Genomic DNA, 57,671 nt, shown 5'->3' on the forward strand with positions numbered 1-57,671 from the left:
TCTCTTTGTTCTCGTCCTCCCCCCCCCCCCCCCCCCCCCCCCCCCCCCCCCCCCCCCCCCCCCGGGCCAGTTCGCGGGCCCTGGACCTGTCCAGCTTGCCCGCCTTCGTCTGGAGCAACTCTTCTATGTCGTAGACGAGTTCGGGCCATTTGGTCTCGGCGAGGCCGACGCGCTCCAGATACCCCGCCACCTCCGCCAGGTCCGTTCCGGCGCAGCCCCTGGTGACGACGGGCAGGGCGATGCGTTCGCCGAGCACCTTCCCGGGACGGCGGCGACGCAGGCCCTGGCCATGCTCGGGTGGGCGGCACGTGGATCGGGTCGGAGCCGGTCACGGCCGCGCTGTGCACCCGCGCGAGCGGGGTCAGGCCGTGACGGCGTATCACCTGCCTGGATGCGGTCAGCAGGGCGGCGGCGCCGGGGCCCCCTGTCTGCGCGGCGAAGTGGGCGGCCCGCTGGGGCCGGGGCGGGGATGCGCCGTCGTGGCCGACGACCACTACCGCACTATCGCGGCTCTCCCGCACCGCGCGACGGCAGCCGCCGCGTGATCCGGTCGAACAAGTCCGTCAGCGGCTCGCCGATCTCCTGGCCGAACTCGGTCAGCCCGTACGTGACTTGGGGCGGCGTCGTCGGCTCGACCTCTCGCCAGACCAGGCCGTCCTGGACCAGCGCGCGCAGAGTCTGAGCGAGCATCTTCTCGCTGACGCCCTGGATGCTGTCACGCAGCTCGTAGAAGCGAAGGTCGTTGCTCCGCAAGGAGATGAGCACCCATACGCCCCACCTGCTGGTCACGTGGTCGACCACGCCGCGAGCGGGGCAGTCGGTGTGAAACACGTCATACCGACTGCCTGTGTCGGCCTGCGTAAGCTGCGCGCCTTCACTCATGTACGGAGCTTACCTCTGGGTATGTTCTTACGGAAAGTAAGCCCGGCTCCTAGCGTCAATTTCCGCAGTGCACAACGGACTAGGAGCTGAACATGATCGTGGTGACCGGGGCTACCGGCAATGTGGGCCGGCCTCTGACGCAGGCCCTGACCGACGCGGGCGAGCAGGTGACAGCCGTGTCGCGGCACACCGCGGCGGTGCCGGAAGGCGTCCGGCACGTGACGGCCGACCTGGCCGAACCGGCTGGCCTCACACCCGCGTTGGAAGGGGCGAAGGCACTGTTCCTCCTGCTCTCCGGCGACCTGCACGCCCCCGGAGCCAGACCGACCGACCTCATCGACCTGGCCGCGGCCAGCGGGGTCCGCCGGGTCGTCCTGCTGTCCTCGTTGGGCGTGGCGACCAGGCCGCTCGGCCCGACGCGGGTCGCGATGCGCGCGATGGAGGACGCGTTGCGGGAGTCCGGCCTTGACTGGGCCGTCCTGCGACCGGGCGGCTTCGCCTCCAACGCCATGGCCTGGGCCGAGTCCGTCCGTACCCAAGGGACGGTCGCCGCACCGTTCGGCGACGTAGGGGTGCCGGTCATCGACCCGGCCGACATCGCCGAGGTGGCGGCGGCCTGTCTGCTGGACGACCGGCACACCGGCGGGGTGTACGAGCTGACCGGGCCGGAGGTGATCACGCCGCGTCAGCAGGCGGCGGCGATCGCCACCGCGCTCGGTTCGCAGGTGCGGTTCCACGAACTCACCCGCGACGAGGCCAAGGCCGCGATGACCCAGCACGTGCCCGCGGAACTCGCCGACGACACCCTGGACATCATCGGCGCCCCGAACCCGGCCGAACTGCGGATCAGCCCGGACGTGGAACAAGTCCTCGGCCGCACCCCGCACCCCTTCGGCGCGTGGGTCGCCCGCAACATCTCCGTCTTCCGCTGAGCCACAACTCACCACAACTCAGCTGAAGCGCCCGGGAGTTCTCGTGCGACTGCGACTGCGGCTTCGGCTGCGGTCGCACGAGGCGCCCACCTCCGTAGCGCCGCTGTCGACGGCACGCCAGGGGCCGGACGTCTTTCGCCCTACGGCCGGTCTCCGGATCCGAACCGGGTCAGTACCCGCTCGGCCTGATCCATCATCTCCCGGACGATGGCCTCGGCAGGCTTGATGTCGTGGACGAGGCCGACGCCCTGCCCCATCAGCCACGGCATCTCCTCCCAGTCCCCCTCGGTCCCCGGCATCGGCGGCAGCACATTGAACTTGCGCAGCACGGTCTCCTCTCCCTGGAAGACCGTGCTGCCGATCTGGTCGAGCGAGTCACGGTCCTTCGGCACTTGGTCGAGGCGCTCGTTCCACTCGGACACCACACGGTTGCGCTGCACCCGCATCGGATTGAACTCAGGCCACTCAGGACCGAAGATCGCTGAACGGACCGCGTCCTCCCCCAGGGCGGAGATCAGCCGCCGGTGATGCTCGGGATGGACCTGTGCCTCGCGCGATGCGACAAGGCGTGTTCCCACCCATACGCCGTCGGCGCCCAGGCACAGGGCCGCGGCGGCCTGGCGTCCGTCGGTGATCCCGCCCGCGGCGAGTACCAGCGCGCGATCACCCACGGCGTCCACGACGGAGGGGACGCCGACCATGGTGGGCAGGCCGCCGTAGTTGTGACCGCCTGCCTCCCAGCCCTGGGCGACGACGACCTCCACGCCGTCGTCGACGGCGAGCCGGGCCGCGTCGGCGGAACCGACCTGCTCCCACACCGACACCCCGGCCTCACGCAGCTGCTTGAGCTCGTCGCCGGGCGGGTGCCCCCAGTGGTAGGAGACGATCGGCACCCGCTCGTCGGCGCAGACTCGGACATGCTCGGAGTTGTCGAAGTACGAGATCAAGTTGATGCCGAACGGCGCACTCCCCACGGCATCGCGGACCTCATGGATGATCTGCCGGAGCCTGGCCGCGGGCATGAGCGCGGCGCCCACCGCGCCGACACCTCCCGCTCGGGAGACGGCCACCGCCAGATCTGGGGTTCCGCCCGCGAAGGCCATTCCGGCACAGGCGAACGGGTACGGTACGGCGAACTTCTCGGTGAACCTGGTGGACAGCACGCTCATGACGGCTTCCTTCTGGAGCTCGTGAGACACGGGCTCTTCCCTCGCCCGTTCCGCAGGTTCCCACCGGATGACAGGACGAGGCCAGCGTCCGGCGCGGATAGGCGCGAAACGTACCGTCGGCAGACGCCTGACCTGGAATCTTCCCGTCAGGCGCCTGCCGCTCGGCTCGCCCCTCGCTAAGCTCGGCGCTGTCGGAGCTCTACCTCTGGCGCCGTACGTACAGGCGGTTGCCCTTCGGACCCGTCCATTCCAGGCGGACGACGCCCGCCACCGCGGCATCATCGCGGCGGGACGGGTCGGCCCAGTGGCCGAAGGCCGGGTTGCGGAAGAAGGTCGCCCACAGGTCGCCGTCGCGGTCCTTGAAGAAGTTGTTGTGCCCGGCACCCACGCCCGCGGTCCAGCGCTCGGAGTACGGGCCTTCGAAATGGTCCGCCACGGCGACGATCGCGTCGTACTGGTACTGCGTACGGCCGGCGCCCCCGACGTCGTAGGCATAGCGGGTGCTGCCGTCGGCGTTGACCGACGTACGGTCCCACGCGGCGTGCACCAGGTAGTACTTGCCGCCGTGCTTGAAGACGTAGGCGCCCTCCAGGTACGGCTCGGGCGTGTACGGGGTCTGCTTGAACGCCGGGAGGTTCGTCGTGGGGACGATGTCCTCCATGTCCTTGCGGAACTTGGCGTAGACGTGATTGTGCAGCACCAGCCACGCGTCGGAGCCCTCCGAGTACAGGCTGCCGTCGATGTGGTGGTACGCGCCGGGCTTGATGAACGACGGCCCGCCGATGAACGAGTCGCCGAAGGGCTTTTCGAGATTGCCCTCGACGAGGCGGTACGGGCCCGCGACCCCGCCCTCGCTCACCAGCATGAACGAACCGACCTTCTGGGAGTGGTCGCCCATGCACGCGACGAGGTACCACTTGCCGCGGAAGTAGTGCAGCTCGGGCGCCCATGCCTGGCCGCGCTTGCCGAACTCGTCGTCGTACCAGTACTCCTGCCAGGGGGCGACGACCGTCCGGCCGGGGCGGTTCTCCCCGACGAACTCGGGCGACCACACCTTGCCGCGCTCCGCGCCGGGCCGGATGCCTGTGGTGTCGGCCAGCCGCCACGGGCCGTGCAGGGACGGCGCCGTCCATACGAAGAGGCCGTCGTTCCAGGGTCCTGCCGCCGTGAGGCCGGGCACGCGGGTGGTTCCGGTGGCGACGTAGAGCGGACGGCCGTTGACGACGAAGCAGTTGACGTAGGTGTCGCGCATCCAGACGCGCCCCAGCTCCTTGTCGCGGGGACGGAGCTGGAGGGGCAGGACGAAGGAGTTGTCGTCGCGCGGCCACAGGTCCTCGCGGGCATCCGCGACGCCGTACGGCTTGGGGTCGGGCCAGTTCGACGGGTGATGCTGGTGATGCTTCGTCGCCGCGGCCTCCGCGGGCAGCGCCGCCTCCGCGGGCAGTGCGGCCTCTCCGGGCAGCGCCTGGGCAGTGGCCGAGGGCAGTGCGGCCACTCCCACGGTGCCGACGATACCGGCCAGCATGGACCGTCGGCCGAACTGCGTTCCGTTCTCGGATCTGGTCATCAGTAGCGAATCCTTTGTCGTCGAGGACACCGGTGCTGTCGGAAATTCAGTGGGGGCGTGCGGCGCTGCCCTCCGAGTGCGCTTCGAGACCGCCGGTTTCGAACGCGGAGAGGGTCGTGTCGTAGTCCGTCTCCACGTCGTACATCGGCGTCATCCAGTGGTAGAAGTTGTCGCCGCGCTCGCGGAGCAGGTCGTACAGCTGCCGGGTCAGTGCCGTGCGTATGCCCAGCATTTCGGGGTGGTCATGGCGGTTGTGCAGCTCGTCGGGGTCGGCATCGAGGTCGTACAGCTCGTTGCGGGATTCCGGGTTGATCACCAGCTTGTGGCTTCTGGTGCGCAACATCCGCTGCGGGTACGGGAAGTGGTGGCCGTGGAACTCGGCGAGGTGGTGCTCGTCCCACTGGGGGTGCTCGCCGCGTACGAGGGGCAGCAGGCTGCGGCTGTCCACGGCCGGCTCGGTCTTGCTGCCCGCCAGGTCGAGAATGGTGGCGGTGCAGTCGGTGAGGGAGACGAACTCCTCGCGGACCTGGCCCTGCGGGGCGCCCGGGACCTTCAATAGCCCGGGGATGCGGTAGATGTCCTCGTACATCGCAGGGCCCTTGTCGTGCAGCCGGTGGGCGCCGGTGAACTCGCCGTGGTCGGCGGTGAAGAAGACCGCCGTCCTGTCGTCCAGGCCCAACTCCCGCATGGCGTCGAGGATGCGGCCGATCTGCTCGTCGATGAGCGTGACGTAGCCCCAGTAGACGGCGATCAGCTTCCGCGACTCCTCAAGGGGCATGGTGTCGAAGGCCCACAGCTTGCTGTAGTTCTGCTGGACGGCTGGTTTCGCCGCGAAGGTCTCACTCACGGAGGCGGGTAGTTCGACGAGACCGGGGTCGTACATGTCGTAGTACGCGTCCGGGAGGATGTACGGCAGGTGCGGGCCGAAGAAGTGGGTGGCCAGGAAGAACGGCGCCCCATCGCCGTCGTCCTCCTGCTCGGCGAAGCGGCGGAGCATCTCGATGGTGCGCGTGGCCAGGTAGTACTCGAAGGTGGCTTCGACCGGCTGGTGGAGGCGGGCGGCGAGGAGGTTTCCGGGGCTCCCGTTGGGCGTGGTGCCCCGCACCGGATCGGTGATGCGGTATGGCGGCAGGGCGTTCTCCGCCAGGTAGGCGAGGTAGTCGGGGTGGTCCACGGGGTTGTGCCAGCCGACCAGGTCGGGGCCCTCGAAGCCGTAGTCGGCGGCGTTGCGCCGTACGCCGCCGTGCCACTTGCCGAGCAGGCCCAGGTTGTAGCCCTCGGAGCGCAGTTGCTCGGAGAAGGTGAACTGGCCGTCGGAGAGGTCCTCGAGATAGCCGACGTTGCGCTCGTAGTTGGCGAGCAGCTTGTGCCGGAACGGCGCCGCCCCGGTGAGCAGGCTGGCGCGCGCGGGTGTGCAGATCGCGGTGGGTGTGTAGAAGCTGTCGAACCGTGTGCCGTCGGCCGCGAGCCGGTCGAGGTTCGGGGTGTGCGTGTGCGGGTTGCCATACGCGCCCAGGGTGTCCACCCGGTGTTGGTCGGTCATCAGGAAGAGCATGTTGTGGCGCACGGAGGGCCTCTCGGGTCGGTCGGTCCGGCTCGCGCGGCGGCCGGGGCGGGCCGACGCATCGGACGTCTGAATGTCTGGCACGCCGTCATGACGCCTGGGCGGAAGCCGATTCGGGGTGGCCGACGCTGCCGCTTTCGGAGCGTGACGCGGTTTCCGGTGGGTGACGCGGCTTCCGGTGCGTGGCCGATGGTGCCGTGCGACGCATGCTCCGACCCGGCGATCATTTAAGTCAAGAGTACGGACGTAAAACGCGCAGAGGTACCCCTTCGAGGCGTACGGCCGCCGTTCCGCGCTGCCGAAGGGTTCGCGAGGCCAGGTTTCCGGGCAGGCCTGCCCGCACGTGTGAGCAGGTCAAGCCGGTATCGGTGAAGAGCCTCGTGAAGGGTGTGGCATTCACATGAACAATTTGTTTCGACTCATTGACGAAAATACTCGGCGCTCACATGCTGTCCTGCATGCACGAACACGACGGCCCGCTGACGCGGCTCCGACGCAGCCATGAGCAAGCCGTTCTGGAGCTGCTCCGCAAGCACGGTCCGCTGAGCCGCGCCGAGTTGGGCGACCGCAGCGGACTGTCCCGAACCACGCTCCACGACATCGTCGCCGGGCTTATGGGCAATGGCTCCGTGGTCGCGGGCACACCGCATGTCGAGGTGCGCAAGCGCGGCCGGCCGGTGGAGAAGCTCAGCCTCAACCCGGCCGCGGGCGAGGCGGTCGGCATCGACTTCGCACGCCGTGCCGTGCACGTCGCGGCGGTCAACTTCGCCCATGAGGTGATCGGTTCGGCGAGCGAGTCCCATGCCGCGGACCTGTCCTGGCCCGAGCGGATCGATATCGCGGGGCGTCTTCTCGCCACGTCGGCCACCGGATCGTCCGAGAGCTCGGAGGGCTCGGCGGGCTCGGCGGACGGCGGCGGGCGTGACTGGTCAGGCCCCGTCCACCTCGACGCGCTCAGCGCGATCGGCGTCGGCGTGGTCGGACCGATCACCGACCCCGGCAGCGAGAACGCCCGCGCTCAGGGCATCGACGGCCTGCCGGACCTGCTGCGCAAGCAGTTCGGTGTGCCGGTGCTCCTGGACAACAACACCCGGCTCGCGGCGCTCGCCGAAGCCGTATGGGGCGCGGCGGCGGACAGCAGCGACGTGCTCTATCTGCGGTTGTCGCACGGCGTCGGCGGCGGCCTCGTCGTGGGCGGCGCGCTGCACCGCGGCCGCAACGGCCTGTCCGGCGAGTTCGGACACATCACCGTGGACCCGGCGGGCAGACCGTGCGAATGCGGCGGGATCGGCTGTCTGGAGACCCGCGCCTCCCTCGACGCGGTCCTCAACCGCTACCGCGAAGCCGGTGGCAGGGCCGACGACCTCGCCGGACTCCTCGATGCGGCCGCCGCCTGCGAACCGTCAGCCCTGCACGTCCTTGAACACGTCGGCAGCGACGTCGGCGGGGTACTCGCCGCCGTCTGCCATGCCGTCGGACCGGGCGTCATCGTCGTCGGCGGCGAGCTGGCAGAGGCGGGCCCCGCCCTCCTCGAACCGGTCGAACGGGCCCTGCGGCAGCAGCTGATGCCGATGGCCCGCCAGCACGTGGACGTACGGCGCGCGACGCTCGGCGAGACCGGCAGCGCGCTTGGCGGCATCGCCCTCGTTCTCCATGAATCCCCCCTGCTCTCCCATTACCCGCAGCCCGTCTCCGAGGAGAACGCGTGAAGCCACCAGCGAGGAACCCATGGCTGTGATCACTCCTGTCGACAAGACGGCCGCCGAAGGGCGTAAGGAGCAACCGCGTCGCTCCCGGCACCGGCCCCTGCTCCTCAACGCCGCCGCGGTGGCGGCAGGCCTCGGCGTGTGGGGCGTCGTGGCCGCCCTGGGCCTGGTCGAGAACCTGCCCGCGCCGACGGCGGTGGCGCAGAAGGCCGGCACCATGATCTCCGACGGCACCCTGGCGTCCGATACGTTGGCCAGCCTGCGCCGGGTCTTCCTCGGCTACGCCATCGGCGTGGCCGTGGCCGTGCCGGTCGGCTTCCTCATGGGCTGGTATCCCACCGTGCGCGCCCTGGTCGAGCCGTACATCCAGTTCTTCCGCACCATTCCGCCGCTCGCGCTCATTCCGCTTGCGGTCGTGCTCTTGGGGATCGGCGAGGTGCCGAAGATCGCCGTGATCTTCCTGGCCTCGTTCATGGCCTGTGTCCTCTCCTCCTTCCAGGGTGTCATCGACGTCGACAAGACACTGATCAACGCGGCCCGGGTGCTCGGCGCCTCGGACCGCACGATCTTCGCCAAGGTGGTCGTCCCCGCCTCCACCCCGTTCATCCTCGTCGGCATGCGGATCGGCCTCGGCGCGTCCTGGGCCACCGTGGTCGCCGCCGAACTGATCGGCGCGCAGGAGGGGTTGGGCTACCGGATGCAGAAGGCGTCCACCTGGTTCGAAATGGACACGATCTTCGTGTCCCTGATCACGATCGGCGTGCTCGGGCTCATCATGGACCGGCTGCTGCTGCTGGCCGAGCGACGCCTCACCGGCTGGCAGGAGCGACGATGAACAGCAAGATCAGTTTCCGCGACGTGGTGAAGACCTTCCCGCTCAAGGGAGCGACCTTCACCGCTCTCGGCGGGGTGAGCCTGGACATCGCGGACCAGGAGTTCGTCACCGTCGTAGGGCCCTCCGGCTGCGGCAAGTCCACCCTGATGAGCATGGCCGCGGGGCTGCAGGAGCCCGACTCGGGCAGCGTCCTGGTCGACGGCACGCCGGTGTCGGGGCCAGGCCCCGACCGTGGAGTCATCTTCCAGCAGTACGCCCTCTTCCCCTGGCTGACCGTGCGGCAGAACGTGGAGTTCGGGCTCAAGCTCGCCTCCGTACCCGCCGTGGAGCGGCGTCGGCGCACCGATCAGGCCATCACCCTCGTGGGCCTGAGCGACTTCGCCGACGCCCTGCCCAAGACGCTCTCCGGCGGGATGAAACAGCGCTGCGCCATCGCCCGTGCGTACGCGGTCGATCCCCAAGTGCTGCTCATGGACGAGCCGTTCGGTGCGCTCGACGCCCTGACCCGGGTACAGCTGCAGGACCAACTGCTGGAGACCTGGAGCCAGGAGAAGCGCACCGTCCTCTTCATCACCCACGACGTGGACGAGGCCGTCTACCTCGCGAGCCGGGTCGTCGTCATGGCCGCCAAGCCCGGCCGCATCCACCGCGTCATCGACGTGGATCTGCCCTACCCCCGCACCGAGGAGATCCGGCTCTCGCCCGAGTTCCGGCGCATCCGCAACGAGGTGTGGACCTCCGTGTACCACCAGGAAGCCCCGCCCCGGGCCGCCGCCTGACGCGTCGTCACCCGAACCGTCCGGCCCCGGGCACTTCGCAGAACCAGCCCTTCGCAGAACCAGCACTTCACACATCCAGCACGTCGCAGAACCAACCCCGCGCACCACCCCGAGAGGACCTCCCGCATGCCCAGAAGGTCGATCAGGCACGCCGTCACGGCGCTGCCCGTCGCGTTCATGCTCTCGCTCTCCGTCAGCGCCTGCTCCAACAGTGCTTCCGAGGACAACAACACGGTCCGGTTCGGCTACATCGGTGACTACAACGGTGCCAGCCTCCTTGCGATCGCCGAGAAGCAGGGGATGTGGAAGAAGGCGGGCCTGACCGCACAGGTCAAGTCGTTCAACAACGGTCCCGTGCAGGTCCAGGCGCTCAGCGCCGGCAACCTCGACTACGGCTACATCGGCCCCGGCGCGATGTGGCTCCCCGCATCCGGCAAGGCCAAGGTCGTCTCCATCAACACCCTCACGTACGCCGACCGGGTCATCGGCCAGCCCGGCATGAAGTCCATGAAGGACCTCAAGGGCAAGCGGGTCGGTGTACCCGAGGGCACCTCAGGCGACATGGTCCTCAACATCGCCCTGGCGAAGGCCGGGATGACGACGAAGGACATCGAGAAGGTCAACATGGACCCGTCCACGATCGTCTCCGCCTTCTCGTCCGGAAAGATCGACGGTGCGGGCTTCTTCTACCCCGCCATCGAGACCATCAAGAAGAAGGTCCCGGGCCTCGAGGAGATAGCCAGCACCAAGGACACCGGGGATGCCTTCCCCACCGCGTTCGTCGCCGGTACCAAGGTGCCCGAGGGGAAGAACAGCAAGGTGATCAAGGTGTTGCAGCAAGCCAACGACTGGCGTGAGCAGCACCCCGAAGAGACCATCACCCTCACCGCCAAGATGCTCCAGGTCACCGAGGCCCAGGCCAAGTCCGACGCCTCTCACGTCCAGACCCTCTCCACCAAGGACCTGGCCGCGAAGACCAAGAGCGGTGAGGTGGACAAGTGGCTGAAGACGCTGGGCGACTTCTTCGTCCGCAACAAGCAGCTTGACGAGAACCCGGACCCCGGTGAGTACTACACGGGCGATCTCTACACGAACGCGTACAGCAAGTAGTCCTGGACCACAGGGCCGGAAGCAGCCCTGGGCCACAGGGCCGGAAGCAGTCCTGGACCCCAGGGCCGGAAATGAGCCTCCCCATGAAGAGCTGCTGCGCCCCCTCCGGCCCGAAGCCGCAGGCGCGCGATCTCCCCGACACGCCCGAAGGAGCCGTTCGTTCCAGCACCGCTGTGTGCCGCCCCGCGCACGCCGAGAACGCCGAGTACGCCGACCGCGTCCCCCTCCCCGGCGGAACCTTCCGCATGGGCAGCGAGGACGCGGACGCGAACGCCGGTGACGGCGAAGGGCCCGTACGCGACGTACAGGTCCCGCCCTTCGCCATAGACACCTACGCGGTCACCAACGCCCGCTTCGCGGCCTTCATCGAGCAGACCGGCTACGTCACCGAGGCGGAGGAGTTCGGCTGGAGCTACGTGTTCGCGAAGTTCCTGCCGGGCCCCCTGCGCAAGGCGTCAGCACGCCCGCCGGGAACCCCGTGGTGGTGCGGCGTCCAAGGCGCCGCCTGGCACAGACCGGAAGGGCCGGACAGCCGCCTCGACGGCCGCTGGGACCATCCCGTGATCCACGTGACGTGGCGAGACGCGACCGCCTTCGGCCGGTGGGCCGGAGGGCGACTGCCCACCGAGCAGGAGTGGGAGTACGCCGCGCGCGGAGGCCTCGACCAGGCCCGCTACCCCTGGGGCGACGAACTCACGCCGGGTGGGGAGCACCGCTGCAACATCTGGCAGGGCACCTTCCCGTTCCGCAACACCGAGGCCGACGGCTTCGCGGGCACCGCTCCCGTGCACGCCTTCGAGCCCAATGGATTCGGTCTCCACAACGTCGCGGGAAACGTCTGGGAGTGGTCCGCAGACCCCTGGCAGAACGGTGATCCCGACCGTCGCGCGATGCGAGGCGGTTCCTACCTCTGCCACGACTCGTACTGCAACCGATACCGCGTCGCCGCCCGCACCGCGAACACCGTCGACAGCTCCGCGGGCAACCTCGGCTTCCGCATGGCCTGGGACATCGACTGACACCGGGCGAGCGGCAGCCCGCCCGAAGGGCGTGCCGACAGGGCCCCGCATCGATCCGGGGCCCTGTCGATCCGTTGCCGATCGGTGTCCACCCTGTCGGAGGGTCAGTTCCCGCCGGCTTCGAACGTGCGCAGCAGATCGGCCGCGACACTCACCGCGATGGTCGCCGGTTCCTTGCCGGTGATGTCCGCGAGGCCGATCGGCGTCTTGATCCGATCGATGGTGGCCTCGTCGTGACCGCCCTCGGTGCTGAGGCGTTTACGGAACCGCACCCACTTGGCCGCCGACCCGATAAGGCCGATGGAGCCGAGGTGGGTGGTGCGCAGAGCGGCGTCGCACAGAGCGGCGTCCTCGGCGTGATCATGCGTCATGATCAGGACATGGGTGCCGCGCGGCAGCTCCGCGAGGACCCCCTCGGGCAACAGCAGCGTGTGATGCACGTGCACCTGCCCCACCGCGTCTGCCAGCACACCGAGCCGCTCCTCGGTGAGGATGTCGGAGCGCGTGTCGATCAGATGGAGATCGAGGTCCTGACGTGCCAGGATGCGCGCCAGCTCAAGACCGACGTGCCCGACACCGAAGATCGCCACCGCCCGAACCACCGCCAGCGGTTCGAGCAGCACCGAGACCGTGCCGCCGCAGCACTGCACGCCGTGCCGGTTGGTCACCTTTTCGTTCAGAGCGAAGTCCATCAGCTCCGGCTCCGGCTTGGCTGCGGCCATCATCTCCCGGGCCCGATCGATCGCGACGGCCTCGACATTGCCTCCACCGATCGAGCCCCACGTCTCGGACTCCCCCACCACGAGTTTCGCACCGGCGTCGCGCGGGGCGTGTCCCCGCACGGTCGCGACGGTCACCAGCACACCGGACTCCCGGCGTGCTCGCAACCGTGCGACCGCGGCGACCCACGTCATGTCAGGCACCGCTCAACGTTGCCGCATCGCTACGGATCTCACCGTTGGCGGGGCGTCCGCCGATGGAAGATCCGTCGTGGGCGAGCCCGGCGTACTCGGCGAATCCGGTCCCGGAGCCCTCATCCCGGCGAGCCGCCTGGATCGCCCAGTACACCGCCTCCGGCGTCGCGGGCGAGGCCAACTCGACGCTGACCCCGCTCGGCCCGAACGCGGCGGCGGCCTGCCGAAGGGCTTCCCGCACCGAGAACGCCAGCATCAACGGAGGCTCACCCACTGCCTTGGACCCGTATACCGCGCCTTCTTCCGTGGCATTCTCAAGGAGCGTTACGTTGAACTCCTCGGGCATCTCCGAAAAGCTCGGCAGCTTGTAGGTGCTCGCGGCCTGGGTGAGGAGACGGCCACGGTTCGGCCCGTCGCCGGTGTCCCAGCGCAGGTCCTCAAGTGTCAGCCACCCCGCACCCTGCACGAACCCGCCCTCGACCTGACCGATGTCGATCATCGGGGACAGGCTGTCGCCGACGTCATGCACGATGTCCACCCGTCGGATGCGGTACGCACCGGTGAAGCCGTCCACCTCCACCTCGGCCGCGGCGGCGCCGATGGCGAAGTACTTGAACGGCGTGCCGCTGAAGGACTTCGCGTCCCAGTGCAGACCCTCCGTCCGGTAGAAACCGGCCGCCGACAGCTGAACCCGTTGGAAGTACGCGGTGCGCACCAGGTCGTCCCAGGCCAGCTCCTTGTCGCCGCCGAGGCTGTGGGCGACGCCCTCGACGATGCGCACATCAGCGGCACTCGAACCCAACTGGGTGGCGGCCACCTGCAGCAGCCGCTCACGCAGCTGTTCGCAGGCGTTCTTCACCGCCGCGCCGTTGAGATCAGCACCGGAACTCGCCGCGGTGGCAGAGGTGTTGGGCACCTTGTCGGTACGCGTGGGGGCGAGGCGCACCTTGTGCAGCGGGATACCCAGCGTGGTCGCGGCCACTTGCAGCATCTTGGTGTGCAGGCCCTGGCCCATCTCGGTGCCGCCGTGGTTGATCAGGACCGAGCCGTCCTTGTAGATCAGCACCAGGGCGCCGCCCTGGTTGAAGGCGGTGAGGTTGAACGAGATGCCGAACTTCACGCCGGTGATCGCGAGTGCCCGCTTGGTGTGGGAGTGCGCGGAGTTGAAGGCGACGATCTCGCGCCGGCGATCGGCGAGTCCACCGGTCTCCTTGACCTGCTGCCAGACGGCGGAGATCCGTTCGGGCTGAGCGACCGACTGTCCGTACGGCGTCACCTGACCCTGCCCGTAGAAGTTGCGCTCCCGCAACTCCATCGGATCCAGGCCGAGCAACGGCGCGACGCGGCCCATGATGTCCTCGATCACGAGCATGCCCTGGGGGCCGCCGAAGCCGCGAAAGGCGGTGTTGGAGGCCTTGTTGGTCTTCGCGATGCGACCGGCGACGCGCGCGTTGGGAATCCAGTAGGTGTTGTCGATGTGGCACAGCGCGCGAGCCACCACCGGCTCGGACAGGTCAAGGCTCCAGCCACCATCCGCGGTCAAGGTGGCGTCCAGGGCCCGGATGCGACCGTCCGCGTCGAAGCCGATCTTCCACTGGGCGTGGAACCCGTGGCGCTTGCCGGACATGGTCAGATCCTGCGTCCGGTTGAGCCGCACCCGAACCGGCCGACCGGTCAGCTTGGCGCCGAGCGCGGCGATGGCCGCGAACCCGTGGGGCTGCATCTCCTTGCCGCCGAAACCGCCGCCCATCCGCAGACACTGCACGGTCACCTCGTGGCTGTGCAGGCCGAGAACGTGCGCGACGATCTCCTGGGTCTCCGAAGGATGCTGCGTGCTGCTCTGGACGAAGACCTGCTCGGCCTCATCGACAAGGGCCAGCGCAGCGTGTGTCTCCAGATAGAAGTGTTCCTGATCGGAGAACTGGAACTCGCCGGTGAACACATGCGCGGAGTCAGCGAAGCCTGCCTCCGCGTCGCCGGTCAGCATGACGGGCCGGGCGCCGTGGAAACTGTCGGCCGCGATCGCGTCCTGCAGCGTGACCACGGAGGGCAGTTCGTCGAGTTCCACCTCGACGGCCGCGGCACCGAGCCGGGCCGCCTCCAGGGTCTCGCCGAGCACCCAGGCGACCGCGTGGCCGTAGAACATGACGGTGTCGGGGAACAGCGGTTCGTCGTGCTTCATCCCGGCGTCGTTGACGCCGGGCACATCGGCGACGGTCAGCACGCGGACCACGCCCGGCACGGCGAGCGCGCGCTCGGTGCGCAGCGCGCTGATCCTGCCATGGGCCTTCATGGCCTGGACCGGGTAGGCGTGCAGCACGTCCTTGGTGCGATGGATCAGATCGTCGGTGTAGAGCGCGGCGCCGGTCACGTGCAGGGTGGCGCTCTCATGTGGCACGGAGACACCGACGACAGACTTTTCGGGGCGCTGGGACAATTCGCTCATGACGACACCGCCTCGGTGGTTTGTGCGTACAGCTTCAGCAGGCTCTGGCCGAGCATCGCGGAGCGGTAGTCCGCGCTGGCACGGTGGTCGTCCATGGGCGTGCCCTGGGCCCGTAGCACCTGGGCCGCGGCCTCGACGGTCGGCGCCGTCCACGGCTCACCCTCCAGGGCCGCCTCGACGGCGAGGGCGCGGACCGGGGTGGCGGCCACGCCGCCCAGGCCGATGCGCGCCTTGCGGACGATCCCGTCCTCGATGTCGAGTGCGAAAGCGACCGCGACACTGGAGATGTCGTCGAAGCGTCGCTTGGCGATCTTGTGGAAGGCGACGACCGGCGACAGTGGCAGCGGGATGCGCACGGCACGGATCAGCTCGCCGGGGCGGCGCACGCTCTGCCGGTAGCCGGTGAAGTAGTCGGACAGGGGGATCTCGCGCTCACCGTCGGCGTCGGCGAGCACCACCGACGCCTCGAGGGCGAGCAGCGCCGGCGGGCTGTCACCGATCGGGGAGCCGGTACCCAGGTTGCCGCCGAGGGTGGCGCTGTTACGGATTAGCCGGGATGCGAACTGCGGGAACAGTTCTGCCAACAGCGGGATGCGGCCGTCGAGGCGACGTTCGATCTCCGTGAGCGTCTGCGCCGCCCCGATCTCGATGTGGTCCGATTCGACGCGCAGCTCCCTCAGTTCGGGCAGGCGGTCGACGGCGACCACGCAATCCTCCCGCCGGGAGCGGATGTTCACCTCCACGCCCCAGTCGGTACTTCCGGCAACCACCACGGCGTCGGGCCTCTCACGCAGCAGCCGCAGCACTTCCGCCAGGGTGCCCGGGCGCAGGAACTCCCTGCCGTCCTGGGTGTATTCGGTGGCAACCGGTGCGGGCGCGGCTTGCTCACGACGCCGCGCGAGGAGGTCCTCGTCGGTGGGCGTACCGACGGCGAACGCGGCATCGCGGATCGGGCGATATCCGGTGCAGCGGCAGAGGTTTCCGCTCAGCGCGTGCAGATCGAACCCGTTCGGACCGTGCTCGGCGTCGGCCGTGTCGGCCGAGTCGGTGCGGTTGGCCGTGGCGGTGCCGTTGGCCGCGGCGGTGCTTTCGGCCGCGTGCGCGCAGCGGTCAGGTCGGTAGTACTCGGCTGCCATGCTGCAGATGAATCCCGGTGTGCAGTATCCGCACTGGGAGCCGCCGCGGACGGCCATCTCCTGCTGCACCGGGTGGAGCGTGGGCGGCGTGCCGACTTCACCGGCAGAGGCGAGACCCTCGGAGGTGATGATCTCCTGACCGTCGAGGGCCGCGGCAGGCACCAGGCAGGCGTTGACAGCGACCCAGTCGGTGGGCTTGTTCACTCCAGGACGGGCCACCAGGACCGAACAGGCGCCGCATTCGCCCTCGGCACAGCCTTCCTTGGTGCCGGTGAGGCCGCGCTCGCGCAGGAACTCCAGCGCTGTGGTGTGGGTCGCCGCCGGTGAAATCGGTGCTTCTTTTCCGTTGACCGTGATCCGCGCCGCTACCACGACAGACCCTCGTTTCGGTACGCGATCGGTCGCTTCGTCATGTTCGCCAATTTCAGGCAGCTTTCTGTGTTCAGAGGCGCCACAGAAGAGGAGTGGGCGCAAAAGGGCACGCGAGAGTTGCGTGCCAGAAGATGGTGAAGGTGAATCCGGAATGTGCCGCAGACAGGCACATCAGAACGGCGTACTCAGCTGCCGTGTGCGATACGACCCGGAACCCAGACGGTGCGCTGGGCGAGGCGACCGAGATCAGAGCTGGTGTTCATCCGCTGGTCGCCTCCTTCGGCAGTTACAGTCGTTGGCCACCGCAACCTAGTAGCTGGGGGCACAGCGGTCAAGAGGTCGGGCTCTGAATGCTGTCGCCGTTGTTGCCGATCATGACGTAGGTGCCGATCCGCCGGAAATCGTTGATCACACCGAACATGCTCTTGCCCGACGGCAGGAGGGCCTGGAGAGACGGGTCCTGCGTCAGCTGGGCGCTGAACATCTCCTTGTACGCGTTGTAGACCCTCGCCGTGTAGGTGGGCTCCTTCGCCGCGTTGGTCCTGTGGTCGTTGGTGAGGGCGATGGAGGCGAGGTCCATGAGGTAGCAGTCGATGAGGTCCGTGACGTCCTTGGCCTTGGCCCCCTTCGCCTCCGTCTGTGCGTCCTCCGCAAAGACACGGGCCATGTCCAGGACGATGTCGCGGTAGATACGGTGCCTGGTACTGCTCGGGAAGGCGGCCATGATGTGGTCGGCCTGACCCGCGCCCTCGGTGTTCATGGTGCGCGGCGCCTTCAGGTCATCCAGGCCCGGAACAGCCAGCGGGACCGCTTCGAACATCGATTCCTCGTCAGGAATGCTCGTGTCCCGTGCAGCGAGGGGATGCAGGCCGATCTCATGGGCCAGCATGCCCATGATGTAACCGACGTCGTACCTCTCGAAGTAGTAGCTCGCCAGGTTGATGTCGACGCCTGCGTCGCCATGGTCCTGCACATCGGCCGGAGTCTCCGTAGTACGCACGTGCAGAGTGATCCGGACCTGACGGTCACCGACATAGTTCCGGATCGTCTCGTGCCTCCGCAACAGATCGATGATGCGGGCGGCCTTGTCGCGGTACGTCTCGTTCGAGTGCTTCAGGTTGGTGAACTCATAGTTCCCCGTTGCTCCATCGGGCGCGGGGCTCGGGTCCTGCGTGCTGGGGTTCTGCGTGCTGGGGTTCTGCGTGCTGGGGTTCTGCGTGCTCGGGTCCTGCGGCATGCGGGCCGGAGCCTCGGCGCCCACCGTGTCGCCGTCGGCCGACATGGGCAGGGAGACCGGGTCCACCCAGACCGACTCACGCAGAACTGGGGCAGCGCCCGTGCGAGCCGCATCCCAGCTCTGCTCGCTGTCCTGCTCACTCTCCTGCACGGTCAGCTGATGCGGCGGCGGCACATCACCGATCAGAGCGCCCATCAAGGCCAGATGACGGCCACGAAGACCAGCCGCAGCAAGCGATGACTCCTCCGGATCCGCATAAAGGTCACCCAGCAAACTGCCCTGAATGTGGGGCCGGTGCGGGGAATCGGCGTCACGGTACTCATCCCGCAGACCAAGCTGATGAGACAGCTCATGCACCATCTGTACGGGATCAGCGTCCGCCCACCACGTGTTCTGATCCATCGCACGGTCCCGGCCCACCAAGTCCACGGTCAAATGGGGGGCGTCGGCAGGGTCGACACGCTCGACGGTGACGTGCAGAAGGTCACCGTTGGGCAGGCGGTGGCCGGGCGCGTTCAGGAACTCGGCAACACCCGCGCCGAGTTGCGCGAGAGCATGCGCGGCTTGCCCGTCCGCGCCGCGCATCGCGATGCGGACGGTCAGATCGGTGACCGGATCGCCGTCGTACGTGAACCGCCGCGCGTCGAACCCTGAACGCACCACGAACCGGGGCCGACTGTCACGCGGCCTCCGTGGCTGGGTCTGCGACGCGGTGTCGGTGCTGCCTTGCGGAAGCCGGGGACGGGTCTCGCCGGTGTCGCTACTGGCGGACACCGGATCAGCAGTCTGGATGCTGTCGCCCCGGTTCTTGAACGCGACGCTGCCGCCCAGGCCGAGGAAATTGCCCGTGACGTTGTACCAACTCTTGTCGCCCGGCAGCAGGTCGCGTACAGGACTGTCCTGCGCCAACTGCTCGGCGAACTGCGCCTTGTACGCGTTATAGGCCCTCGCCGTGTAAGCGGTGTCCTTGATCGCCTCCCTCCGGTGATCATTGGTGACCGCGATCGTCGCCAGGTCCATCAGATAGGTGTCGACCAGATCGGTCACGTCCTTGGACTTGGCACCCATCACACCCACCCGCGCACGCCGCGCGAGCACCTCCGCCATCTCCACGACGATGCCGCGATAGATACCGTGCCGGATGGATTGCGGGAGGGCAGCCATGATGTGATCCGCCTGCCCCGCCCCCACGGTGTTCATGAAACGCGGCGTCTTCAGCGTCTCCAACCCCGGCACCTGCAACGGCATCCCCCGGAACAGATCCTCCTCCTCGAAAATCCGCGCATCACGGGCAGCCAGAGGATGCAGACCGATCTCATGAGCCAACATCCCCATGATGTAACCGGTGTCGTACTTCTCGAAGTAGTAGCTCGCGAGATTGATGTCGACGCCGTCGTCGCCACGGTCGATCACATCGGCCGGAGTCTCCGTCGTCCGCACATGCAGGGTGATCCGGACCTGGCGGTCGCCGACGTATCCCTTGATCGTGCCGTGCTCGTCGAGCAGCTCGATGATCCGGACCGCCTTATCGAGGTACCTCTCCGTCTGCTTCAGGTTCGTGAACTCATAGCTCCCCAGCTTGAAGGGACGGAGGACCGGCTCCGACGCGGCGGGCGCCGCATCGGGGTTCTCCGTGCCGTCGGTGTTGGCCTGGGGCAGTCGGGGACGGGCCTCGCCGGTGTTGCCGCCGGTGGTGGTGTCGCCGATGGTGGTGTCGCCGGTCTGGTCCGGAGTGACAGCGACGGGCTGCTGGATGCTGTCGCCCCGGTTCTTGAACGCGGCACTGCTGCCCAGGCCCAGGAAATCGACCGTGACGTAGTACCAGTTCTTCTCGGCCGGCAGCAGTGCCAGCACCGGACTATTCTGCGCCAACTGCGCGGCGAACTGCGCCCTGTACGCGTTGTAGGCCCTCCCTGTGTTCCGCGGCTCCCACGCCGCGTCCACACGATTGTCGTTGGTGACCGCGATCGTGGCCAGGTCCATCAGATAGGTGTCGACCAGGTCGGTGACATCCTTGGACTTCGCGCCCATCACGCCGACCCGCGCGTGTCGCGCGAGCACCTCCGCCATCTCGATGACAATGCCGCGGTAGATGCCGTGCCGGGTCGACTCGGGCAGAGCAGCCATGACATGGTCCGCCTGACCCGCCCCCACGGTGTTCATGAAACGCGGCGTCTTCAGCCCCGGCACCTGATAAGGCGTTCCCCGGAGCAGATCCTCCTCCTCAACGATCTTCGTATTACGGTCGGCGAGAGGATGCAGACCGATCTCATGAGCCAACATCCCCATGATGTAACCGATGTCGTACTTCTCGAAGTAGTAGCTCGCGAGATTGATGTCGACACCGCGATCGCCGCGGTCGATCACATCGGCCGGGGTCTCCGTCGTCCGTACATGCAGGGTGATCCGGACCTGCCGATCACCGACATAGCTCCTGATCGTCCCGTGCTCGTCGAGCAACCCGACGATCCGGACCGCCTTATCGAGGTACGCCTCCGTCTGATTGAGGTTGGTGAACTCGAAGTTCCCCAACCTGAAGGGACGGAGGACCGGCTCCGAAGCGGCGGGCGGCGGGGCGGCGGTGTTGGCCTGGGGCAGTCTGGGGCGTGCCTCACCGGTGGTGCTGTCGGTGCTGGTCTCGCCACTCTGGTCCGGAGTGACAGTGACGGGTTGCCGGATGCTGTCGCCCCGGTTGTTGGTTCCGACGCGGGTGGCCAGTGCGGCGAAGTCGCCGAGGACGCCCAGCCTTCCCTTGTCTGCGGGCAGCAGGGCGTGCACGGCGCTGTTCGGAGCGAGCTGCTCGGCCAGCTGCGCCTTATAGGCGTTGTAGACCCTTGCCGTATAGGACGGGTCCATGATCGCCCTCGCCCGGTGGTCATTGGTGACCGCGATGGAAGCCAGGTCCATCAGGTAGGTGTCGATCAGGTCGGTGACGTCCTGGGACTTGGCACCCTCCACGCCGACCCGTACGTGCCGAGCGAGTACGTCGGCCATCTCCAGGACGATGCCCCGGTAGATGCCGTGCCGGATCGTGTGAGGGAAAGCGGACATGACGTGGTCCGCCTGACCCGCCCCCTCGGTGTTCATGAAACGCGGCGTCTTCAGCGTCTCCAACCCCGGCACCAGAAGAGGCATCCCCTGGTACAGCTCCTCCTCCTCGAGGATCCGCGTATTACGCGAGGCGAGGGGGTGCAGACCGATCTCATGGGCCAGCATCCCCATGATGTGACCGATGTCGTACTTCTCGAAGTAGTAGCTCGCCAGCGCGATGTCGACACCGTCATCGCCGCGGTCGATCACATCGGCCGGAGTCTCCGTCGTCCGCACATGCAGAGTGATCCGAACCTGGCGGTCGCCGACGTAGCTCTTGATGGTGCTGTGCTCATCGAGCAACTCGACGACCCTGACAGCCTTGTTGAGATACACCTCCGTCTGATTCAAGTTGGTGAACTCATAGCTCCCCAACTTGAAGGAACTCGGTGCCGTGTCCGAGTCGCGCGGAGCGTGCGCCGGAACCTCCGTGGCTGCCGTGCCGTCAGCTGCTCGGGGCAGGGAGACCGGGTCGACCCAGATGGCCTCGCGGGTCTCCGCGGGAGCGGCATTTCGGGCGTCCGCCCAGCTCTGGTCGGCCAGCTCGGTCGGGTCGCCGTTCTGCGGCGGCGCCGGAGTCACGTCACCGATGAGCGCTCCGAGCAGCGCCAGGTGACGGTCACGCAGGCCCGCAGGGGCCAGAGACGGGTTTTCCGGCGCCTTGTTGAGGTCACCGAGGAGGCTGCCCAGGATGTGGGCGCGATGCGGGGAATCTGCATCCCTGTACTCATCGCGCAGGCCCAGCTGGTGAGTGAGCTCGTGCACCAACTGCACCGGGGCGGCATCGGCCCACCAAGTGGTCTGATCCATCGCCTGGTCCCGGCCCGCCAGATCCACGGTCAGGTGCGGGGCATCGGCATCGGTGGGAGCGACATGTTCGACAGTCACGCGCAACCGGTCACCGTTGAGCAGGCGATAATCCGGGGCGTTCAGGAACTCCTCCACACCCGAACTGAGTTGGTCAAACACGCGGGCGGCGTCGCCGTCCGTACCGCGCAACGCGACACGGACCGTCAGCTCGGTGACCGGCGTTCCCTGATACGAGAACCGCCGCGCGTCGAACCCGGAACGCACCACGAACCGAGGCCGACTGTCACGCGGAGCACGCGCCGATGTCGCGACGGTCGGCGCCGTGTCGATGCTGCCCTGTGGCAGTCGGGGGCGTGCCTCGCCGATGTCGCTACTGGTCTGCGTCGGAGCAGCAGGCCGTTGAATGCTGTCGCCCTGGTTGTTGAACATGACGCTGCCGCCCAGGCCGAGGAAATTGCCCGTGACGTTGCGCCAATTCTTGTTCGCCGGCAACAGCTCCCGCACCGGACTGCCCTCCGCCAACTGCGCGGCGAACTGTGCCTTGTACGCGTTATAGGCCCTCGCCGTGTACGAGGGGTCCTTGAACGCCTCCCTACGATGGTCATTGGTGACCGCGATCGTCGCCAGGTCCATCAAATAGGTGTCGATCAGATCGGTGACATCCTGGGACTTCGCACCCATCACCCCAACCCGCGCATGCCGCGCCATCACCCCGGCCATCTCCACCACAATGCCCCGGTAAATGCCGTGCCGGATCGTGTGCGGGAAAGCGGCCAAGATGTGGTCGGCCTGACCCGCCCCCACGGTATTCATCAAACGCGGCGTCTTCAAAGTCTCGAGCCCCGGCACCATCAAGGGCGTGTCCCCGAACTCCCTCGCATCCCGCGGCACCCTCGCGTCGCGGGCCGCGAGAGGATGCAGACCAATCTCATGAGCGAGCATCCCCATGATGTAACCGACGCCGTACTTCTCGAAGTAGTAACTCGCCAAAGCGATGTCCACACCGGCATCACCACGATCGATCACATCCGCCGGAGTCTCCGTCGTCCGCACATGCAGAGTGATCCGAACCTGACGATCACCGACGTAACCCTTGATCGTGCTGTGCTCGTCCAGCAACCCGATGATCCGGACCGCCTTGTCCAGATACCTCTCCGTCTGATTCAGATTGGTGAACTCATAGCTACCCAGCCTGAAGGACCCCATCTCCGGCTCCGGAACAGCAGGCGTCGCGTCGCCGTCGGTGTTGGCCTGGGGAAGTCTGGGGCGTGCCTCGCCGGGGGTGCCGCTGGTCGTGTCTCCGGTCTGATCCGCAGTGTCAGTGACGGGTTGCCGGATGCTGTCGCCGCGGTTGTTGGTTCCGACGCTGGCGGCGAGTGCGGCGAAGTCCCCCAGCACGCCGAACCGTCCCTTGTCGGCGGGCAACAGGGCTCGCACCGGGCTGTCCTGGGCAAGCTGCTCCGCCAGCTGGGCCTTGTAAGCGTTGTACGCCCGTGCCGTATAGGAGGGATCCGTGATCGCCCTCGCCCGGTGGTCGTTGGTGACCGCGATCGAGGCCAGGTCCATCAGATAGGTATCGATCAGATCGGTGACGTCCTTGGACTTCGCACCCGCCACCCCGACCCGCGCGTGCTGCGCCATCACCCCGGCCATCTCCACCACAATGCCCCGGTAAATGCCGTGCCGAATCGTGTGCGGGAAGGCAGCCATCACGTGATCGGCCTGACCCGCCCCCAGAGTGTTCATGAAACGAGGCGTCTTCAGCGACTCCAACCCCGGCACCATCAGCGGCATGTCCCGGTACAGATCCTCCTCCTCAAGGATCCGCGCATTACCCGAAGCCAGAGGATGCAGACCGATCTCATGGGACAGCATCCCCATGATGTATCCGATGTCGTACTTCTCGAAGTAGTAACTCGCCAGAGCGATCTCGACACCGGCATCACCACGGTCGATCACATCAGCCGGAGTCTCCGTCGTCCGCACATGCAACGTGATCCGGACAGGACGACCACCGACATAGCTCTTGATCGTGCTGTGCTCGTCCAGCAACTCGACGATCCGCACCGCCTTGTCGACGTACTTCTCCGTCTGATTCAGATTGGTGAACTCGTAGTTCCCCAACTTGAAGGAGCCCATTGCCGGAGTCGGAGCAGGTGCTGTGTCCGAGTCCTGCGGAGCGTGAGCCGGTACCTCGGTGACTGCTGCCGTGCCGTCGGTGTCGGTCTGGGGCAGGGAGACCGGGTCGACCCAGATGGCCTCGCGGGTTTCCGCAACGGCGGAGTTCCGGGCCGCGGCCCACGTCTGATCGGCCTGGTCACCGTCCTGCTGCGGTGCCGGGGTCACCTCGCCGATGAGCGCTCCGAGCAGGGCCAGGTGCCGGTCGCGCAGACCGGTGGGGGCGAGGGACGAGTCTTCGGGAACCTCATTGAGGTCGCCGAGGAGGCTACCGAGGATATGGGGGCGGTGCGGGGAATCGGCATCCCGGTACTCGTCACGCAGACCCAGCTGATGGGTGAGCTCGTGTACCAACTGCACCGGGGCCGCGTCGGCCCACCAGGTCGTCTGATCCATCGCGCGGTCCCGACCCGCCAAATCCACAGTCAGGTGCGGCGCATCGGTGGGAGCCACGTGCTCGACGGTCACATGCAGTCGGTCCCCGTTGAGCAGACGGTAGTCCGGGCCGTTCAGGAACTCGCCCACACCCGCACTGAGCTGGTCGAACACGTGAGCAGCCTCGTCGTTCCCGCCGCGCAACGCGACGCGGACCGTGAGCTCGGTGACCGGCTCGCCCTGGTACGAGAACCGCCGGGCATCGAAACCGGAACGCACCACGAACCGGGGACGGCTGTCGCGCGGGCCGCCGCGCACCGGCGAGGTGACGGTGGACCCTGTCTGCGGCACAGGGTCCGTGCCGGCCTCGGGCAGTCTGGGGCGTGCCTCACCGGCGGTGTCTCCGGTCGGGTCCGGAGTGACAGTGACGGTCTGCTGGATGCTGTCGCCGGAATTGTAGGTAGCGATGCTGGTGGCGAGTTGGGTGAAGGACCGAGCGACGCCGAACAGGCTCTTGTTCGACGGCAGGAGGTCCCGAAGAGCAGTGTTCTCCGCCAACTGGGCGTGGAGCATCTCCTTGTAGGCGTTGTAGACCCTCGCCGTGTAGTTGGGTTCCTTGACCGCGTTCATCCGGTAGTCGCTGGTGACCGCGATGGAGGCGAGGTCCATCAGGTAGGTGTCGAAGAGGTCGGTGACGTCCTGGGACTTGGCGCCCGCCACCCCGACCCGCGCACGCCGAGCGAGCACCTTCGCCATCTCGATGACGATGTCCCGGTAGATGCCGTGCCGGATCGTGCGGGGGTAGGCCGCCATGATGTGGTGGGCCTGCATCGCCGAATCGGTGTTCATCATGCGGGGCGTCTGCAGGTCGGTCAGTCCCGGCACCGGCAGGGGCATGCCCTGGTACGCCTCCTCCTGCTCGGCAATGTCCGTGTTCCGGGAGGCGAGCGGATGCAGGCCGATCTCGTGGGCGAGCATGCCCATGATGTAGCCGGTGTCGTACTTCTCGAAGTAGTAGCTGGCGAGGTTGATCTGGACGCCGTCGTCGCCCAGATCGCGTACGTCGGCCGGGGTCTCGGTCGTGCGCACGTGCAGGGTGATCCGGACGGGGCGGTCGCCGACGTAGTCCTTGATGGTGCTGTGCTCATCGAGCAACTCGATGATCCGGACCGCCTTGTCCAGGTACCTCTCCGTCTGATTCAGGTTGGTGAACTCGTAGCTACCCAGCTTGAAGGGACGGAGGACGGGCTCCGGTGGGGCGGGCGTCGCGTTCGGGTTCTGCGGCGTACCGGCCGGGGCGCCGGTGGTCTCCGAGCCGTCGGTGTTGGCCTGCGGAAGTCGGGGGCGTGCCTCGCCAGTGGTGCCGGGCTGGTCCGGCGTGACGGGTTGCCGGATGCTGTCGCCCTGGTTGTTGAACATGACGCTGCCGCCCAGGCCGAGGAAATTGCCCGTGACGTTGCGCCAATTCTTGTTCGCCGGCAACAGCTCCCGCACCGGACTGTCCTCCGCCAACTGCGCGGCGAACTGTGCCTTGTACGCGTTATAGGCCCTCGCCGTGTACGAGGGGTCCTTGAACGCCTCCCTCCGATGGTCATTGGTGACCGCGATCGTCGCCAGGTCCATCAAATAGGTGTCGATCAGATCGGTGACATCCTGGGACTTCGCACCCATCACCCCAACCCGCGCATGCCGCGCCATCACCCCGGCCATCTCCACCACAATGCCCCGGTAAATGCCGTGCCGGATCGTGTGCGGGAAAGCGGCCATGATGTGGTCGGCCTGACCCGCCCCCACGGTGTTCATCAAACGCGGCGTCTTCAAAGTCTCGAGCCCCGGCACCATCAAGGGCGTGTCCCCGAACTCCCTCGCATCCCGCGGCATCCTCGCGTCGCGGGCCGCGAGAGGATGCAGACCAATCTCATGAGCGAGCATCCCCATGATGTAACCGACGCCGTACTTCTCGAAGTAGTAACTCGCCAAAGCGATGTCCACACCGGCATCACCACGATCGATCACATCCGCCGGAGTCTCCGTCGTCCGCACATGCAGAGTGATCCGAACCTGACGACCACCGACATAGCTCTTGATCGTGCTGTGCTCGTCCAGCAACCCGATGATCCGGACCGCCTTGTCCAGATACCTCTCCGTCTGATTCAGATTGGTGAACTCATAGCTACCCAGCTTGAAGGAACCCATCGCCGGCTCCGGAGCAGCAGGCGCTGTGTCCGAGTCCTGCGGAGCGTGAGCCGGTACCTCAGTGACTGCTGCCGTGCCGTCGGTGTCGGTCTGGGGCAGGGAGACCGGGTCGACCCAGATGGCCTCGCGGGTCTCGGGAACGGCGGAGTTTCGGATCGACGCCCAGCTCTGATCGTCCAGGTCGGTCAGATCGTCCAGGTCGATCAGGTCGCCGTCCCGCTGCGGCGCCGGGGTCACATCGCCGATGAGCGCACCCAGCAGAGCCAAGTGGCGATCGCGCAAGCCGGCGGAGGCGAGGGACGCGTCTTCAGGAGCCTCGTTCAGGTCACCGAGGAGACTGCCCAAGATGTGGGGGCGGTGCGGCGAGTCCGCATCCCGATACTCGTCCCGCAGACCGAGCTGGTGAGTGAGTTCGTGCACCATCTGCACCGGATCCGCGTCGACCCACCACGTGTTCTGATCCATCGCCTGGTCCCGGCCGGTCAAGTCCACGGTCAAGTGCGGGGCATCGGCGGGGTCGACGTACTCGACGGTCACGTGCAGCAGGTCACCATTGAGCAAGCGGTAGCCGGGCACGTTGAGGAACTCGTCCACGCCCGCGCCGAGTTGCGCGAAAGCCTGCGCGGCCTGCCCGTCCGCGCCGCGCATCGCGATACGGACGGTCAGGTCCGTCACCGGATCGCCGTCGTAGGTGAACCGCCGCGCATCGAACCCGGAACGCACCACGAACCGGGGCCGAGTGTCACGCGGCCCGCGTGGCTGCGCTGTCATGGGCGGCTGGGGCTGCGACGTGGTCTCGGTGCCGCCCTGCGGAAGTCGGGGACGGGCCTCGCCGGTGTCGCCACTGGTCTGCGCCGGAGCAGCGGTCTGGATGCTGTCGCCCTGGTTCTTGAACAGGGCGCTGCTGCCCAGACCCAGGAAGTTGCTCGTGACGTTGTACCAACTCTTGTCGGCCGGCAGCAGCTCCCGTACGGGACTGTCCTTCGCCAGCTGCGCGGCGAACTGCGTCTTGTACGCGTTGTAGACCTTCGCCGTGTTGCGTGGCTCCCACGCCGCACCCACACGCTTGTCGTTGGTGACCGCGATCGTGGCCAGATCCATCAAATAGGTGTCGATCAGGTCGGTGACATCCTGGGACTTGGCACCCGGCACCCCGACCCGCGCATGCTGCGCCATCACCCCGGCCATCTCCACCACAATGTCCCGGTAGATACCGTGCCGAATCGTGTGCGGGAAGGCAGCCATCACATGATCGGCCTGCCCCGCCCCCAGAGTGTTCATGAAACGCGGCGTCTTCAGCGACTCCAACCCCGGCACCATCAGCGGCATGTCCCGGTACAGATCCTCCTCTTCGGGGATCTTCGTGTTGCGGTCGGCAAGGGGATGCAGACCGATCTCATGGGACAGCATCCCCATGATGTATCCGATGTCGTACTTCTCGAAGTAGTAACTCGCCAGAGCGATCTCGACACCGGCATCACCACGGTCGATCACATCAGCCGGAGTCTCCGTCGTCCGCACATGCAACGTGATCCGGACAGGACGACCACCGACATAGCTCTTGATCGTGCTGTGCTCGTCCAGCAACTCGACGATCCGCACCGCCTTGTCGACGTACTTCTCCGTCTGATTCAGATTGGTGAACTCATAGTTCCCCAACTTGAAGGAACCCATCGCCGGCCCCGGAGCGGCGGGCACCGTGTCCGAGTCCAGGTGGGTGTCCGCGCCCGCGTCGTTGCCGGACAGCGTGCTCAGCTCGTGCGCCTCCTCCTCCGGGGGGCCCGGGAGGTCGCTGCCCGTCGGTGACGGGGGCCGCGGAATGGCGGCCGGGTCCTGCGGCGCCTTCGGTGCGGGTGCCGGGGCGTGCGGGCTCAGGGGTACGAAGTCGCCGCCCCGGCGACGGAGTCGCAGGTGGGGGCTGTCGGAGGACGGGCCGGAGTAGGTGTGCGCGGTGCCGTTTTCGTCGACCAGGGTGACGGTGGTGCCGGTCGCCGCGGCGGCCCACTTGGACATGGCGCGGTCCGCATCAGCACCCCACGGGGCCTCGGCGAGGTAGCGGCGCAGGTGGCCATCGAGCTCGGCCTGGCTCGGCGCGGGCGCGTTCGGGCCGCTGAACCGGAGGGGCGGGGGCGTGAAGAGCGCGTCGCGCTCTGCCCGGTCGTCGCCCGGTAGGCCGTTCAACCGCATCAGTCGGGTGGGCGGCGCTCCGGCGCGGTCTCGCAGCAGTTTCGCCTCGTCGCGGTCCGGTCCGGGCTGCTCCGCGGCCTGGCGCAGGGCGGTGGAGAGCGCGCCGAAGAAGCCGTTGCCACGGCCGGTGGGGGTGCCCTGGGTGTAAGTGGCGCCGTCGGGCGCGGTGAGGACGCCATCGCGGTCGAGGCGGTAGCGCGGACCGCTGCTGTCGGCGGGCGGCTGCCAGGGCAGGGTGGCGTGGCTGCGGTGTGCGGGCGGTTTCGCGGGCTGCTGCTCCGGTGCGGAGCGCGTGGTGTCGGTGCTCGACGTCCCCGTGTCGGTGCCCGAAGTCCCCTTGTCCGTAACGGATCCGGTCTCGGTCGGCGGTGCGGTGACGACCAGGGTCGGGGTGCCGACCGGGAGCGCGGCGGAGAAGAAGCCATCGGTGACGAAGAGGACCGGGTCGCGGGCCGCGTTGACGGCTGCCGGGTCGGCGCCGCGCGGCAGGAAGAGCTGCTCGCGGCCCTCCCCCGTGACCACGGTGAGCGGTGTGTTCAGGAGGCGGGCGGCGAGGGCGGGCAGCAGATCGGCGCCCCCGTTGTCACCCGGGCGGCGCTCGGGCAGGGCCTGTTCGCCCTCCGGGCGCGTCGTGTCGCTCGGCTGATTCGGGTCGTTCGGTTGCTTCGGGTCGTTCTGCGATGGCTCGCTCGCGAACGGGCGGGACAAGGCGGCGGTGGCGAGCTTCACTCGCTGCGCGGGAGTCGGCCAGAAGTTCTGCGGGAGTCGGCCGAAGGCGTCGTACTCGGCCTGCTGGGGCGGGGTGAACGTCACTCCCGCATCCTCGAGTTCCTCCGGCGTGAAGGTGTCCGCGACGTCCAGGGCGAGGGCGTCGAGCAGGTCCTCGTTGCCGTCCTGGCCCAGCGCGAAGGCGAGGCGGTGGCGGGCGGCGTCGATGGCATCCGCGGTGAGCGACTGGTCGCCGGGCGCGTTCGCGAACCGGACGGCGAGGTCGTCTCCGAGCAGATTGGGCAGGAGGTCCCGGACCTCGGCGGCGGCGAGCAGCGAGTGGAAGAACGACGCGCCGTCGTGCGGCACATCGTGCACCTCGCGCACCGTGGTTCCGTCCGGCGATGTGATGGTGCGCGGGGCCGAGTCGGTCGCATCGGTGACGACGTACGGCTTGGGCGCCTCGGAGCGCCATTCCGGCTCGACGTACTTCTGCGGCGCGTCCGGCGCCGGGGCCGAGGTGGGTCCCTGGTGGTGGGCGGTGAGGCGGGAGGCGGCGAGGTGCAGCCGGTGGTGGTCCCGGGCGGCGGCGTCGGCGTGCTGTTCCCAGCGGTGGACCTCCTGGCGGGCGGCCTGCCAGGCGACGACGGCCGGGGACCGGACCACGTCCGGCGGCAGGTCGGTCGGCGGGCCGGAGTTGTCGTCGCCGAGCGCAGCCTGCTCCTGCGCGCTCAGGCCGAGCCATGTCTCCCGGGCCCGCGCGCGGGCGTCGTAGTAGCCCGTCTCGGCCGCGGCGAGGTCGGCCGCCGCCTTGGCCTGGTCGTCCCAGGCCGTACGAACGTCTTCGGTGAAGGTGGTGTCGTCGAGGAGGCCGTGGTCGCGGGCGATGTCCTCGCGCAGCCAGACCAGTGCGGTGGTCTCGGCCTCGGCGGCGCGCGGCCCGCGCTTGGCCTTGCCGAGCGCGTGCAGCGGGCGGCTGTCGGTGAACCGGTGATCCACTTCGGCCACCGAGAGCCAGCTCACCGGCACCGCGAAGAGCATGCTGCGATCGGTGACGACCTTGATGTGCGTACCGAGGGTGGTGTCAGCGGTGCCCTTGAGCACGGTGCCGTCGTTCGCCCCGCCGACCGGGACCGTGACACCCGGGTTGGTGACGCCCGCGTTGCTGTTGCCCGCCAGCGGCGCGGTGCCGACCGCGCCCTCGACGTTGTCGGAGATGCCTGCCTCCAACGCGTCGGAGGTCTTCCGGCGTTGCATGGCCTCCATGCGCGGCTTGTTCTCCACGGCGAGCAGCCGGGCGCCGCCGCGGTGCATCTTCGCGTAGATCCGGGAGTCGGCGGTGTGGGACTGGCCGAAGAGGCGGGCGGACGACTGGGCGGGCAGCGGCGAGCCGTTCGCGCTGAGCGCCTCGCGGAAGCCGGCGGTCAGGCCGCCCTGCGCGGTGGCCTCCTGCTGGGCCTGGGCGGCGGCGGTGCCGGATCCGGTCAGCGTGGTGAAGCCCGCCATGCGTACGTGTGCGGCGAGGCTGTTGCCGGTGTGCCGTCGGCCGAGGTCGCCGTCACCGAGTCCGTCCGCACGCGCGGTGGCGAGGGTCAGGGCGTCCTGGACGTTGGCCGCGCCGAGGATGTCCACGGCGAGGATGCCCGAACCGATCTTGTCGTCGAAGGGCAGGACGTCGGAGTCAGTGTCGCCGGTGGTGTTTCCGGCGGCCGAGGTGCGCCAGGCGGCGATGCCGTCCGGGCGGGCCTGAGCTGCCGTCAGCATCCGCACCGCGCGCTCCGGCTCGGGCACGTCCTGCTCGGTGAGGGCGCCGTCGGCTCCGTCGCCGTCCGGGGTGAGCAGGCTCGCCGGGAGGATCTCGTTGAGGCTGCCGACCGCGGCGACGGCGCGGGGAGCGAGCCGGTCGCCGGTCGCGTCCGTCATGGTGACGGTCAGGGTGTAGCTCGTGACGATCTCGGCGTGTGCCTGGGTGGTGGCGATGTTCGGCATCGCGATACTGCCCGCGGTATCGGTCCGGGTGCTCGACCGCTGCTTGGCCGCGGTGCCCTGGAGGGAGGGGTTGGCGACGAGGATGCCGCTGCCCGCCGCGCGCTCACCGGCGCTGAGGGTCACGTCGGCACCGCGGTCCTGGGAGGCGCCGGTCGCGTCGTCGCGGGCGATGGTGCGGTAGTCCTCCAGCTCGTATCCGGTGCGCAGCCTGTCCACGGTGGTAGTGACCGGGGTCAGTGCGAACTTGATCTGTCCGCGGCTCCCGCCGACCGGCAGCCGGAGCGGGCTCGCCCAGTCGCGGTAGCGGACCGGCAGGGTCATCCCGCCGGTCGTCAGCTCGTGCAGGTTGGCGCGGAGGAAGTCCGGGGACAGCCGCTGGAGTACCTGCTCGCGGTCGTGCGAGGGCACTCCAATCTTCTCCAGCCTCCCCATCAGCTGATGCGCCGCGTGGCTCGCGTCGAGCTGGCCGCTGGGGTGCGTAGGGAAGCGGCGGCCGCGCAGGAAGGGGGGCAGCCGGTAGCCGCCGCCGAGGTTGTGCGGGGTGGTGGTGCCAAGGCCGTCCGGGGCGAGTCCGGACTCGATGACGTCCTGCATCGGCAGGTGGAACATCACCGCGTCGCGGATACGTTGCACCGCGGCGGCGGCCCGGCGCGGGGCGAGCCCGTGCGCGAGGCGTTCGGAGACCCGCCCGGCCGCGGAGCTGATCCCGGCTCCGGCGCGGGTGCCCACCGCGCCCATCGCGGCCGTCCAGCGGTCCCGCACCGCGACGGTCTCGGCGGCGTCGGCGACCACCAGGTACATCCGCCCGGAGTAGCTGAGGGTGGTGTTGCGTCCACGGGTGAGGGTCTGCGCGACGCTGCGGCCCTTGCCCCAGGCGTACTGGAGGGCGGTCGAGTAGGAGCCGACCACCGCCTCCTGGCCCTGGGCCTGCTTCAGCGGCATGTCGGCGCCCTGGAGGCCCAGGGTGGTGTGGGAGACGGTGCTCGCGGTGCCGTTGACGCGGTGCTCGTTGCCGATGGTGGCCTCGAGGCTGGCCGGTTTCGGGTCGCTCTTGACGCGTACGTTGTCCAGGTCGCCGCGGATCGCGGCCTTCATGTAGTGGGTCTGGAGCGGTCCGGCGCCGGTCAGACCGGTGACGCGGGAGCCGAACGGGCCCAGGTACTGGCCGAGTTGCGAGGCCACGCCGAGGTTCGCCATCGCCCGGCGCAGCGCGGTGCGCACCGGGGCCCCGGGCGCGCTGACGTGCCAGGAGGTGCCCGATGCCCGGTCGGCGGTGTCCTGCATGAGTTGCTGGCGCTGCGGTCCGCCCTCGGTGCTGAGCACCACGTTCGGGGCGCTCAGCAGTTTCCGGATGAGCTGCCGGTCCGGCGAGTCCGCGAGGGGCTGCGGGCGTGTGCCGTCGAGGAGTTGGTCCGCCTCGACGGAGGAGAGCCGCTGCGGGGCGGGTGCGGGCGTGCCGGGCTGCGGTTCGACGGGGGCGTGGCGGTCGGAGCCGTGCGCGGCCGGCACGGCGAGCTCCACCCGGCCCACCGTCTCTGTGCCCTGGGTGAACAGCGGCCGCTCCTCGGCCTTGCTGACGAAGACGCCCGCGCCGAGCACGCCGACCGTGGCGAGCCGGGCCCAGCCGCGCGGACGGCGGTGTCCTTCGAAGGTGGCGCCCAACTCCACCTGGTAGCTGTAGAGGTCGCTGCCGTTCTGGAACATCAGGTTGTCGTGGGTGACCGCGAGCGTGCTGCGGGTGGCCTTCTGTTCGGTCCTGGCGTAGCGGGCGCCGAGGGACGCGCTGCCGGCCTGCCGCGGCAGCCCGGCCCCGGGCACCTTGTCGTGGTCGCGCGGCGAGATGCCCAGCTCGACACCGCCGGAGAGAGTCGTCGACGCCTGCTGTCCCTGGCCCGAGATCTCGTAGCCGATCACTCCGTTGCGCAGCGAGCGTTCACTCATGGTGGTCTCGAACTGCCGATCGGTGAGGCGCGCCCTGAGGATGAGTGTGTGATGACCGCGCTTCACCTTCCCGTCCTCGGTGAGGGTGACCGGCACTCCGGTGGTGGTCAGGTCGTCCAGGCTCTGCGCCAGGCTGGGCCGGTTCAGCGCCTCACGCACCTGGCGGTCATTGTGCAGCGCGGTCCGCATCCGCCCGTCGCCGTACCAGAACTTGGCGAGGCGCGGGTGCCGCAGTACGAGCGGCGGGACGAACAGCGACGGGTAGGAGCGGTGCAGGGTGTCCAGGACGCTGTCGGCGAAGGCCCGCATGGGGTCCGGGGGTGCGGGTTGTTGGGACTGCGTGTCGGACTGGGTCTGCGTCTCGGTCTCGGACTGGGTCTGCGTCTGTGACTCGGTCTGCGGCTGTACCTGCGTCTGGGGCTGGGGTCGGGTCTGGGGCTGGGTCTGCTCCGGAGGCGGCTGCACCTGGGTCTGCGGGCCTACGGGACGGAAGCCCTCGGCGCGGACCTGGCCGCTCAGGTGGACCGGGTCCTCTCGGCTGAGGTACCACGGCACCGGCGGTTCGGCGTCCGGGTTGGGGCCGGCCTGGCCGGGCGTGCGGCTGTCCCAGCCCGCGAGGCGGCGGGCGTCCTGGGTGGAGATCCAGTCCAGGCTGACCACGCGGACCGGGCGGGCCGCCGACGGCAGATCGCCGGGCTTGCGCACCATCAGGGTGCGCTCCACCCGATAGAGCGCGACCGGGTGGTTGCGGACACGGCCGGTGGTCTTGCGGGCCGCGTCTGTGCCGGAGTAGTGGCCGCGCCCGGTGGTGAGGTCGGCGCGGACCAGCGGACCGCCCTGGAGGCGTACGTCGGTGTCAGGCCCGGTGAGGGTGTAGCTAGGCCCGGCGGTGACCTGGAGACCCATGCGGGTGTCACGAGCATGGCCGCGCTCGTTCTGGTACGTGGTCTGGGTGAGGTCGCGCAGCTCCGCCTTGACCGACTCGGTGACCAGGGTGGCCCGATGCGGCACCGACCGCTCCACGATCAGGTGCCCCAGCGGATGCTGTCCGCTGCCCTGGGTCAGCTCGGGTCCGGTGACCGGCCCCGAGAACCGGCCGAACAGGGCGAGCAGCCGACCCGGCCGGACGTACGAGACCAAGGTGCGGTGCGCCGAACTCCCGGGCCGCGCTCCGGAGATGGCGAGCGCCATATCCTCCGGCGAATCCGTCAGGTGCAGTCCGGTGGTGTCGGTCATCCGCGGCTCGACGCCATCCGGGAAGGTGAGCGTCTTCGGCGCCCGCTGGGGACCCGCGAAGGGCACGGTCAGGTCGTCCGGCAGCCGCCAGCTCAGGCCGTCGCGCATCGCGAACTCCGCGGTGTGTACCTGGGTGCGCTGCCAATTGGGCGTCGGCAAGGGCGCGTTGGCCGGGTCGTCCGAGCTGCTGCTCCGGCTGGAGCTGTTGTCCGGTCCGGTGGTGGCCGGGCCCGTGGTGGCCGGAGGACCCGTGATGGTGATGGCCGGTGCCTCGGTGACGCGGTCCACCCGCACCCGGTAGTGGACATCGTCCAGGTGCAGGTGCGAGCCCTCATGGGCGCGCCACTCGGTCTGGTTGTACGCCTGGGTCCCCTGCGCGTAGTCGGTCTTGCGGGTCCAGCCCAGCGAAAAACCGATCTTCACCAGCCAGTTGAGCGGCGGGCCCATGCTCAGCCCGCCGGCGATCCGTCGCCCGACGCCGACGCTGCGTCCACCGCCCGTACCTGCCTGGCCTCGCCGCATGGTGTCGAGGCGTACGGTGCCGCCGTCCACGTCGGAGAAGCGCGCCCAGCGGTGGTACGGAATGGCCTCGACCGTCATCTCATGGCCGACCCCGGACTTCTCCCGGCCCACGAAGCGCGCGCCGCGCGGGGCGGTGAAGGCGGCGGGCTGATCGGTGAGCAGCCGCAGCAGGTCCGCCTCGTCGAACTGTGAGCGCAGCTTCTCGGGAAGTTTGCTCAGGATCTCCTCGGCCACCTGCTCGGGCGAGCGCAGGCTGGTCGTGCCGAGGCCGGTGAAGAGTCCGGTCGGGCCACTCTGCGCGGTCCCGTCGTTGCGGGCGTCCGGGGTGCCGTAGTCCGGGTCGGCGTCCGGGCTGATCAGGACCGTGGGCAGTCGGCTGCCGTCATCAAAGGTGACGGTGTCCGGGACCGGGCCCGGCGGCCGGGCGTCCTCGCCGGTCAACAGCCGTGCGGGGCGATGCCGTTCGAGCTGGGTCTCCAGCGGTACGGGGTCGCCCCGGTCGGGAACTTCGCTGTCGGGGGCGGATCCCTTCGTGTCCTCAGTGGCCGGGGCAGCCGGGTCCGGGGGCATAGTGACGGCCGGGTCCGGAGTGACGGCGACGGCCGGGTCCGAGGACGTGGTGACCGCCGGATCCGGAGCGGTCGTGACCGCCGGATCCGAGGACGTGGTGACCGCCGGATCCGGAGCGGTCGTGACCGCCGGATCCGGGGGCGTGGTGGTCGAGTCCGGGACGGGAGTGAGCGGGGCCGAGGCCGGAACCAGGGCGTCGAAGTGGTCGGTGCCGTTGTAGGCCAGGTGCAGGGTGCCGCCCTGGCCGCCCGGGTTGAGGGTGTTAACGAAGGTGCTTCCCGGCGACTGCTGGTCGGGCTGGACGAGCCGCAGATCGAGGTCGAGGGTGTGTGCGAGGGCCTCCGGAAGCAGGTCGGCGAAGGGAGAGGACCACAGCGCGGGAAGTTCGGCCGCCGAGGCGACGAGCCCCTTGGCCCCCAGCCGCCAGGCGTCGGCGGGAGTAGGCGCCACGTCGACGAGGTGCGGGTAGTCGCTCTTCCGGAGGATCTGCTGCCACTGGCTGGTGTCGCCGTCGGTGACAACAGCCTGCGCGATGCCGTTCCAGAGGTCGGTGAGCCGGGTCCGCTCGGCCGAGTCCTGCACCCCGGTGACGGCACGCACCCGCAGATCGTCCACCACGGCGAACACCGGGTCGGGGATCGCCTGGGCCATGCCGTCGCCGAGCTCGGTCCCGGTGATCCGGTCGCTCAGCAGGCGGCGCAGGCCTGCGACGTTCTTCGCGGCCCACGCCGGCGGTGTTTCCCGGCTGCGCGCACTGTCGAGCAACGCCCGGAAGAGGCAGTTCCCGTTACCCGGGGTGTCGAGGCGCCGCAAGGCCAAACCATCCGCGTGCACGGTGTCCGCGGTGCCGGGCGTGGCCTTGCTGAGGAGGGCCATGTCCTCCGCGAGGCTCTCCGGGCGGCTCGGCGGGGGCGTCAAATCGGGCCTGCGACGGGCGAGTTCGGCGGTGTCATCGGAGCTGAGTTTCAGCTCCGACAGCGGCAGCGGGGTGCTCGAGAGCGACCAGGTGATCTGCGCGGAGGGCGCGTAGGCGAGACCGCGGACGTCCTCCGGCGAGACCAGGGTGGTCGGCGGGAGCACGGGAGGCGGCGGGGGCAGCAGGGCGTCGAGGGTGGTGTCGGGCCCCGCGGTCGCGCGCAACTCGGCCGCGGCGTGCAGGAACTCGGTGTACTGCTCGACAGTGGGAGAGGCGGCGGGATCGCTGTCGCTGGTGGTGGCGCTCGTCGCACCGCCCCGGTCGACGACCATCCGGCGCAGCAGGTCCGGGGTCATCCGGCCGTCGCCGTAGCGGGCCGCGGTGTCGGGGCTGAGCCAGCGCAGGCCGTCCACGTAGGCAAGACCGGCGAGCAACTCCCGGCTCTCCGGCCGCTGTTCGGTGTCCGGACCGAGGGCATCGCGCAGGGTGCGGATCTGCTGGAGGGTACGGGCCAGGGCAAAGGCGTCGGCCGGTTCAGGGCCCGCGTGCAGACCGGCGTCGCGCGCGAGCCCCTCCAGGTCGGCGCCACTGGGCTCCGGGGTGAAGAGGCGCCAGCGTCCCGGGCCGTCCGCGCCTTCGGTGAGCACCGCGCGGACGTCGCCGTCCCGGTCCAGGGCCGTACCCACTTCGGTGGTAGGCGCGTACACCGGCCGCCCGGTGCGGTTCGCCACGTGCTGTGCCACCGGCAGCCCGGCGACCGCGGGCTGCCGTCCGGTCTCGCAGGAGAAAAGCACCAGCGGCCGGTCGTTGTCGCTGTCCTGCGCCCAGGACTTGAGCACCTCGCCGAGCTGCACACCGCTGACCTTCACGGTGGGGTGTCGCGCGTCGTCGGTACCGAGCGTGACGGTACGGGAAGTGCCGTGCCCGGCGAAGTAGTCGGCGCCCCGCCCGGTGCCCGAGCCGGGGAGCGCGGTCGGCGGACCGGTGAACACCGTACGGGGAGCGGGCGGGTCCGCGGCGGTCTCCGGAGCCGGTGGGGCGGACGTGGTGCGCACGCCGCGGAAGGTGTCCTGGCCAAGGAGCGCGCGACGGCCCGCGCTGTGCGCCGTACCGTCCTCTGCCTGGCTCTGCGAGATGGTCAACGTCTGTACGGCACGCCCCGGTTGGGGTTTGACGGTCGCGTCCGGCACCAAGCGCCTCAGTTGGGCGACGGGCACCGTGTGGCCGTCCAGGGTGGTGACGGCGGACTCGCGCGCGGGCTTCCGCGCAGGGCTGTTTCCGTTGTCCGTGGTATCGCCGCTGACGACGGGACGTACGACGATCTGCCCGGTGGGCGGGAGCCCTACGGGAGGTGTCGCCGGGGAGTTGTCCGGCGCGACGGTCGAAGTCGGGGGCGGGGGCGGGGGCGGGGTGCCACCGTTACCGGGGCCGCGCCCGCCAGTTCCGTGGCCGTTGCCGCCGCCCGACTCCAGGTGCAGATCGGTGGCCGTCTCGGTCCAGGGGCGTGACAGGGCGGCGAGCTTGGTCGCGGCGGGCGGGCTGGTGTCCGCGGAGTCGGGGCCGACTCCGTTGCTCTCCAGGTAACTCGTCGGCCCCGAGACCACCTTCGGGCGCGTGACCGGGCCCGATGTCCCGGATGTGGTCGTGCCGAGGGCGTCGGCGAGCGGCAGCAGCACGTCTGCGCCGGGGAACGCGGCGTCCTGAGCAGCCGGAGTGCCGTCCGGCGTCACGGCGGTCGGCGGGCCGGTGAGCGGGCGGACCCGGACCGGGGCACCCGGACCGTCGCGGGTCAGCTCGACAGCGGCGCGTACCGGGGCCCCCGGCCCCACCTGCGCGACCGGCGGCCCGAGCACGACGGCCCGGTCGACCCCGGCCCCGTCAAGCAGTTCGGCCGCCTCCGGCGCGCCCTCCCCCGGTGGCGGAACCTCCGAGACCACGATCGTCAACGCCGGTGAGCGAGTGGCCGACGGGCTCCCGGCGAGCGGGGTGGGCCCGGCCTTCACGTCACTCAGGCCGCTGACATCGCGTACGCCGTCCGTGTCGGCGTACGAGCCGGTGGTGCTCACCTTCGGCGGAGTGCTGGTGATGTCGGCGGCGTCCGGGAGGAGGGCGCTGTCGACGGAGTCCGGCACACCGGTGCTCCCGGCCTCCGGGCCGATGTTCTCCGGAGACGAGGTGCTCTCCGTCGGCGAGGTGGTATCCAGCGGCTGCGAGGTCGACGGAGCGCTTTCGGGCGTGCTCTGGGGCTCGGTGGAGGGATCCGGGGAGCCATTGGCGGCCGGAGCCCCACCCGGCCTGGCGCCGGTACCCGTACCAGGTGTGGCGGAATTGGCGGGGCCTGCCGTGGCGGAGCTGCCCGGGCCCGGAACAGTGGAGTTGCCCGGGCCGGACGCAGCGGAGGCGCCGGGGCCGGACACCGGCGAGGCCACAGGACCAGGCGCAGCCGAAGGCGAGGGGGCTGCCCCATCGGAGCTACCCGAGTCCGGGGTAACGGAGTTGGTCGGACCGGACGCGAGCGAGGTGTCAGGGCCAGCCGTGGCCGAGGTGTCAGGGCCAGGCACAGCAAAGATGTCAGGATCAGGTGCAGCCGCGATGTCAGGACCAGACGCAACCGACTCGCCAGGATCAGGTGCAGCTGAGACGTCAGGATCAGGCGCAACCGACGCGCCGGGATCAGGTGCTGCCGAGCTGCCAGGGCCCTGGGAGGCGGCGGGGCCCTGGGAGCTGGCGGGCCCGCCCGTGTTCTGCCCCGGCGCCTCATTCGTACGGTCGCCCTGCCCGGCCACCTCGTCCGGAGTATCCAGAGTGTCCGGAGTGTTCTGAACGCCGCTCCCCGGGGCGTCCACACCCGAGCCCTCCGGAGACGCCACCGGCGCGACATCATCCGGACCGGCGGTGTGGTCCACCCCAGTGTCGGGTCCCTGGCCCACCACCGTGTCGACGCCACCCCCCGCACCACCCGTACCGAAGTGGACCGCAGCGCCGTTGCCGGAGCCATCCGCGGGGGTGGCGAGCGGCGTATCCACCGTGACCGGGGTGCCGAAGCCGTCGAGGGCACGGCGGACCCCGTCGGCGTCGATCTGCCCTGCCGGGCTGTTTCCCGCCGGGACCACCCGAACCTCGGGCACCTGCGACAGGTTGCCGTGCAGGCCGTCGCGGACGCCGATCTCGGTGCTGCCGGGAGCCTGGGAGCCGCGCAGGTCGGCGAGGTCGTGCAGGGCCTGCTGGCGGACCTCGGCGGAGCCGTGATGGACCTGCTGCCACAGGTCGTTCTCGGCGGCGGTCACGGACAGCGGGCCCGGCGAGTAGGCCGGTGGGTCCACAGTGGAGTACGGCGGCGGGTTCTCGGCGACGTAGGGCGGGGGCGACTGGTTTCCGGTGACGTCCCCGAGGCCGGTGTTCTGCTGGGTGGCAGGCGGAGGCGAGGTGAGCGCGGAACCGTCGCCGCCCGAGGTACCCGGCCGCGAGGGACCGTCGGTGCGGTCGGAGCCACCAGCGTTGCGAGAGCCCTCGGAGCCCGCCGAGTCCCCCGTATCGGAGTCGGGAGTGCCACCGGAGACGGTGGGCGGATGATTACGCATGTTGTCGATGACGTTGCGCAGTTCGGCGCCGCTGTTCATCGCTCCGCCGGTCAGCGTGGACTCGACCTGGCTGCTGATGCCCGCGCCGACGAAGGTGGACCAGCTGGTGGACCAGTCGCCGTCGAAGGCGCCCTTGATCAGGATCTCCGCCAGCGCCTCACCGGCACCGGCGGCGACGAAGTCGGCCGCCCCCTTGATCCCGTAGTGCCCGGCCAGCGCACCCGGCATGTGGGAGTAGTTGTTCAGCAGGTGGTTGTTACGCCACAGGTTCGGGTTGTTCAAGAAGGAGAGCGGGTTGTTCGTGAGGTTGGGGCCGCTCCCGAACGGGGTGGGGTCCGGGCGGTTGGTCGGCGTGGGAGTCGGCGTGGGGGTGGGCGTAGGAGTCGGAGTCGGCGTGGGGGTCGGCGTAGGAGTCGGAGTCGGGGTCGGCGTCGGCTCGGGCTTCGGTTTGGGGGTCGGCGCGGGCTCAGGCTTCGGCTTGGGACTCGGGCCACTGCCGCCGGGGCCGAGACCCGAGGTGTCCGGACCGTTGGGGTTGTTGTTCTTGAAGTCGTTGCCCGGGCCGTTCTTGAAGAAGTTGTTGTCGTAGCTGTTGACGATGTTCTTCGCGAAGCCGTTGAAGATGCTGGTGAGGCCACCGGCGGCGGCGCCGAACGCCGCTGACTTGAGGATGTCGTCCCAGTCGAACCCGTCGGGGCGGCGGTCGTTCGGGGCGAAGTTCATCATCGCGAGCCGCACCGCGAAGGTGGTGAACGCCTCGGCGAACGCCTCGGTCAGCGAGGGCGCGATGTGCAGCCGCTGGAGCAGATGGCTGAGCGTGGTGAGAATCATGAACCGGCTGCGCATCTTGGCCAGCAGGATCTGACTGGCCGACGCGCCACCGGTGAAGAAGGACATCGCCAGGTAGATGGCGATCTCGATGAGCAGCCGGATGATCTCGGCGATGACCTGCCACTTGGACTCCATGATGTCCATGGAGGTCTTGCGCCGGCCTTCCGCGATCTTCTCGAGTTGCTCGGCGAAGTCGAGAAGGTAGTTCTTGCCGCCGTCGTTGGTGAGCGTGCCCATCGCCTGCGCGTACGACTTGGACAGGTCGTCCGGCATCGACTCGGCGATGTCGTGAACCGACTTCGTGATCAGCGACGACATTCTGTCGAGCTTCCGGCCCAGGCCGGAGTAGGGCATCCGGCTGTCATAGGCGAGGTCCTCGTCCGCGTCGATGAGCCTTTCCCCGGTGAGGATGAAGATCATCGCGTTGACCTCGGGCGAGACCTGGATACTCATCGGGGTCCGTCCTGTGGGCCGCGTCGGCAGGACGGAGCGGCTCCGTCCTGAGGGTCACGTGAGCAGGACGGGGCGACCGCTCCCGGCGTGGTGCGGGAGCGGCCTGCGGTGCGATGGTCAGCGGCGTCCATGCCCGCCCGAGTAGCCGTCAAGACCATTGGCGTCGATGCGGTTCTTGCCCTGCTCGATGTCCTCGATGTTGCGGTCGCGGGTGCCCTGCATCATGCGGACCTGGCCGACCGTGGCATCGGTGATGCTCGTCAGGGCATCACGGATGGACAGCATGGTGTCCTTGGTGGTCTGCCGCTCCTTCTGCTCCTGCGGCTTGGCCTTCTCGGCGAAGTCGCCGCTCGTGCCGGGCCAGCTGACCGTGGGAGCGAGCTCGTCGAGGAACTCCTCGGTCATGCTCCTGGCCAGGGTGCCGATCTCCTCCAGCTGCTCCGCCAGGGCCTCGATGCGCTGCGGATCGGCGTAGTACCGCTCGCCCATGGTCAGTTCTCCCCGTCCTCGCCGATCGCGTCACGCCAGGCAGGGGTCGGCTGACCGCCGCGTGCCGTGTCCTCGTTGTCCTCGCGGAGCACCTCGGGACCGAAGATCCGCTCCCAGTCCAGCTCGAAGCCCTTCAGCTCGGGTACCTCGCTGCTGGGTTCGGTGAAGGGCGCCAACGCCTTCATCACGTGGCGGTTCATCTTCAGGCGTGCGGCGTTCGCCGACTCCAGGACGCTGGCGGCCAGCTCCTGGGGGGACATGTCGCGGTACTTGTTCTCCAGGAACTCGATCCCGGTCAACTCGCCCTGCGGGCCCACGGTGGAGCGGACCGCGCGGTCGGATGAGAGCACGGCGAACGACGAATCGCGCAGCTCGCGCTCGGTGCGCGCGACGCCCTCCTGGGCCGTCCGGAGTTCGGCCATCGCCTTCTCCAGACGCTTCTCCAATGGTTCCATCAGGTCCGCGCCTCCCATGCGCCTCGGTCTTCCCCTACGCCCGGACCGGGTCCGCGCGTGTCAGGTTCTGGTCCCACGTACATCAACTGTGCACATGATCTTGCCTGGTGAGAGCCGGTTACGGAAGCGGGGACCGAATGGGATTCGTCTCTCCGCGGTGTCCGAACCGGGGCTCCGGTCGTCATCGGCCGATGACGGACGGGGTTCCACCCTCCTCGGTTCCCCATACGTCGGCGTCCTCTTCCAGATAGTCGGCGGAGGTGGTGGCCCTTCGGCCCGACTCCGCCTCCTCCTCGGAGCTGTCGCCGCCGGTGGTCGTCACCCGGGAGGCCGGCGCCAGGAAGGTGTCGCTGTCCTCCTGACGGTTCCACGGGCTGCGCCTGCTGCGGCGGTTGCGCCGCTCGCTCTCCTCCACCGCGTCGACCAGCACGGAGCGCACCCGCTCGCCGTTGCCCTTCTCGCCGCCCGCGCCCATGCCGCCCATGCCGCCGCCCATCGGCATGCCGGGCGAGCCGGGGGTACCCGGGGCGCCGGGTGTGCCGCCGGAACCCGAGGAGCCAGCGGCCGGGTTGTCCGCGGAGGCGCCGTCGGACAGCGGGGAAGCCCCGCCCGCGCCGAGACCGTCCAGCGAACCGGAGCCCCCGGAAAGACCGGAAAGACCTGCGCCGGCGCCGACGGACACCGGGCTGCCGCCGCCCGCGCCCACTCCGCCGCCGCCGCTGCCACCGGTGTTCAGATCGGGGAGCGTCACGTCCCGGTTGGTGGTGCCGCCCCCGCCGCCTCCGCCCACGCCGTTGGGGATGTCGAGGTTGTTGGGGATGTCCAGGTTGTTCTTGTCCCCTACGGAGTTGAGGTCGTGCAGGTCGATCGTCTTGGTGCCGCCCTGCGGGTCGGTGAGGGTGGCGATGCCGGTGTCCGGATTGATCTTCTGCGTACTGCCGTCCGGGAAGGTGGTGACCGGCTCGCCGTTGTCGAGGGAGGTGATGGAGCCGTCCGGGTTGGTCACCTTCGCCCCGTGGGTGAGATCGGTCAGCTTGGTGCTGCCGTCCGCGTCGGTGCTGGTGAGCATGCCGGTGTCCGGGTCGAAGGTGGCCTTGCCGCCTTCCGCGAACTTGGTGGTGAAGTCGTTGCCGTCGAGCGAGGTGTGCCCGCCGGTCGGAGTCTCCAGGCCGGACTGGTTGTTGTTGATGTCCCCGAGATTGTTGAGGTCCCCGAGGTTGCCGAGGTTGTTGGGGTCCCCGAGATTGCCCAGGTTGCCCAGGTCGCCGTTCGACTGAGTGTCCATCCTGGAGTTGATGTCGCCGAGGTCGCCCAGGTTCCCCACGCCGTTCCCGCTGTTCCCACCGTTGAGGTTGCCCAGGTTGCCGAGGTTCTGGGTGGTGGTTTTGCCGTCCGGGTCGGTGGTGACCGCCTGGCCGGTCGTGGGGTCGACGTCCTGAGTGGTGCCGTCGGGGAAGCTGGTGGTCAGCTTGCCGTCGTCCCCGAGCGAGGTCACTGAGCCGTCCGGGTTCGTCACCTTGGTGCCGTCGCCCAGGTTCTGCGTGGTGGTCGAACCGTCCGGGTGTGTGGTGGTGAGCGTCCCGCTGTCGGGGTCGAAGGCGCTGCTGCTGCCGTCCGGGAAGTCGGCGGTGACTGTCTTGTCGTCGCCCAGCTGAGTGCTGCCGCCGGTCGGGCTCTTGAGGGGCGTATTCGCACCGCCGTTGATCCCACCGAGCCCGCCCCCGCCGGGGCTGTTCAGGTTGCCGAGGTTGCCCAGATTCTGGGGAATCGGGGGTGCGGCGGCGGGTTGCTGCGTCCCGCCACCACCCGGGCTGTTGAGGCCGCCGCCGGGGCTGTTCAGGTTCCCGAGGTTGCCCAGGTTCTGCGGGATCGGGGGCATCGCGACGGACTGCTGCCCCCCGCCACCGCCAGGGCTGTTCGAGTCGCCGAGGCCACCGCCAGGGCTGTTCGAACCGCCGAGGCCACCACCCGGGCCGTTCAGGTTTCCGAGGTTGCCAAGGCTCTCGGTCGGCGGCTTGTTCGCGTTGTTCTGGTTGCCCGGATTCAGCAGGTCGTCGAGGTTGAGCTTCTGGTTGCCCCCACCACCGCCAGGACTGTTGAGGCCGCCGAGGCCGTCCTTCAGGGCATTGCTGTTGGCTTTGGCCGCGGCCTCGGCTTCCGCGCGCGCCTTGGCCGCGTCCGCCTTGTCCTCCGCACGCTGCTTCTTCAACTCGTCAGCCGCCGCCTTCGCGGCCGCCTTGTTCTCCTCGTTCGCCTTCTTCGCATCGTCAGCCGCCGCCTTCGCGGCCGCCTTGTTCTCCTCGTTCGCCTTCTTCGCATCGTCAGCCGCCGTCTTCGCGGCCGCGGCGGCGTCCGCGTTCGCCTTGTTGGCCGCGTCAGTTGCGTCGTCCGCCTTCTTGTCCGCGTAGTCCTCCGAAGCCGTGCTGGTCGTCTTCGGCTTGGGGATGTTTTCGGAGAAGTCCTTGCTGAGGTCGATGAAGTGGTTGTTCAGGCGGGACTGCACCTTGGCGGCTTCCTCGCCCAGGTACTTGTCGACACCCTGGGACCAGATCTCGACCGCCTTGTCGCCGACCTTCGTCCAGGTGGCGGAGTCAGTGAGGTCGCCATACTCGTGCACCTGCGTGAAGTCGCCGTGCGGGCTGTGCATGTAGGTGGTGTAGTAAGGACCGATCGCCTCGATGTCCGTCTTCTTGACGTTGTTCTCGTTCACCCACGTGGCGAGGTCGTCCAGGACGTAGCGCAGTACCTGATGCGGGTCGTAGTGCGGGGAGTTGGCCCACTTCAACCACGCGGCGAGCAGATCCCTCGCGGCGTCTTCCAGGTACGTACGGCCCAGTGCGAGCGCGCGTGAGTACACCGTGCCTTCGGTGCTGGTGCCGCTGCCGCCGCCGACGGCGGAGTTGAAGGTCTCGACGTAGTTGTCGTAGTTCTCGCGGATCTTCTCGAGCAGGCTGCGGAAGACGTCCGCCGCCTCGCCTTTCCAGCTCGCGTCGTCCGCGCCGAAGCGGTCCTCCCACTCCTTCAGGAGCGGCGCTTGGTCCTTGAAGAACTTCGCGGCGTAGTCGAAGGACTTCCCGGTGTCGTCGAAGGACTTCAGGATCACGGCGTCGTTGCCCGGAACGGGCAGCTCGCTGAACTTGGTGCCCTCCGTACTGCCCTCCAGCAAAGCCATGAGCGCCGCCCGCGGTCCGTTCATATACTGGGCGAGTGGCCGACTGTCCATCTTGTCGTCGTTGTAGTCCGTGAACTCGCCACCCGACCGGACACTTGCGGTGTTCACGTTGTCGGAGCCCGCGGAGGCGAAGATGACCTCGTCACCGGACTTCACGCGGCCCTCGAAGACGATCCGGGCCTGCTTGACGACTGTCTTGTCGCCTTTGTCGAAGAACCAGATGTCGTAGTCGTCGTCCGAGTTCATCGCGAAGCCGGTGGAGTCCTCGACGGCCTGCTTGATGCCCTTCTCCTGGAAGTCCATCCGGAAGAGCTTGCCGCCCTTGTCGGAGCGGAGCGTGTCGAAGAGCTTGGCGCGTTCCGGCACCGGGTAGCCGGTGATGTGGGCGACCAGGAGGGCCCACGTGTCGGTCGGCATCTCTTTGGCGTCGGCGACGTACTTGAGGTGCTCGTCGTGCTTGTCGTCGATGCCTGTGTCTTCCGCCACCGGGCGCCCTTTCTGATCTGTTGTCGTCCGTACCGACGCACCCCGTCCTCGTGGGGGTGTACGGCCGGATGTTTCTCACGCGGGCGCGCCGGGCGGCCGTGGCCACGGCCGCTGCGCGCGGCACGGACTCAGGAGTCTCAGTCGTCCGAGCTGTCGGTGCCGCCACTGCTGCCGGCGGTGAGTGTGTCGACCTCTTCGAAGCTCTGGAGCAACGTCTTCGCGTCGATCGCTTCCAGGTTCTTGTCCTTGGTCTTGTTGGCCTCGTCGATGGTGTCGGTGAGCGCCTCTTTCAACTCCTCGAAAAGCTTGACCTGGTCACCGAGCAGTTTGTCGACGGCCGTGGCCGCGTCGGTGACGCCCTTGATCAGCTTCGGCCCCGAGACCAGGGGCTCCGTGAGCATCTTGCCGATGCGCAGAAACTGCTTGTCCTGCACGAGGTTGTCATCGGTGGTCTTACCATCGATGAGCTCTTCGAGCGTGCGGACGCCGGCCTTCGAGCCGTCCTCGCGGTGCGTCTTCGCGCGGTTGTGCACCGCCTGTACCTCGTTGTCGCGGAAGTTCTCCATCTCCTTGAGATTGAAGTGCTTGACGTCGGCTTTCTCACCAGCCATGGGACGCTCTCCTGCTGCTCGGTGCCGGTCGGGGGGGACGGGATGGTCCGGCGGGCGCCGTGCGTACGGGCGCCCGCCGGACCGGTGGGTGCGGCTGGGCCTAGCGGGCCCGCACACCACCCCAGTTGTCGGCGCTCTTGCGCTCGTCGCGGGAGTGATTGTCGTGGATGGACTGGATCAGCTCACCGTTGTCACCGAGGAGCCGGGCCATGTTCTTGGTGGCCTGGTCCCACTCCGCCTGGACCTCACGGTACTTTTCCTGGTCCGCACCCTCCCAGGAGTTGACGAGCGGCTTCAGCTCGTCCTCCAGGTTGTTGAGGGTCGTGATGATCACCTGGGTCTGCTCCATCAATTCCTCGATGGCTTGCTGGACCTTGGGGTATTGCAGGTCGATGATGCCGTCGGCCATGACGTCTCCTCTCGAAGTCCGGGCGCGCGCCCGGGAAGCTCACGAAGTCCGGCCTCACATGAGGGGCCGGTACCGCGGTGGGGGTCAGCTCAGTGCTTCGAAGACACCCTGGCTGGTCTTGCTGTTCAGAACCTCGGTCAGGTCCTGGTTCTCCTTCGCCAGGCGGTTGGCGGAGGTCACGTTCTCCTGGAGCGCGTCGATCATCGTGCTGATCTGGACGACGACCTTCTGCGCCTCGGAGTTCCAGCTGCGGAAGAGCTTCAGGAGGGCCTGGCCCTCGTCACCGCCGACGCCCGAACGCGCGGCGATCTCGGCGACGTTGTTCTGGACCTTCTCGACCTGGCCCCGGGCCGACTCCAGGGAGGTGACGCCTCCCAAGCCCTTGGCATAATCCGCTTTCCTTGCGGCGCTGTCCGCCATGTCGCGCTCCTTTCGTTCAGGCGCGTGCATCGCACCGTTCCTCGCTGAGGCTAGAGAGAACCCAGTGTTTTGCGCAACGCGAGTGGGGAAGATCTGAGCATCGGCCGACCAGCGGAATTCAGCTCTATGTCACCGGAGTTGTTGCAAGATTGCAGCGGAATGAACACATGTGTCGGCCGATCGGGCGGGCGCGATGTGGAGTTCGGCTCCGCGGATCGCGAAACGGGCGGAAGGCGGGCACGCGAAGAGACCGAACGGGCATGGAGAAAGCCCCGATTCGGACCTTGACCCGGAATTCCGTCGACGAGGCCGCCCCACAGGAACATCTGAGCTTCTGCTGAGCTTCGCGCGTGTGCGTCCGGCACCGTGAAGACGCCGATGTCTTCACTAGATTCACACTACACGAGTCGGATCGATCCCGACTTTTCCCCGCGATCGTCCCCTTTCCTTTTCTTCGGCGCGCTATGTACGTCTTGCCCGAATCCGTACGGTGTGTCAACTGCGAGATGCGGTCGACGTCTTGTCCGCGTCATCGTTCTCACCGTCCTTCTTCTTCGTCCGGTCGGCGCTGCCGCACGCCGGAGCCGTGACCTTGGGCTTGGCGGCGCCGGACGCGGCGGCCGGGTCGAGGTCCGCGCCGGTCGGCAGGGACGCGAGGAGCGGTGCCGGGACCGAGTCGATGTCCCCTGCCTCGTACCCGAGTGCTTCCAGCGATTCCTTGGCCGAGAGGCGGTACTTCACGCCGTTCTCCGCGACCAGGTAGGTGGTTCCCGCGTGCGCGGCGCCACTCGCGTGCAGGGCCCGGACCAGGGCGCCGTGACCGGGTCGCACGATCGTGGCGTCCGTGGGGACGCAGGCCGGGCTCAGCGGCTGGGCGGCGCCCTCCGACACCGCCACCGGGGCGAGCCGGGACAGCGGCACGAGCACCGACCGGATCCGTGCGCCGCCCTCGCCGCCGTCCACCTGCGCGCAGAGCGCGCTGCCGCGCGTCGCGGACTGCGGGGTCGGCGGCGCGTCCGGCAGCTCCGCGGACGCGACGGGGCCCGGGTTCTTCGCCCGGTGCTCGCGCAGCACGGCCGCACCGACCGTGCGCACCTCGGGCGACTCCCCCTGGTAGGCGTCCTTCTGGGTGGCCGGGTCGCCGAGCACCAGAGCGGCGCCGAGCCGGGTCAGCGGCACCGTGCCGTCCTTGCGAAGGAGGTGGTAGGTGCTGTCGCCGCCGGGCACGCTGACCTTGAACAGCTGGCCGATCCGGCTGGCCTCGCCCCCGAGTTCGGGGCCCGCCTCGCCGCGGCCGGGCACCTCGGGCGGCGCCAGGGCCGGTCCCGGCGCCAGCGCGTCGAGGAAGGCCGCCGAGACCGGCATCGGCTGCTTGGAGCCGTAACCGAGCGCGTTACGGGCGTCGGACGCACGGTCGAGGGCCAGCCTGCTCCCCCGCCACACCAGGTACTCGGTGCCGTTCGGGCCGCGTACGAGCACCCCGCGGTCGCTGCCGACGTCACGGGAGTTCAGCGGCGCCCCGGCCACGACACTGGTGGCCCCGGGCTTGTTCACCCCGGTGTCCGCCACGGCACCGGAGGTGTCGGGCAGCGCCCCGCCGGGCCCGGTGACGCACATGTGCCAGGCGCCGGAATCGAGTTGGCCCGCGCCGGGCACGGTGTCCGGAGCCCCGGGAATGCCGACCGGGGCGCCCACCGGGACGCCCTCCAACGAGGCGGTGCGGACGTCGACGGCCGCCAGGTCGGAGCCCCCGATCAGCCGCGCCGACGCGTAGTTGCGCACCGGGTGCAGGGTCCCGTCGGTGTCGGTCCACAGGTAGCGGGCGCCGGTGTCGCTGTTGACCACCAGGTGCTTGCCGTCGCGCCAGCTGTCGTTCCCGCCGGGGCGCAGCAGGCCGTAGACGGTGGTGATCGCACCGATCAGGACGGTCACAAGGACGCCGAAGATCACGCCGCGTGTGGTCCGCCCGAGCGGGCTCTCCGGGGCGTCCGGATCGGCCGTCAGCAGGCCCGAACTGAGCCTGCCCATCATGAAAGTGTGGGCGTGTACCTGGTCTCGTTTGGACTGCACGGCCTCTCCTACGACTCCTTCTCCGTGTCCCGGTGTGCGGGCTCTTTACCCCGTGTACGGGATCCCTCCGTCCCGGTGCGCTCAGCCGAACAGGCCGCGCAACCAGCCGAAGAGGCCCGCGACCCAGAGACTGAGCGGCAGCAGCGCCACGGCGAAGAGGGTGTGCGCGAGTTCCCCCGCACGGCCCCAGTACGGCAGCACCCGGCGGCCGGGGATGATCCAGGCGGCGACCACGAGTCCGGCAGCCGCGGCGAACAGCACCGCGAAGACCACCAGGCGGCCGGTGCCGTCGCTGTCCACCGCCCAGGCGCGGGCGAGGAGCAGCAGCCCCCAGACGCCGGGAACGGTCAGGGTCAGCCGCTGCCCGATGTGGACAAGGCCGCGGCAGTGCAGGAGGAGGAGCAGGCTCAGCACGAGGGAGGCGAGCACCTCGGGCAGGCTCGGGCTCTGGGTGAGGACGGTCAGGGCCGCCGCCGCGATGGTGCCGGTGGCGGCGAAGAGCGCGGTGACCCAGCGCCCTGCCAGCTCGGTGCGCTCGGCGACCTCGTCGCCCGCGTAGGGCTCGATGCCCTCCTGGAGCTGGGCGGCGGTGGAGGGCAGCGCGGGCAGCCGCAAGCCTGCCAGTTTGAAGGCGAAGGGTGCCACCGCCCCGGCGGCGAGCGTGACCACCCCTGCCACCAGGGCCACCGCGGCCGAGGCGCCGAGGCCGGTGTACCCCATCAGGGCCCCGGCGATCGCGGTCGCCACCGAGACGAGCGCGGTGGCGAGGAGGGCCGGGGCGCCGACCGCGGTGGCGGCGAGCGCGAGGACCGCGCCGCCCGCGCCTGCCGCGCCCGCGGCGAGCAGCCGCGCTCCCGCGACCCGGACCGCGTCCGGGCCGCTCAACTCGCCGCCGGGCAGCAGCCAGCCGGCCAGGGCCAGACAGGGCGCGACAAGCAGGCCGAGCGCGTTCGCGGAGAGCCGGTCGCCGACCGCGCGGCTGGCGGAGCCCGCGCCCGCAAGCATCAGCAGCCCGGCCAGGGCCGCGCAGACAGCCCTGAGGGAGCCGGATTCGGTCACCCCGGGCCAGAGCACCAGCATGAGGGCGACCACCACGGTCGCCACCGCGGTGCCCACCAGGAGTCCGCGGGCCGCTCCGGGGTGCCAGGTGTGCAACCGTCGGCCCGCGGTGTCGGCTATCCCGTCCACCAGGTCGTCGAGCCGCGCCTCGGGCAGCGCCTCGGTGTGCGGGCGCAGGTAGAGCACGGCGCCGTCGGCCAGCCCGGCGCGGGCCAGGGTGGTCTCCTCGTCGAGCGGGGCGTCACCGAGCTGCTGGAGCACCCAGCCGGCGTGGTCGAGACCCGCCTCCTCGACCTCCTCGCCGACATAACGCAGCAATGTGGGCAGGAGATCGGCGACCGGCACATCGGCGGGCACGGCGAGATCGACGGACACGCTCGGCGCACGTACGGTCAGGCGGCACAGTTCGGCCACCGCACTGTCGGTCATCAGCTGAACTCTCGTCTTCCGTGAAGGCTTTGTCTGGAGGACTTCCCCGGGAGTGGGGTCGTGCGAATAGTACGGAAGACGCACGCGGCCAGGAACGGGGGTGCCGGGCCGGGGAATTGTCTCCGCGCCGACCGTGAACACCGCCCCGCGTGGACAGGTCGCGTTCCGTGAATGCAGACTACTGCCTACGCCCACCGGGTCGTACTACGGACCGGTTCCATTGTCCGGCAGAGAGTTGTCCATCAGGGGAGTTGCCCCTCCCTCGCTATCCACCCGAATCTTTCACCCGGCGTTCACCGCGTCACGCGGGACCGGGACAATCAGCGCGGTGCGGGTCTTTTCCCGCTGCCGAGAGCCCCGGTATTCGCTGCGGGCCTAAAAGCCAGTGAAACCGGAGGTTCTGTTCCTTGAGCGTGGTGCTGTTTCGCCGGCCGGCCCGCAGACGCGGACCGGAGATGCCCGAAGGGCAATTGACCCTTCAGGAGCCGCCGGTCCTTGCCGAGACGGTTCCGGACACCTCGGCCATATGGACCTATTTGCCGATGGCGCTCATGTCGGTCTCGATGATGCTGATGTTCCTGCGCCCCGGCGGTGGGAACGGCGTCTTCATGTATCTGGCGATGGGCGTCATGGCGCTCTCCGCCGGTGCCATGCTCCTCGGCCAGATCATGCGCAAGTCCAGCGAGCGCAAGCAGCGCCTGAAGGGCGAACGCCGCGACTACCTCCGTTACTTGGCGCAGATCCGCAAGCGGGTCCGGGTCACCATCACGGAGCAGCAGCGGGCGCTCGCCTGGCGCCACCCGGAGCCCGCGTCGCTGCGCTCGCTGGCCCGCACCTCACGGCTGTGGGAACGCCGCCCTGCCGACGAGGACTTCGGCGAGATCCGTCTGGCGGTCGGTGAACAGCAGCTGGCGCTCGCCCTGAACCCCGTCTCCACCCGCCCGGTGGAGGACCTCGAACCCCTCTGCGCCCACGCCCTGCGCCGCTTCATCCGCGCCTACTCCACGATCCCCGAACAGCCCCTCGGCCTCTACCTGCGCTCCTCCGCCAGGGTCCTGCTCCGCGCCGACGAAACGCCCGGCACCGAAACCTCCGAAGCCGACACCGAAGCGGTACGCGCCCTGGTCCGGGCCATGCTCGGCCAGCTCGCGGTGTTCCACGCGCCCGAGGAGCTGTGGATCGCCTTCTGCGTCAGCGACGAGCGGCGGCCCGACTGGGAGTGGGCCAAGTGGCTGCCGCACGCCCTGCACCCGTACGAGGAGGACGGCGCGGGCCAGGTCCGCCGGATCACCGCCGACCTCACCGAGCTCGACGATCTGCTCGGCGCCGAGTTCGCCGAGCGCCCCGGCTTCGACCCGGAGGCCCGTCCCGGCCGTGACGAGCCCTACACGGTCATCGTCCTGGACGGCGTCACCGTCCCCGAGGGCCACCGCTGGGAGGGGCACGGCTACCGCAACGCCCTGGTCCTGGACGTCTCCGGGGCGCTGCGCTGGCGTCCCGGCCGCAACACGCTGCGGCTGACCGCGGGGCCCGACCAGGTCAGCCTGGTGCGCACCGACCGCAGCCGCAAGGAGCGCTCCGTGCCGCTCGGCAAGCCCGACCGGCTCGGCAGGCACGGCGCCGAGTCGCTGGCCCGGCTGCTCACCAGCCGCCGGATCAGCCTGGGCAGCGACATCGCGCAGCCGCTCGACAGCGACGTCGAGCTGACGACCCTGCTCGGCATCCCCGACCTGCACCGGCACGACCCGCAGGCCCTCTTCGCCCGCAACACCGGCTCCGCACGGCTGCGGGTGCCGATCGCGGTCGGCGTGGACGGCCGCCCGGTGGAGCTCGACATCAAGGAGTCCGCGCAGGGAGGCATGGGCCCGCACGGCATGCTCATCGGCGCCACCGGCTCCGGCAAGAGTGAACTGCTGCGTACGCTCGTCCTCGGCCTCGCCCTGACCAACTCCTCCGAGACGCTCAACTTCATCCTGGTCGACTTCAAGGGCGGCGCCACCTTCCTCGGCCTCGAGGAACTCCCCCACACCTCCGCCGTCATCACCAACCTCGCCGACGAGGTCGCCCTGGTGGAACGTATGCAGGACGCCCTGCACGGCGAGCTCATGCGCCGTCAGGAACTGCTGCGCTCCGCGGGCAACTACACCTCCGCCCTGGAGTACGAGCGGGCCCGCGCGGCCGGGGCCGATCTCGCCCCGCTGCCCAGCCTGTTCGTGGTGGTCGACGAGTTCAGTGAGCTCCTCTCCGCGCACCGGGAGTTCATGGACCTGTTCGTGATGATCGGCCGCCTCGGCCGTTCCCTCGGCGTACACCTGCTGCTCGCGTCGCAGCGCCTGGACGAGGGCCGCATGCACCAGTTGGAGAGCCACCTCTCCTACCGCGTCGGTCTGCGCACCTTCTCCGCGATGGAGAGCCGGGGCGTCCTCGGTGTGCCGGACGCCTACCAACTGCCGGCTCAGCCCGGCAGCGGCTTCCTGAAGTCCGGTGTGGAGTCCCTGACCCGGTTCCGCGCCGCCTACTCCTCCGGCACCTACGCGCGCCGCACCGGCGCGGTGGTCCAGGCCCGCGTCGCCAGCCAGGTCGTACCGTGGACCAGTGGCTGGGTGGTGCCGCGCACCCTGGAGGCCGCGCCCGAACCGGAGCCGGAGGTCGAGGAGAACGGCCCCGAGGAGACCCTGCTCGACGTGGCCCTCGACAGGCTGCGCGACGCGGGCCCGGCCGCCCATCAGGTGTGGCTGCCGCCGCTGAAGGAGCCCTCGCCGCTCGACGCCCTGCTGCCCGGCGTCGTGCCCGTCCCCGGGCGCGGCCTCAGTGCCGACGGCTGGTCCGGCACCGGCAAGCTCCGCGTCCCGGTCGGCCTGGTGGACAAGCCCTTCGAGCAGCGCCGCGACCCGCTGGTGGTGGACCTCTCCGGGGCAGGCGGCCATGTCGCCATCGCGGGTGGTTCGCAGAGCGGCAAGTCCACCCTCGCCCGCACCCTGATCAGCGCTCTCGCCCTCACCCACACGCCGGCCGAGGTCCAGTTCTACTGCCTCGACTTCGGCGGCGGCGGGCTCTCGCAGCTCGCCGGGCTCCCGCATGTCGGCGGTGTCGCGGCACGGCTCAACCCGGAGCGGGTGTACCGCGCCGTCGCCGAGGTCATGACGCTGCTCGCACGCCGTGAGCAGTTCTTCGTCGACCACACCCTCGACTCCATGCAGTCCTACCGTCGGCGCCGGGCCGCCGGGGAGTTCCCCGACGAGCCCTTCGGCGACGTGTTCATGGTGATCGACGGCTGGTCCACGGTCCGTCAGGACTACGACAACCTGATCCCGAAGTTCAACGAGCTGGCGGCCCGTGGTCTCAACTACGGCATCCATCTGCTCATCACCACCACCCGCTGGGTGGAGCTTTCGGCCCAGGTCCGTGACCAGGCCGCCACCCGCCTCGAACTGCGGATGGGTGATGCGATGGACTCCGAGATCGACACCCGCAAGGCCCGCTCGGTGCCGCGCAGCGGCGGCCGCGGCATCACCGCCGACAGCAAGATGCACTTCCTGGCAGGTCTGCCCCGCATCGACGGGAGCGGCTCCCTGGAGGATCTCGGCGACGGTGTCGCCCACCTCGTCGCCGAGGTGTCCCGGCACTGGACGGGCGCGCCGGCCCCGCAGGTACGGATGCTGCCGCACCGGCTCCCGCTCGCCGAACTCCCCGCGCCCGAGGCCACCGAGGGCGGCGGCATGCGCCTCCCGCTCGGCATCGACCAGGACGCGCTCGAACCGGTCTGGCACGACTTCAGCCGCACCCCGCACCTGATCGTGGTCGGCGACACCGAGAGCGGCAAGACCAACATGCTGCGCCGCATCACCCAGGGCATCACCTCCCGGTACACGCCCGACGAGGCGAAGATCATCGCGGTGGACTACCGACGTACCCTGGTGGACACCATCCCCGAGGAGTACCGCATCGGGCACGTGATCTCCCTGGACAACCTCAAGGAGACCATCGAGGGCGCGGCCCGCGCGATGAAGACCCGCATCCCCGGCGCCGACATCGCCCCTGGCCGCATGCGCCAGTGCGACTGGTGGACAGGGCCTCGCCTCTTCATCCTGGTCGACGACTACGACATGGTCTCCGGCAGCTCCTTCCAGAGTCCCTTCGAGCCGCTCTTCGAGCATCTGACGCTGGGCTTCGAGACGGGTCTCCATCTCGTCGTCGCCCGCAGCGCCATGGGCGCGGGACGTGGTCTCAGCGACGGGCTCATGCGTCGCCTGGACGAGTCCAACAACCCGGCCGTCCTGCTGTCCTGCCCGCCCACCGAAGGCCGCCTCTTCGGCAACGCCAAGCCCCGCAACCTTCCCCCGGGCCGTGCTCTGCACATCGCCCGCCGCAAGGAGCGTCTGATGCAGACGGCGCTGGTGGAGGAGAACCCGGGGCAGAGCGACTGAGGAATCTCTGAGTACGAACGGAAAGTGGGGGCCACCTTTTGGTGGCCCCCACTTTCCGTTCGTACTCAGTCCTGCGCCGGTCCTCCCGCGCCTGCCGGACGCCATCCCCTTCTGCGGGCCCTGGGAAGCGCGAAGGCTCCCCAGAGGATCGCGAGGACGGCGGCGGAGCCGAGCAGCACGAAGAGGGTGGCGCGGCCGGTCGCGCGGTCGGCGGCGGATGTGTCGCGGACGGCCACGGGTTCCGCGGCGTGCCTGGCGCCGGTGGGGGCGCCGGAGTCGCCGAGGACCGTGGTGACGGCGGCGTAGGCATCCAACTGGGGGATGTCGGCGGGGTAGGCCGTGGCGGTCAGGCGGCGCTCGACGACCTTGGGGGATTCGTCGGGGTGGGCGGAGCGGACCACTGCCGCGGCCCCGGCGGCCTGGGCGGCGGCCACCGCGGCACCGGCGCCGAGATAGTGTCCGTCGCCGCGCGGGCCGCCGGAGACCACTCCGGCGCCGGGGGCCGCGAGGTCGATGCCGCTGGTGGGCAGGGAGCCGTCAGGGCGGACGCCGCCGGGAAGCATGTCGGCGACCGAGACGACACCGGGTTCACCGGCAGGCCAGTAGACGCGGGACGGCACCTCCTCGGTACCGCGCGACGGCGGGTCCGGGGTGGCGGCGGCGATCACGACGGCGCCCGCACGGCGGGCGTCGGCGACCGCTTGGGTCAAGGCCTTGTCCCGGCGCGGCAGGGCCACCGCGACCGCGATGACTTCGGCCCGGGCCTCGGTCGCCTCGCGCACCGCCTGTACGACCAGATCGGGGTTGGCCTGACCGCGCGGTCCCGTGCCGCGCAGGGCCAGGATCTTCGCGCCCGGTGCCACCCCGGCCAGACGCGGGCTCTGTCCGCCGTTCCCGGCGATGAGCCCGGCCAGGAAGGTGCCGTGGCCCACGCAGTCCTCACCGGCCGCTCCTGCGGCGGTGACCCGGCCCCCCAGCCCGGCGGCGTCGGGAGCGACACCGGTGCCGATCAGGGCGACGGTCACGCCCGCACCGGTGTTGTCGCGGTGCAGCCGGTCCAGGTCGAGGCGCTGGCGCGACCAGTCCTGCTTCTTCGCCTTCTCACGGGAGGCTGGAGTGCAGGCCGCGTTCGCGGCGTCCGGGTCGAGCGCTGAGGGCATGCCGGGCAGTTCCTGGCCCTTCTTCCCGTCGGCCGTCGGCGGGCGCGAGAAGGGTGCAGCCTGGGCCGGGACGGCCATGGGCAGCAGCAGGGCGGCGGCGAGGCCGGTGCCTGAAAGGAGGCGGGCGGCGCCGCCCGCGGGTGGCCTCATCGGGGTGCCGCCTTCGGTGCCGCGGCCACGACGTCGTCGGGGACGAGGATGCGCAGGTCGTCGAGCGTGGGCGTGGCCAGTGAACTGAGGCGTCTCGCCTGGCGGGTGACCATCGTCTCGACCACTTGGCGGGCCAGGCGGGCGTTGCCGAAGGTGCGGTCCCGGGGCAGCGAGTCGAAGTACTCCCGCAGGAGCGGTCCTGTGCCGGGGCCGCACTCGTAGCCCATGTTCGCGGACTGGGAGCGCACGATGGTGACCAGTTCCTCGGAGGAGTAGTCGGCGAAGCCGATCCGGCGCGGAAAGCGGGAGGAGAGGCCCGGGTTGGAGGCGAGGAAGCGTTCCATCTCGTCGGTGTAACCGGCGACGATGACGACCACCTCGTCGCGGTGGTCCTCCATCAGCTTCAGGAGGGTGTCCACCGCCTCCTGGCCGAAGTCGGCGCCGCCGCCCGCCGGGGTAAGGGTGTATGCCTCGTCGATGAACAGCACGCCGCCGCGGGCCCGTTCGAAGACCTCGCGGGTGAGCTGGGCGGTGTGGCCGATGTAGCGCCCGACCAGGTCGGCGCGGGCCGCCTCGATCAGCTGGCCCCGGTCGAGGATGCCGAGCTGGGTCAGGATCTCCCCGTAGAGGCGCGCGACGGTGGTCTTGCCGGTGCCGGGCGGCCCGGTGAAGACCAGGTGGTTGCTGAGCGAGGGCACCGGGAGCCCTGCGGCCGCGCGGTGGCGGGCGGTGGTGATGAGGTTGACCAGGTCCGCGACGTCGCGCTTGACCTCGGCGAGGCCGACCATGTCGCCGAGCCGGGTGAGCGGGTCGTCGGCCGGGGCGACGGCGGTCCCGGCGTCCTTCGCGGCGGCGGTGAGGGAGACGTCCTCGGGCAGCAGCAGCCGCAGGTCCTTCTCGCTGACCTGCGGCAGGGTGGCGAGCCGGACCGCCTGTCTGTCCACCATCTCCTCGAACACCCCGCGCGCGGCACGGCCGTTGCCGAAGCCCGCGTCGCGCGGCATCGCCTCGAAGTGGGCGGCCAGCGCGTCGGCGGTGCCCTCGCCCAGTTCGTACTGGTGCTGGCCGCACATGTTCTCCATG

Annotated in this window: 25 protein-coding genes (1 of these 25 running past the window's edge); 7 read left to right on the plus strand and 18 right to left on the minus strand. The window is 69.4% G+C overall.

What is annotated here, in order from left to right; all coding sequences use genetic code 11:
* Positions 1 to 501: 501 nt before the first annotated feature.
* Positions 502 to 882, minus strand: a complete 381-nt coding sequence (locus tag ACZ5CR_RS14985; protein ID WP_468857481.1) for a winged helix-turn-helix transcriptional regulator — start codon at positions 880 to 882, stop codon at positions 502 to 504.
* 92 nt (positions 883 to 974) lie between these two features.
* Here ACZ5CR_RS14985 and ACZ5CR_RS14990 point away from each other — a divergent pair, with 92 nt between their 5' ends.
* Positions 975 to 1,814, plus strand: coding sequence for an SDR family oxidoreductase (locus tag ACZ5CR_RS14990; protein WP_468857482.1), 840 nt, complete (start codon positions 975 to 977; stop codon positions 1,812 to 1,814).
* 140 nt (positions 1,815 to 1,954) lie between these two features.
* On the opposite strand, the gene ACZ5CR_RS14995 is transcribed toward ACZ5CR_RS14990, so the two are convergent.
* The 3 genes from ACZ5CR_RS14995 to ACZ5CR_RS15005 all read right to left on the minus strand — a co-directional run bounded on the left by ACZ5CR_RS14995 (position 1,955) and on the right by ACZ5CR_RS15005 (position 6,105).
* Positions 1,955 to 3,013 carry an NAD(P)H-dependent flavin oxidoreductase gene (locus tag ACZ5CR_RS14995; RefSeq protein ID WP_468857483.1) on the minus strand — a complete coding sequence of 353 codons (1,059 nt, stop codon included), beginning with the start codon at positions 3,011 to 3,013 and terminating at the stop codon, positions 1,955 to 1,957.
* A 169-nt stretch (positions 3,014 to 3,182) separates the two neighbouring features.
* A complete protein-coding gene (locus ACZ5CR_RS15000; RefSeq protein WP_468857484.1) occupies positions 3,183 to 4,550 on the minus strand; it encodes a family 43 glycosylhydrolase in 1,368 nt (455 codons plus the stop codon).
* Positions 4,551 to 4,596: 46 nt separating this feature from the next.
* Positions 4,597 to 6,105 (minus strand): sulfatase-like hydrolase/transferase, encoded by a 1,509-nt coding sequence (locus tag ACZ5CR_RS15005; RefSeq protein ID WP_468857793.1) that lies wholly within the window; start codon positions 6,103 to 6,105, stop codon positions 4,597 to 4,599.
* A 455-nt stretch (positions 6,106 to 6,560) separates the two neighbouring features.
* Here ACZ5CR_RS15005 and ACZ5CR_RS15010 point away from each other — a divergent pair, with 455 nt between their 5' ends.
* The 5 genes from ACZ5CR_RS15010 to ACZ5CR_RS15030 all read left to right on the plus strand — a co-directional run bounded on the left by ACZ5CR_RS15010 (position 6,561) and on the right by ACZ5CR_RS15030 (position 11,563).
* A complete protein-coding gene (locus tag ACZ5CR_RS15010; protein WP_468857485.1) occupies positions 6,561 to 7,823 on the plus strand; it encodes an ROK family transcriptional regulator in 1,263 nt (420 codons plus the stop codon).
* Between the two features lie 19 nt (positions 7,824 to 7,842).
* Positions 7,843 to 8,655 (plus strand): ABC transporter permease, encoded by an 813-nt coding sequence (locus tag ACZ5CR_RS15015; RefSeq protein WP_468857486.1) that lies wholly within the window; start codon positions 7,843 to 7,845, stop codon positions 8,653 to 8,655.
* Entirely contained in the window at positions 8,652 to 9,434 is a 783-nt protein-coding gene (locus ACZ5CR_RS15020) for an ABC transporter ATP-binding protein (protein ID WP_468857487.1), read from the plus strand. The genes ACZ5CR_RS15015 and ACZ5CR_RS15020 overlap by 4 nt, the downstream gene beginning before the upstream one ends.
* A 126-nt stretch (positions 9,435 to 9,560) precedes the next feature.
* The gene (locus ACZ5CR_RS15025) at positions 9,561 to 10,544 is read left to right on the plus strand and encodes an aliphatic sulfonate ABC transporter substrate-binding protein (RefSeq protein ID WP_468857488.1); all 984 of its coding nucleotides are present in this window, start codon (positions 9,561 to 9,563) and stop codon (positions 10,542 to 10,544) included.
* Between the two features lie 83 nt (positions 10,545 to 10,627).
* Positions 10,628 to 11,563, plus strand: a complete 936-nt coding sequence (locus tag ACZ5CR_RS15030) for a formylglycine-generating enzyme family protein (protein WP_468857490.1) — start codon at positions 10,628 to 10,630, stop codon at positions 11,561 to 11,563.
* A 104-nt stretch (positions 11,564 to 11,667) separates the two neighbouring features.
* Here ACZ5CR_RS15030 and xdhC read toward each other — a convergent pair whose 3' ends face one another.
* The 12 genes from xdhC to eccD form a co-directional block, all read right to left on the minus strand.
* Positions 11,668 to 12,477 carry a xanthine dehydrogenase accessory protein XdhC gene (gene xdhC / locus ACZ5CR_RS15035; protein ID WP_468857794.1) on the minus strand — a complete coding sequence of 270 codons (810 nt, stop codon included), beginning with the start codon at positions 12,475 to 12,477 and terminating at the stop codon, positions 11,668 to 11,670.
* A gap of 1 nt (position 12,478) precedes the next feature.
* Positions 12,479 to 14,923, minus strand: coding sequence for a xanthine dehydrogenase molybdopterin binding subunit (gene xdhB / locus ACZ5CR_RS15040; RefSeq protein WP_468857491.1), 2,445 nt, complete (start codon positions 14,921 to 14,923; stop codon positions 12,479 to 12,481).
* A complete protein-coding gene (locus ACZ5CR_RS15045; RefSeq protein WP_468857493.1) occupies positions 14,920 to 16,431 on the minus strand; it encodes a xanthine dehydrogenase small subunit in 1,512 nt (503 codons plus the stop codon). The genes xdhB and ACZ5CR_RS15045 overlap by 4 nt, the downstream gene beginning before the upstream one ends.
* Positions 16,432 to 16,762: 331 nt before the next feature.
* Positions 16,763 to 41,251, minus strand: a complete 24,489-nt coding sequence (locus ACZ5CR_RS15050) for a WXG100-like domain-containing protein (RefSeq protein WP_468857494.1) — start codon at positions 41,249 to 41,251, stop codon at positions 16,763 to 16,765.
* Between the two features lie 117 nt (positions 41,252 to 41,368).
* Entirely contained in the window at positions 41,369 to 41,740 is a 372-nt protein-coding gene (locus ACZ5CR_RS15055; protein WP_468857496.1) for a hypothetical protein, read from the minus strand.
* 2 nt (positions 41,741 to 41,742) lie between these two features.
* A complete protein-coding gene (locus ACZ5CR_RS15060; protein ID WP_468857796.1) occupies positions 41,743 to 42,198 on the minus strand; it encodes a YbaB/EbfC family nucleoid-associated protein in 456 nt (151 codons plus the stop codon).
* A 178-nt stretch (positions 42,199 to 42,376) separates the two neighbouring features.
* Entirely contained in the window at positions 42,377 to 45,853 is a 3,477-nt protein-coding gene (locus ACZ5CR_RS15065; RefSeq protein ID WP_468857497.1) for an AAWKG family protein, read from the minus strand.
* Positions 45,854 to 45,990: 137 nt separating this feature from the next.
* Positions 45,991 to 46,464 (minus strand): type VII secretion system-associated protein, encoded by a 474-nt coding sequence (locus ACZ5CR_RS15070; RefSeq protein WP_468857498.1) that lies wholly within the window; start codon positions 46,462 to 46,464, stop codon positions 45,991 to 45,993.
* 100 nt (positions 46,465 to 46,564) lie between these two features.
* A complete protein-coding gene (locus ACZ5CR_RS15075; RefSeq protein ID WP_468857500.1) occupies positions 46,565 to 46,873 on the minus strand; it encodes a WXG100 family type VII secretion target in 309 nt (102 codons plus the stop codon).
* An 84-nt stretch (positions 46,874 to 46,957) separates the two neighbouring features.
* Positions 46,958 to 47,293: a hypothetical protein gene (locus tag ACZ5CR_RS15080; RefSeq protein WP_453524375.1), complete on the minus strand. Its 336-nt coding sequence runs from the start codon at positions 47,291 to 47,293 to the stop codon at positions 46,958 to 46,960.
* Between the two features lie 495 nt (positions 47,294 to 47,788).
* Positions 47,789 to 49,363 carry a type VII secretion protein EccB gene (gene eccB, locus ACZ5CR_RS15085; protein ID WP_468857502.1) on the minus strand — a complete coding sequence of 525 codons (1,575 nt, stop codon included), beginning with the start codon at positions 49,361 to 49,363 and terminating at the stop codon, positions 47,789 to 47,791.
* 81 nt (positions 49,364 to 49,444) lie between these two features.
* A complete protein-coding gene (eccD, locus tag ACZ5CR_RS15090) occupies positions 49,445 to 50,851 on the minus strand; it encodes a type VII secretion integral membrane protein EccD (protein WP_468857504.1) in 1,407 nt (468 codons plus the stop codon).
* 455 nt (positions 50,852 to 51,306) lie between these two features.
* Between eccD and eccCa the strand changes: the two genes are divergently transcribed.
* Complete coding sequence (eccCa, locus tag ACZ5CR_RS15095) at positions 51,307 to 55,278, plus strand: type VII secretion protein EccCa (RefSeq protein ID WP_468857506.1); 3,972 nt, start codon at positions 51,307 to 51,309, stop codon at positions 55,276 to 55,278.
* A gap of 65 nt (positions 55,279 to 55,343) precedes the next feature.
* On the opposite strand, the gene ACZ5CR_RS15100 is transcribed toward eccCa, so the two are convergent.
* Together ACZ5CR_RS15100 and ACZ5CR_RS15105 are read right to left on the minus strand one after the other, a co-directional pair.
* Positions 55,344 to 56,588, minus strand: a complete 1,245-nt coding sequence (locus ACZ5CR_RS15100; RefSeq protein WP_468857507.1) for a S8 family serine peptidase — start codon at positions 56,586 to 56,588, stop codon at positions 55,344 to 55,346.
* Positions 56,585 to 57,671: the 3' end of a right-handed parallel beta-helix repeat-containing protein gene (locus tag ACZ5CR_RS15105; protein ID WP_468857509.1), read on the minus strand. Its footprint extends 2,234 nt past the window's final position; only the last 1,087 of its 3,321 coding nucleotides appear in the window; the start codon falls outside the window, past its right edge; it ends in the stop codon at positions 56,585 to 56,587. Before ACZ5CR_RS15105 ends, ACZ5CR_RS15100 begins: the two co-directional genes overlap by 4 nt.

Source organism: Streptomyces sp. NPDC031274 (genome assembly GCF_055570235.1).

Excerpts from the sequence above, each read along its gene's own strand:
- ACZ5CR_RS14985 (WP_468857481.1), bottom strand. The coding sequence starts at position 882 with ATGAGTGAAGGCGCGCAGCTTACGCAGGCCGACACAGGCAGTCGGTAT.
- ACZ5CR_RS14990 (WP_468857482.1), top strand. The coding sequence starts at position 975 with ATGATCGTGGTGACCGGGGCTACCGGCAATGTGGGCCGGCCTCTGACG.
- ACZ5CR_RS15000 (WP_468857484.1), bottom strand. The coding sequence starts at position 4,550 with ATGACCAGATCCGAGAACGGAACGCAGTTCGGCCGACGGTCCATGCTG.
- ACZ5CR_RS15005 (WP_468857793.1), bottom strand. The coding sequence starts at position 6,105 with ATGCTCTTCCTGATGACCGACCAACACCGGGTGGACACCCTGGGCGCG.
- ACZ5CR_RS15010 (WP_468857485.1), top strand. The coding sequence starts at position 6,561 with ATGCTGTCCTGCATGCACGAACACGACGGCCCGCTGACGCGGCTCCGA.
- ACZ5CR_RS15015 (WP_468857486.1), top strand. The coding sequence starts at position 7,843 with ATGGCTGTGATCACTCCTGTCGACAAGACGGCCGCCGAAGGGCGTAAG.
- ACZ5CR_RS15020 (WP_468857487.1), top strand. The coding sequence starts at position 8,652 with ATGAACAGCAAGATCAGTTTCCGCGACGTGGTGAAGACCTTCCCGCTC.
- ACZ5CR_RS15025 (WP_468857488.1), top strand. The coding sequence starts at position 9,561 with ATGCCCAGAAGGTCGATCAGGCACGCCGTCACGGCGCTGCCCGTCGCG.
- ACZ5CR_RS15030 (WP_468857490.1), top strand. The coding sequence starts at position 10,628 with ATGAAGAGCTGCTGCGCCCCCTCCGGCCCGAAGCCGCAGGCGCGCGAT.
- xdhC (WP_468857794.1), bottom strand. The coding sequence starts at position 12,477 with ATGACGTGGGTCGCCGCGGTCGCACGGTTGCGAGCACGCCGGGAGTCC.
- xdhB (WP_468857491.1), bottom strand. The coding sequence starts at position 14,923 with ATGAGCGAATTGTCCCAGCGCCCCGAAAAGTCTGTCGTCGGTGTCTCC.
- ACZ5CR_RS15050 (WP_468857494.1), bottom strand. The coding sequence starts at position 41,251 with ATGAGTATCCAGGTCTCGCCCGAGGTCAACGCGATGATCTTCATCCTC.
- ACZ5CR_RS15055 (WP_468857496.1), bottom strand. The coding sequence starts at position 41,740 with ATGGGCGAGCGGTACTACGCCGATCCGCAGCGCATCGAGGCCCTGGCG.
- ACZ5CR_RS15070 (WP_468857498.1), bottom strand. The coding sequence starts at position 46,464 with ATGGCTGGTGAGAAAGCCGACGTCAAGCACTTCAATCTCAAGGAGATG.
- ACZ5CR_RS15075 (WP_468857500.1), bottom strand. The coding sequence starts at position 46,873 with ATGGCCGACGGCATCATCGACCTGCAATACCCCAAGGTCCAGCAAGCC.
- ACZ5CR_RS15080 (WP_453524375.1), bottom strand. The coding sequence starts at position 47,293 with ATGGCGGACAGCGCCGCAAGGAAAGCGGATTATGCCAAGGGCTTGGGA.
- eccD (WP_468857504.1), bottom strand. The coding sequence starts at position 50,851 with ATGACCGACAGTGCGGTGGCCGAACTGTGCCGCCTGACCGTACGTGCG.
- eccCa (WP_468857506.1), top strand. The coding sequence starts at position 51,307 with ATGCCCGAAGGGCAATTGACCCTTCAGGAGCCGCCGGTCCTTGCCGAG.
- ACZ5CR_RS15100 (WP_468857507.1), bottom strand. The coding sequence starts at position 56,588 with ATGAGGCCACCCGCGGGCGGCGCCGCCCGCCTCCTTTCAGGCACCGGC.